Origin of the sequence: Brucella gallinifaecis (assembly GCF_006476605.1) — a bacterium.
GTDB lineage: Bacteria > Pseudomonadota > Alphaproteobacteria > Rhizobiales > Rhizobiaceae > Brucella > Brucella gallinifaecis.
Map to the genome: position 1 here is coordinate 1 of NZ_ML636801.1, position 56,368 is coordinate 56,368.

Sequence of the window (56,368 nt, forward strand, 5' to 3'; positions counted from 1 at the left end):
CGCGGGGTGGAGCAGCCCGGTAGCTCGTCAGGCTCATAACCTGAAGGCCGCAGGTTCAAATCCTGCCCCCGCAACCACTGATAACGACAAACCCGTAGCATCCGCTGCGGGTATTGTTGTTTTCACAGCCTTTCCAATGGCTTGCCGCTCCGTCCAGTTCAGGATCGTGCCCAGTTCTCCGTGAAGCGTTGCGTAAATCTCGCCGCGTTCCGGCCCCGGCGTCAGCGAAATCTTCTCGATCAGTCCGCGCAATGTCTCCGCCGCTTCCTGACGCTCCTCCTTGCGATTGAGCGCCTTGGTCAGGGCAGAAACCTTCTTTGCATAGATCGCCGAGGCGCTCGGCAGAATGTCCGGCGTGTCCTCTGGCGCATCAGCCAGCAGGGTGTTGAGTTCGGTCTTGCGTGCCTCCAGCGTGTCCATCTCTGCCTTCATGCTCTCATGAAACATGCCAGCCTTGATCGCCTCAATGATGCCGCGGATCTGCTTCTCGATCTTCACCAGTTCTGCTTTCCAGGCATGGCCGCTGGAGCGGCGTTCCCGGTTCAACCGGTTGGTCTCCTCCGCATAGGCGCGGATCGCCTCCTCAACGATCTCAGGCGCCATCATGCGGTCCTTCAGGCCGGAGAGCACGCGGGCTTCCAACTCCTCACGCGGGATTGTGCGGCTGTTTGAACAGGCGCCCTTGCTGATGTGGTTCGAGCAGGCAAACCGATCAGCGCCGCGAAGCGAGTAGGGGCCTCCGCAGCAGCCACAGAACACCAGGCCGGACAGAAGCGACTTCGGACGCCTTGTGCCGTTCAGGCGGTTCTTTTTGTGGTGCTTGCGCACGGCTTCGGTGACGTTGGCAAACTTCTCGGCGATCTCGCCCTGCCGGACACGAACGGACTGCCAGAGTTCGTCATCGACAATACGCAGCTCCGGCACATCCTTGATGATCCATTCGGATTCCGGGTTCAGGCGTGAAACGCGCTTTCCGGTCGATGGGTCTTTGATGTAGCGAAGCCGGTTCCAGATCAGACGGCCGATATAAAGTTCATTATTCACCAGCCCCGTGCCGCGCTTCACATGGCCGCGGATCGTCGTGTCGCTCCAGAGCTTACCACCCGGGCCGGGAACACCTTCCTCATTCAATTTGCGGGCGATAGTGCGCGGACCGACGCCGGCGGCGAACTCGCGGAAAATCCGTCGGACAACATTCGCCTCGGCTTCGTTGATCTCTCGATCACCACGAATGGGATCACCGCGGGCATCGAGCTGCTTGACGACATTGTAGCCAAAGCATAGACCGCCGCCTGACTTGCCGTCCTCGACGCGGCCACGGATGCCGCGATGGGTTTTGGCGGCAAGGTCTTTAAGAAATAGAGCGTTCATCGTGCCTTTCAGGCCGACATGAAGCTCGCTGATCTCGCCCTCGGACAGCGTGACAATTGGAACGCCAGCGAATTTGAGGTGCTTGTAGAAGGTGGCGACGTCAGCCTGGTCGCGACTGATGCGATCCAGTGCCTCGGCCAGCACGATATCGAACTGTCCAGCCTGCGCATCCTGAAGAAGCGCCTGAATGCCGGGGCGCAGGATCATACTTGCGCCGGAGATGCCAGCATCCTTGTAGGTTCCGACGATCTTCCACTTCTCGCGCTTCGCCTGCTCACGGCAGATGCGCAACTGGTCCTCAATCGACGCCTCGCGCTGATTGTCGGAAGAATATCGGGCATAAAGCGCAACGCGGGTCATATCGGCAGTCCTTTCAGGCTCCGTGTCGAGGAAGGTATCTTAATTCCGTTCAGGGTCGGAGGCGGCTTCGACGGCCTTGCCGCTGCGCTTCGCCGCTGCCAGCAACTCGTCATATTGGGCGGCCGACATCAGCACAAACTCGCGCCGGCCATGTCGCGTGATCTCCACCGGCTCACGGTGAGACTCGTTCAGATACTGTCCGAACTTGCGCTGGAATTCGAGGGAGGTTGTGGTTGGCATCGCAGACTCCAGGAGAATCGGTCTGCTTATAAAATACGTGTTACACGTATAAATGCAAGAGGATTTGCAAATCAACTACGAAGGTGGAGTTGAGCTTTGCGTTCCGCTGCCAGCTTCCGCTCGAACTGCTCGCGGGCGATCTGGCGACCGATCAGGCGAGCCAGCGACATCAAGGCAGCGTCTTTGCGCGCGGGATCATTCCGGTCCGTTTCCGGGCCGGTCGAGGCTGTAACCTCGATGCTGATCCTGTTTCGCTTGACCGCCATCGTCTCCAAAATCCCATCCCCGGAACGGGGCTGGGGCAATGGAACCGCGGAATGTCAGCGTAGGGAAGGTCTCGGGAAACGCTGTGCGGCGAATGGGATGCCTTGGCGTAGAAAAGGGACGGGTCGGTTGGTGGCGATGTACTCCACTATCGCTCTGTTAGTCGGTTCGGGGCATTATTTGTGCTAGTGCATCGGTGGGACTCGCCTTGTAAGCATCGCAAAGATGGAAAAGCTGCAGTCCGACCGACTTCCGCAGCGTCGCTAGCGCATCTCTAAACCGCAACCAACTGGGGTTTCCGCTGTCGCAACGTAGCGTCACCAAGTCGATTTCCTCGACTTGAACGAAGAACGTCAGGATCGTTTTCGTCAATGATTGGAGTACCTGATCCAGTTCGCCACCTTGGGGTAGTCCCCTTCGTAAATCAAGTAACCTGAACCGCAGACGGTCCAGCGATTGGCGAACCCGGTCGGGAAACTCTGCGTCAAACGACTCCCAGAGTGCGCGATGGTCCTCAAATTCTGAGACTATGTCCTTCGCAAGCTGGGGCGCCTGTTGCCGTGTCTGCAGAAGCACGAGGCTTTGCGCATAGCCTTTCGTGCGAACCTCCGCGATCAGCGCCTCATGGTCACGTTTCCACTGACGGAGAAGTTCGGGCTTGTGAGGCGAAGCATCCTTATCAACGATGTCACCGCATTCCCTACAAAGCCACAAGCCGTTTGAGATGTGCTTGCGCTGTTCAGGAGTTTGGTTCTTATCGTAGCGCGGCCCGTTGCTGGCGGCGGCCCTTATGTGAGCGGCATGACCGGTTCTCAGGCTCTTCTCCTGATCCGAATGTGGCCCCGCAGTCAACTTCAGGCAGTCAGGATTCGAACAGAAGTGCGCAGCTCGTTCTGCAAGTGTTTGTTTGGTTCTGGGTGAGAACTCATCTCGCGCGCCCATAGTCTTCTCCTTCGGCCGCTCCGTGGCAGCTAGTTTTCTTTAGGGCTCTCTCCACCGCTCTCCGCAGCGCATCAATGGTGTATCGGCCCAAGTTACCTTGGAGCCGAATATTAACGCTCGTTATTGTCGTCTTCGTAGTCGGACCAATCGTCAGCGGGAGCATAGTATTCTGCTGCATCGTAGGTCTGAGTCTTCTTGTATCGATCGCTGAGCCCCACTGCGGCGAGTTTGGAGAGGCCAGCAATCTTGAGGCCGCAGGCTACGCATTCAAAATGCGTCGGGAGATACTCCTGTGTCTCGATGATTTCGTCGTCGTCGAGCTTCTGCGTTGGGGCCGAAACCGGCTCTCCGAGCACAAGTGCGGTTGACGCACATGACGGACAGTCGACTCTATGACCGCTTTGACGGGTGGCCCACACTGACGCCTGCGTTTGCAGCGTCGCGCGCTCGTGTTCTGGCTTGGCGTTCCAGACCTTCTTGTGCGCCTCAACGTCCCCCCTCACGGCTTTCGCACCCTCATCTGCAGCTGCATCGATCAGCTTCCTAGCAACCTCCGCTTCGTCTTCGCCAAGAAACTCATCGAGTGGGATGCCCATTGACGTCAGAAGGATTTGGCAAGTCTGATAGAATCTTGGTTGCCAGGTCGATCCCCTAATTCCCTCGAATGCGAGTTCGCCAGTATGAAGCTCGGCATTGCGCCTACCGGTATGCACGACACCGAAGCTCTCATGCTCCTTGGTGAACTCCGGCAGTATCCCTGAGAGGCGCTTGAACACCTCGCTGATTGCGATGGATCTTGGCGAGAACCTCTCTTCGAACGGAGTGAAGCCAAGCGAAAAATAGAGATTCGACCCATTTTTATCGGCTTCTGCAAGCAGCGCGGGGCTTACATTTGCAAGAGCGGCGCGGGCAAGAAATTCTAGAGCGAGGCTCGACCAGAGGGCGTATTCCCATTTATCGCTGTCATATTCATCCATGTTCTGGATGTAGCGCACAGCCTTCGCGTAGAGTGCCTCCGGGTCGAAGGTTGCCGGCGTTGCGCCCGGCTTAATTGTAGTCTTCATTTTAGCCCTCCCAAATATACTCTCTCAATAGAACGATCCTCTCGTCCTAGCGGTATCGGCGAACGGGCATGCAGCATGCGCCAGTTGTCGATTATCAGGGTATCCCCCGGACGAAGGAGGGCAATCGACAAAGGGTCACGTTTCGCAAGCCAATCACGAATCTGGGCGTCGGCGGTGTCGCCAACTCTGCTCGCTGGCCGAAGAAATATTTCGTCCCATCGTAGGAGATCGGTGCCATCTGACGTACGTTCGAGGAGGCGAAGAAGCACAAGGGCTCCATGGCGGGGCCGGCGTGGCTTGAAGACTGCGCGTGCGAGAGTGTCTCGAGAAACGGTGTTTACGAGCGCGCGGCCATCGATCAGCAATGTGGGAACGTCATCATATCCAATCAGGCATCGTAGGAGTAAGTAGCGCGGTGGTGTCCGCCAATGGGCAAGATCGGTATGAAACGGAAAACGGCCCAGACCAAAGTTCCCACTATATGTATTCGGAGCCGATTCTTCGCGAGGAATTAAAGTTTGGACAAGACCGCCTTCCCAAGGCGTGAGTGGATCACCAAGTTCGTTAGCGACTTCGACGATGTCAGCATTAGGGCGATGCTGGGAGATCAGGGCGTAGCCGCTTTCGATAATTTTTTGTCTCAAATCGAACCCCATCATTTCTCAGTCATTCAAGTTGCCTTCTGGGCTATCGGCAGGGCGCCGACTCGATATCGAGCGACGGCATGATGTAGATTGCCCCGCGATCCATGCTGTCGAGGAAATGCGTCTTGCTTGAAATCGCGGGCCTCTCGTACGTTTGATCGTGTGAGACAACGGGCTCTGGTTTTGACGATGGTCTCCATGTGCTTCTTGAAGTGGAGTCAGAATTGCTCTCATGCTACGACCGGATCAGGAGGCAGAGCTACGAGATTGTTCTCACCAAACAGCTCTGTGAGCTTCGCCATCGCTGCGGGACTAACGAGTTGCGTGAACAGCAACGCCAGGCGGACCTGGGGTCGTGAACATGCAACATAGAACAAATTTCGATTGTTCTCGAAGAACTCCTGCTTATCAGCGGGAGGCGCTGCATCCATCCATTCTAGGGTTTGGACAAAGTTGTACTTGTTCCAGCCGCGTCCCACGATCACCAAAACATTCTCGAACTCCGCGCCCTTCACGCCGTGCTTTGTGGCAAAGGGCGTGTGCCCGTCGATGAAACGATCCAAAGCTATCAACTCCGTATAGCTGACCGCCCGCAGCCCTCGAAGCTGGGTGATCCGGCGCGACTCCCCTTCTGCGGGTTCATCTCCAGCCTCAGCGAGCTTCGCTTCGCGTTGTTCCACAGCGGCCGGCATCCGCATGTGCGGCTGGGCGGCGATGAAATCGATTACTTCACCAATCGTTCCGGTCTGCCGCAACGCGATGAGAGCGTTCATGCCATTGGTCCAGGCGATCTTGTCTTCATGACGTTGGATGCGTGGCATACTGGACCCGAATGCCTCGAACATTTCCCCATAACGGCTGGCCTCAAATGCCGCGCAAGCGGGTTCAAGCTGGTCCGCAAGAAACTTGATGTGAGGATCTTCCTTCTTCAACCAGGGATCGTTGAACTGGCCATAGATGCTCCGAATGTTTTCGTAGCCCTGTTCTCGAGCAAGAATACTATGACTGAGCATTAGGATTTTGGTTTTCTCTACAGACAGGTCCCAGCCTTCGGCAGCCAGCCGATCCTTCACGCACTGAAAGTAAGCACGAGCTGCCTCAGGACTGGTGTCATCTTTCCAGTGGCCTCCTCCTTGTCCGGTTCGCCGCTGCCCCGGCCAGTTGTTTGTATGAAATACACGGGCCTCACCCTGCGCAGCGGGATCGCTAACCATCTGCGGCAAGTCTGGGCGCATACGGTTCAGGACTTGCACAATCGGATCGACCGATCGGAAGTTCGCTTGCTTGTCGATAACCTCAAGTGTCTGGTGCTCCACCAGCCCGCATCCCTCGCCGTAAATCTTCTGCCAATGGTCGCCGAAAAGACCGATCAACGGGCCTTCACCTCTATCAAGAAACCATTCTTTCAACGCATCAACGAATCCGGCATCCGTGTCCTGATATTCGTCGATAAGCAAAATGGGATATCGCGAAGTCAGAACCCGTCGAAACTTGGGACGGCTTATCGCCTGGATCATCAGTGACAGTACATCTTCATGGCGAAGTGAAACCTGATCGTCCGTAACGCCAGGGTAGCCGAGTTCATAGTGGATACGACGCTGACCGATGCCGCCGGTGTCCGCAAGTCGCTCTTCCCATGTGGGCAACCCGGGAACCAGTTCACGAAGCGTAGGCTGGAAATCTTGGAGGACTGACCAGCAAAAACCGTGAACGGTTTCGGGTCTCACCGCAGGATGCGCGTTCGTTCTGGCAATGATTTCGTCTTTGGCGACGTTGGTGTAGGTGATGCAGCCAATTTGTTGGCGCTGCCGCAGCAACGCGGAGCCTTGCTTTTCAATCAGTCTGCGAAGTGCTTTCTCAAGAGAGTAGGTCTTTCCGGCGCCGGCACCCGCCTCTAGGCGAAAGCTGCGTCCTTCATCCAAGCAAGCGAACATGCGTTCCAGAGCAATGCGACCAGCGGCATCCGCCGGGCTTTCTTGTCCCTCAGCCATGTTCGTCTTCCTGGATCGCGTCGATCTCGAGCCCGGCAGCTTCGGCGAGGATTTCGACCGCTACTGCCTCTGGGGGAGCCACAGGAGCAGGATTACCCTGTGCCAACCACCTCAAACCTTCAGCGATGTATCGGGGAACACTCCATTCGGTGTTTGTGATCGCATACTGCAGAGCAAAGGCGGACTTTTTCTGTTCCGCAGCGAGTTCATACGCCGCCGCTGCAACATCTTCCTCCCCAAGCGCGAAAAGGCCAGGGTTCGCGATTATGAACGCATCTTCGAAGCTGCGCCCGCAGGCTCCACCATCCTGTTCGGGAATCTGGTATGCGATGCGCCTGCCATTGGTAATCTTCTCGTCTGGTGTTTTGATGAGCAAGGCAGCCGGGGATATATCGGCACCGTACAATGCCTTCAGACAGCCGTTGCTTGTGAATTGCCCTTGGGCGACAGGTACGGCCTCGCGCTTGTTGTTTGCATTCGTACGAACTGTATCTATGTCCGTAATAATCAATGTGCGGAGTTCGAGGAACGTCAGCAAATCGAAGAAGCGATGGGCATAGGCTCCGCCTACTTCCATGACTGTTAGGTATTGGCTCCCCAGTTGCGGTGCTCCAGGTGCCGCATTGTCCGTTTTTCGAATCATTGTCGGAAGGAGGAGGCGTTCCGACGTTCCCTCGATTAAGACGGCCTTATCTGCAAAGAACAGATCGCAACGTGTGAGGGTCAAATACTGATGTAGAAACTCCCGATCAGGCTCGGGCGCAGCTCCCATGCCCCGGCGCAGATCTTTGATGATGGTTCGCCGAACGCCATCTTCCTCCGCCTTCGACAGGAAATAACGCATGGATTCAAAGCGGGCCTCGTTAGCCATGTGCGGAGAATGCGTCGTAACGACAAACTGGACGGGCCAAGGGAGGTTATCATTCAATTGGGCGACGAAAGCATTCGTGATCTGATCGAGTTGCCGAATGAATACCTCCTGCATCTGGGGATGAAGGTGCGCTTCCGGCTCTTCTATAAAGATTAGATGCACGCCAGCCGCCGTCGGTGTCGCCTGATACTCACGAAAGAAGCGCAAGATTTGGAGTAGCATGAAGACGAGATTACGCACGCCGAGACCATTATAGGTTTCTGGAAGTGTTATCCCGTTTTTCCCGACATAGCGGACCTTGGTGTGATCGCTCAGCAATCTCTCGACGTCAAAGCTCGTCTCGGTGATGAGTCCTGGGTCAGCCAGTCCGGGGTAGCCGAACAGTTCAAAGGTGGGCAGCAGCGATGTGAGCTTTACATTGAAGTCGCTGTGCAGATCGCTTTGAATGTCTTCGACAGCGACTTTCAGCTGCTCGGCGGTAGTCCTTTTTTCAGGATCGATCGGATCGTTTAGCGCCGACTGAAAAAGTATTTCTACTACTTTTCCAAGAACATCTCGTTCGCGCTTCGTGTCATCGTCCAATCCACGTTGTGCATTGATGAAACCACCTTGTATTATAGTAGTGAGCATTCTCGTTTCGAGAGGCTTCCTATTCGTGGAGTCGTTAGGATCAATCGCCTCTAATACCGAGCTGTAGGCGACAGGAACCCGTGCTCCCAGAGCACGGAAAAGCGCACTTTTGGCATTCTCCCCATCTTCTTCTGGTGCAGGGAGATCGGCGAAGAGCAATGTAGTTGCGTTGGGTCGAGGGCCAAAAGTCAGGACAAGACGTGCATATGTACAATCTGGATTTAGGTCGATGATGCAATCGCCCAATGCTCCAAGGTCTGGCATGTCAACGTCGTACAAAACATCAATTATTATACGAATAACGGGAAGGGTATCCAGTACGTCGGATACCTCCCCTCCGGCACTGAACGCCTCAAATGCGTTCCAGAATTTCTCGTGACAGCCGAGAGAAAAATCTTCGAGACGGAAGGTGAGAGTCTTTTCTGAGAGGAGTCGGCGGAAAAGCTCTGCAATCGATGTTTTGCCGCTATTGTTTCGTCCCACGATCAGCGTGGTTCTATCTTCGAAGCCAATCTCGACGTCCTGCAGCAATCGGAAGTTTTCAATCTTCACATTGTGTAGCTTCAATTTTCACGCCCCCAAATATAATTCCATCGTCTAGTCGTTAGTTCTGTAATTAACATCGCGAGATGTCCGATTCGGATCGGCGCAACGAGTATTTTTGCATGGCTCTAAATGCTTATGAAGCCACGATTTTTCATTTCCTTTTTATTTCTCTCAAATATTGCTCTGTCCGCCTGCAGGATCAGCACTAAACTACTCTCGTCAGCAGGATATCTTCCCAAGGAGGAATGCCGTTTTCCTTATAATGGATCATGGCATAAGTGATGATCTCCCAATCCTTTCTTCGTTGGACTTGAGCCAAATCGACTTGCCAGATTTCCACTCTGCGATCTGTGGCGGTATAGTGCCATGTCGTTGGTGGCGTGTGCTTCCGTCCTGGATAAAGAAGTATGACGCGGCTGGCGTTGTAGACCGCCCCATAGGACGCCAGTTGGTAAAGATCGGCTTGGCTCACATTTGGCGTAGAGCCGGGCTGCTCGCCGAGATCCTTCCATTTCGTATCAATCACCAGTGGGCCATCAGGGGTGTCAATGACGATGTCGGGGATCAGAGGGTAGGCGCCATGTTGCAACAGGGTATGCTGTCGGCGCTGAACTGAAACCGATCCGGGCGGAAGAACCCGTTGCAACCAGCGGGCGACATACCGTTCAAACAGTAGGTTCATCGGAAAGAGCAACGAAATGCCCGTGCCGTGTCCGTAACTCGTGTTTTGCCACTCTGCTTCCAGCAGCATACGCGCAAGCATATGCGCCTGACGAAACCTCTCATTCATCCGGTTCCAGACGATCCGCTCCCTCAGGGGGGCGGGGCTGGTGGGGATGTCGGCGAAGCGGGCTGTCAGATTAGCGATCCGGCGACGCAGAGGCTCGGAGCGCACAAAGGGGATGATGCGCAACAGGCTGGCCTTGAACAGCCGGTTGAGCGGCGTGTTCTCGGAAAACTCGTCAAACCGGCAATGCAGGCGGGAAGGATCAACCGAACGGCGAACGATCTGCTGCCGCACATCGAGCGCTCCCCGCAGCTTAGGCAAAACATCCTCCTCTGGCACATAGTCGCGCGTCAGACCGGATTTCGCTTGCTCCGCGAGCCGTGTGACAAACAGGTTGATAAAGGCTTCGAGAAGGTCGCTCTCCTGGGCGGCCATCTGCGCGATCTGCCCTTCTGAAAGCGGGATGTCGAAGGCGACAGCAATCATCCGCACAAGGGTCGCCCGCAATGCACCGTCCTCGTCGGGGAGCTTGGGCAGGATTTCCAAACTTATCCCTGGAACGGAAATAATGCCGCAAACCTGCTTGGTTTCAAGCTTCCGAAAACCGCGCGCCAGTACGCCGTTCTCTGCCACGCCAAGCCTGCGGGCAGCCGTGATTGCGGCAAGATGCAGTTGCTCGGCTTGTCCATCGCTGATTCCGTCGGGTCCAATGGGCAGAGCGGACCATTCCGGCAGAGAGTAATGGCGTTTCTGTTTGGGCATTATTCGTGTCCCAGAAGAGCCATGTAAGCTGCTTCAGGGTATGCGCCTTCTTCCCGAAAAACATCGGAATAGCGATACCGATCCTCAGCAAATCCCTCAGCTCCCTTGGGAACCGGAATAGGGGATCGGTTCAGGAAGCCGTCGCCGCCACCCAGAACAATGCGAACCCGTTCAATGTCGTCATGGAAATACTCACGCAGCAGCGGGATGACCTTGAATGCCATGACGCGATCGAGTTCGGCTTTCGTCTTGACGCCCATAAACCAGGCGTGGCCGATCTGGGCATCCTCTCCCAGGAAATAGACAAGGCGCAGATTGAGGTTGTCCAGAACGGCTGCAAGATCGATCGCACTATCGTCGAGCTCGATGCCTGCGAGTTCTGCGGAATCGGGTGGCAGTTCCTCAAACACGAAACGCCGCCGCAGCGCTGTATCCAGCAGCGAGATGGATCTGTCGGCCGTGTTCATCGTGCCAAGGATGTACAGATTGGCCGGAAGAGAGAACGAGGTCTTGGAATAAGGAAGTGTGACGGTGATCGCCGCAGGCGCTCCCTGTCTCTTGTCCGCCTCCAGAAGCGTGATGAGTTCGCCCAGAACCTTCGAGATGTTGGCGCGATTGATCTCGTCAATGATGAGGACATGGTTGCTCGCTTGCTTCGACGCCCGCTCTGCCATCACTTTCAGCACACCTGCTTCCGGTTCGAGCGTGAAGCCTGCCCCCGATGCCATCGGCTTGGGTCGCAGTCCCTCGACGAAATCTTCGTAGGTATAGCTTTGGTGGAAGGTGACGAAGCCGATGCGCCCGTCCTTGACCAGTTGCTCATAGGATGCGCGTACTGCACCCGGATCGGACGCCATCTGGCCTAGACATATCTCGACGGCGCGTTGTGCGGTGCTGAACGTCTTGCCAGTACCCGGAGGGCCATAGAAGATCGTATTCAGTTCAAAACCGGATGGAGTTGGCACGATGGCCTCTTCATCCAGTTTATCTTTCGAGTGCGCCTTCTTTTCTTTCGGCTTCTGCCAGACGGGTCTGAAGTCACCTTCGTAGAAATCGACGTGTGAACCATGCTTGGCCTCAAGGCTCTTGCGCAAAGTCAGAAGTGCGTCATCGAGCTTGGCTATGCTCATAGCACCTACATCGGCTGCGGCTGTGGCCCCGAAGCCAGCCAGAATATCCCGTTTATGCTGGCCGGCGCTGATGCGCTCGAAGCTGTCAGGAAAAAGCAGGAAGGGCAGGATATGGCGCAACTGCCGATTTTCGCCGTTCACCTGTATCTCGAACCAACTGGCAAATGCGCCGCCGTCCCCAAGCAGGCGTCGACGTTCATCAACAGGCCTCGATTTGAGATCCTGCATGGCTGTAATCAACAGAACGAGCTCGCGCCATTTATTGTTGTTATATCCTTGGCCAGCCCGGCCGACACCGTAAAGAACCTGTTCGGTCAGGGCGGTCACATCTTGCGGCAAATCCTGGCTTGACCAGGACCAAACCTCGCGGACTTTCCGATCCTTGGTCGGAGGAGAGACATCGCCACGCTGGAAGGCATAAAGTAGCCAGATCAGCTCGGCCATCAGGCAGTGCGCTTCAGCGGTTGCGTCAGACAGCTGGACTTTGAGCTTTTCGAAGAACTTGCCTTCGCCCTCATCGAGGTTCTGCACGTAGGTACGCTGCAACTCCGCAAAGTGTTCAGCGGTCCAGAGTGAGCGTCCAGGTGAAAGCAGGGAACCATCGCCGATCAGGCAATCAGTGCGAAGACGATCCATCGTCTCGTAAAGGGGAGAAAGATCAGCATCTGGGTTATAACGGGCCACGAAAATTCCTCGGAAATACTTAGATAACCATTGCGGAATGCAATATTCGTCTTCCGACTGGCGCGAGTCGGTCCAGCTTGCATAAGAAACCAGCAAAGCTCTTTTTGTCCAGTATACAGAGGCATTTGGGGGAAAGCCTTCCCCCTGGTCGGCACTGGCGTTGCCGACGCCCCCCATCAGCGGGGAGACCCCGCAACGCCCCCTTCAGAGTGAGAGTGCGGACGGGTTTTCCGTGACGGGTTAGGGACTGGAAGAGAGGCTTCCGGCGCTCGTCGCGGAGATCATCCCGATGGCCAGACACGATCGCAGCCCCGCGGAAGGCGGCGCGCGCAGCAACCTCTACGACGACATCACCAACAAGATCATCGCCGAGCTGGAGCAAGGGCGTCTGCCCTGGGTCCAGCCCTGGGGCGCGTCGCCCGATACCGCGCCGCTGGGCCTGCCGAGAAATGCTTCAACCGGCCGGTCCTATTCCGGCATCAATGTTCTCATCCTCTGGGGCGCCGTCATCCAGCATGGTTTCCCCGGTCAGGCGTGGCTGACTTTCCGCCAGGCGCTTTCACTTGGCGGAAATGTCAGGAAGGGTGAGCGTGGCACAACCGTTGTATACGCCGACCGTTTCACCCCCGAGGACGAAAAACGCCGTGCCCGCGAGACGGGTGAGGATGCGCATGCCATACCGTTCCTGAAGCGGTTCATGGTCTTTAACGCCGCGCAATGCGATGGCCTACCCGATGACATCACGGCAGTCGCGCCGCCACCGCCGCCGGGCCTGATCGAACCTCGGGTCGAGGCGCTGATCCGGGCCACCGGCATCGATTTCCGTATCGGTGGCAATCGCGCCTTCTATATGCCGTCCCTCGACTATGTGCAGGTGCCGCCTCCGCAAGCCTATTTCGAGCCGATCAACTGGCACCGGACGGCCCTCCACGAGCTGGGTCACGCCAGCGGCCATCACAGCCGTCTCAATCGCGATCTGACCGGTTCGTTCGGCTCGAAAAAATACGCCTTCGAGGAACTGGTGGCCGAGATGAACGCGGCTTTCAGCTGCGCCGCGCTTGGGATCGTGCCGACTGTCCGCCATGCCGATTACATTGGGTCGTGGCTGGAATGCCTTCGCGAGGATTCCCGCGCCATTGTCCGCGCGGCCTCGCAGGCCAGCAAGGCGGCGGACTGGCTGCTGTCGCATCTGCCGGCCGGGGACACCGTGGAGCCGGATGCCAGCGTGACCGACCGGAGGGCTGCGGCATGATCCTCCTGACCGGCACACAGCGCGACCGCCTGCTGGCGAATGGTCGTCAGCGCGATCAGGATCACATCCCGGTCGTGAAGTTCTTCAACCCCCTCGGTGAAGGCGTCTGGCTCGCCACCGAACTGGATGAGGATGGCGACATCATGTTCGGTCTGGCCGCTCTCGGCTATCCCTGATTTCCGGGTTTCAGGTTCAGCGGCTGGCGTCGCTCTCTTCAGAGGAAGAGGGCGGCGCTTCGCTTCGTGACGGGCTGATAGCCGGAGAGAGAGGCTCACCGGCGTCCGTCATGGAGTAACTGACATGGCCACTGCCGTTCAGAAGATCATCCTGTCGTCCTCGCGCGACATTCCCTTCAATAAGCTGGTGCTCAGCCAGTCCAATGTCCGGCGCGTCAAGGCCGGGATCTCGGTCGAGGAGCTGGCCGGGTCCATCGCCCGTCGTGGCCTGATCCAGTCCCTGCATGTCCGCCCGGTTGTGGATGCTGGGGGGAAGGAAACCGGCATGTTCGAGGTGCCCGCCGGCGGTCGCCGCTTCCGGGCGCTGGAACTGCTGGTCAAGCAGAAGCGCCTGGCCAAGGTCGCGCCGGTTCCGTGTGTCGTGTCGGAGGCCAGCGCCGATGTGCTGATCGACGAGGTTTCGCTCGCCGAGAACATCGAGCGCGCACCGCTGCATCCGCTCGACCAGTTCCGCGCCTTCCAGGCCATGCGCGAGAAGGGCATGACGGAGGAAGCCATCGCCGCCGCCTTCTTCGTGGATACCAAGGTGGTGAAGCAGCGCCTGCGTCTGGTTTCGGTCTCACCGGCATTGCTCGACGTCTATGCCGAGGACGGCATGACGCTGGAGCAGCTCATGGCCTTCAGCGTCAGTTCTGACCATGCCCGGCATGAGCAGGTATGGGACGCGATCAAGGATGGCTGGCAGAAAGAACCCTACCACATTCGCCACCTTCTGACCGAAACCACGGTCCGCGCCGCCGACAAGCGTGCAGTGTTTGTCGGTATTGCCGCCTATGAAGAGGCTGGCGGTTGTGTCCTGCGCGATCTCTTCCAGCAGGACGATGGTGGGTGGCTGCAAGATCCGGTGCTGCTCAACCGGCTGGTGGGCGAAAAGCTGAAGACCGAGGCCGAAGCCATTGCCGCCGAGGGCTGGAAGTGGATCGAGGTCGCCATCACCTTTCCCTATGGTCACTACCATGGCCTTCGCCAGATTGTCGGTGCCACGGTCGATCTGAGTGACGAGGAACGTGCCACCCGAGAGGCATTGCGGGACGAATATGACCGGCTTGAAGCCGAATATGGCGAGGCTGACGAATTGCCTGACGAGATCGACGCCCGCCTCGGTGAGATCGAACAGGCGCTGGAAACCTTCGAGCGCCGCCCGATGACCTTCGAGCCGGACCAAATCAGCAAGGCAGGCGTCTTCGTCAGCATCGACTCCGATGGCGCATTGCTGATCGAACGCGGCTATGTTCGCGCCGAGGACGAAACGCCTGCGGAACCGGAGGCTGAGATCGTGGACCCGGAAACCGGCGAGGTGATCCAGCGCGCCGAACCGGAGGTGAGCCACATGCGTGCAGTCATCACGCTGGGCGGCCAGCCGGTCGAAACGGAGGAGGAAGATGAGGCCGACACCATCAAGCCGCTGCCCGATCGTCTGGTCGGCGAACTGACCGCGCATCGCACGCTGGCGCTACGGGATGCGGTCGCAGTGAACCCGCATGTCGCCATGACGGCACTGCTCCACCGGCTGGTCATGGATCGCTTCATGCTGCATTCCAGCAAGGGTTGCTTGGAAGCGCAGGTCCGAAAAGTGGATCTGCCCGCCCAGGCCGAGGATCTGCGCGATAGTGCCTCGGCCAAGGCCATCGCAGATCGGCATGAACGCTGGGGCGATCATGTCCCGGCAGACGATGCCGCCCTCTGGGATTGGCTGACCAATCTGGACGATGGTTCGCGCATGGAGTTGCTCGCCCATTGCGTCAGCTACGGTATCAACGCGCTCTATGAAAAGCCCAACCCCTATAGCGGCACGGGCGTCAGTCAGCACGGGCTGGACATCCGCCTGTCGCAGGCTGATCGGCTGGCCCGTTCGACTGGCCTCGACATGGTGGCCGTGGGCTGGCGGGCGACAGTTGGCAATTATCTCGGCCGCGTGACCAAGCCGCGTATCCTTGAGGCCGTGCGCGAAGGAGCTGGAGACCGGGCCGCCGATCTGATCGGGCACCTCAAGAAGGGCGACATGGCCAAGGAAGCCGAACGCCTGCTGGCCGAGACCGGCTGGCTGCCTGAGCCGCTGCGCATGGTGGACGAAGGTATCGAAGTCGATCCGACATCGGGCGCTGCGGCGGAAGCCGACGATCTGCCCGATTTCCTCTCAGGCGACGGCGAGGACGACCCGGCTGACGACGAGGAAGAACGGCATATGGTCGCTGCTGAATAGCACTCATGCGGGGCGGCTTTGGTCGCCCCGTCCTCTTTCCACTTCCACAGCAAGGCCCGGCACTCCGCCGGGCCATTTTTGTTCAAGGAGACAAAATCATGCTGCACAACGCCAAGGCTCCGAACGACCAGTGTAGCCCGAAGTCGGTTCATGTCGCCATCTACGATCATCCGCACGGCACGGATGTCCGTGTTTTTCTCGCCAGGAATCGGGCTTTGAGCTGGCGCACAGGCATTGCCAAGGAATGGTGGAGCAATGCCTATGACGACGATCCCCCGTCGGACGACGAGATCGGGGAGAAGTATTTCGACCGAATGCTGGATCGTGGCGAGGAGTTTTTCTCGATACAGCTCTGTGACGTCGAAGTCACGACCACGCTCCCACCGATCCGACCGTTCTCGCTCCGCGCAGTGCCAGCGGAGGTGCATCATGCTGACCGTCGATGAGATATTTACCCAAGATCGGGAAAACCATCCAACGGAGCGCACACTGCCCTGGGAGGAAACCCGCGACGGCATCACCGTCGTCGTGGAACCCAAACCCCATTGGGCCGAAGATATGCGCGTGTTCCGCCTCGATGCATGCGAGCATTGCCGCTACGCCGAATGGACCGCCCATGGCGGCCGTGTGCGCTCCTATGGTCATATCGACACCTCCGGCGACGATCTGATGATGAAAGCACGCGCCATGATCGCCCGCGAAATTTCCGATGGGCTTTGGAGCTGAAGACCTGATCGCAGGGTGTCTGGCCATGAGGATGGGGGGCTGCACCTGACGGGTCCAATCCGGCTTCACCATGCAATCAGCCATCCCCTTCAAGACAAGCGGCGTGGGTGCCGTCTCCGGCCTGAAGGGAACACGATTCTGATGCCAGCATGGTGGCAAGGCTGGCGCGGCAGAGCATCTGCGACGGGTATCCGGCATCCAGTCAGATGCGAAAAACCACCCCCGCTTCCATTCGCAAACCTTGGTCCGATCCGTCTCTTTGACATTCAACCCCAAAGGGGTCGGCTTACGCGAGCGTGCCGCCCTCGGGGATTCGGAAAAAGTCCGAACGCCCTCGGGTGATTGCAGATCCGGTCAGACACTTCGGGCGCCTGTCGCGCGGGGGGATGGTCCCCGCCTCCAAAGACAGGAGCCGGAACCCATGTCCTATGCAGATGCCACTGCCTTCGCCGCCAGCCTCGCCACCACGCTGATGGTTTCGATCGTTGTGTTCCAGGCCGGAGACGGCACCCACGCCGCTTGCCCCGCCGCCGAGTTCGACGGCGACGACGACATGGTGAAGCTGGAGCTGGACCCGTGGGAGTAAGGCGCGAAAGCGCCTCATCCCCGACGGCCCGAGCGCGACACTCGCGATCGGGCCTTCAGCCTTGCGATGCTTGCCCATCGCCGGCAGCGGAACCGGGAACAAGCCCGGTCAGAGAGGAAGAGTGCGGGCCTTTCGGCCGTGACGGGTTGAGGGCTGGAGAGAGAGGCTCGCCGGCGCCCGTCATGGAGTGATCCCGATGACCTTTGCCCGATCCGAAACCTTCCGTTCCATCGGCCAGATTCTGGCTGCCGATGTGCTGCCCGCGCTTTATCGGTCGCAAAAACTGCCGCTGCGCATCTCGTGCCTCGGCGTGGCCAGCTATGACGCCAGTGATGCGGCAAACAGCTTTGACCGTGTGATCCCGCTTGGGGAATGCCCATCACCGGAAGAGGCCATCCAAACCGCAGCCTTGCGCGTGGCGCGCGGTGATATTTGCACGGGGCCGGACAGCTTCCCGTATTTTCAGCCGCGCATCATGCTCATTCAGGACCAAGATCAGCGTCTGGTCCTCGCCGGCGAAATCCGCGCCGACATTATCCTCTGGGAACAGCCCGTCGCATCCGATGCCGAAGCACGCAGGATCGTGACCGAGGCCAGCAGCCTGCGCGGTATGGCATTCCGGACATCAGATCCCGCAGAGGCGAGACGGCTGCGTTACCGCGCCGCTGCGCTGGAGGCACGGCTGGTCGATCCCTTCTGGCGCGATGCCGCGGCTGATCTGCTCCGCCTGCCACAGGCCGCGTGACCGTTACCCATCCCCGTCATTTCGCCCGGTGCCATGCCGGGCTTTCTTGTTTCAGGAGGCTGATATGGCCGATTACCACACCCACTTTTCCTGCCTGCTCGACGTTGGGACACATGAGAATGCCGTCCGTGCCGTCGATCTCTATAAAGCCTTGCCGGACCGAAGCAGCGCCGACCATGAACCTGCCAACAGCTTCCTACTCTCGATCCAGCCTGAGCATGACGGTACGCAGCTCTGGATACGCGACGATGACACGGGCGATCCCGAGCATGTCATCCGGTTCGTCATGCACTGCGCGGCGACCTTCGGCCTGACCGGATTATGGGGACTGCAATGGGCAAACAGTTGCTCTCGACCCCGCCTGGATGGCTTCGGCGGCGGCGCCCATGTCCTCGATCTCGCAACCGGCGAGACGGTGGACTGGATCGACACCGATGGCTGGCTTTCCTCGGTTCTCGAAGGGAGAGATCCCTATGCCTGAGATCATCGAAACCACCGTTTACCGCTTAGGCGAGCTTTCCGATGCGGCGAAGGACAAGGCCCGCGCCTGGTATCGTGAGGTGGGCTTCGACTATGACTGGTACGATGCCGTCTATGAGGATTTCCAGCGCATCGCCGAAATCCACGGGCTGAACCTCAAGACCCGCACCATCCGGTTGATGGGCGGTGGCACACGGCAAGACCCCTGCATCTGGTTCCGCGGCTTCTCCTCGCAGGGCGACGGCGCCTGCTTTGAATCATGGTATTCCTACCGCAAACAGGCGCCGCGCCTGATCCGGGAATACGCCCCGCAGGACACCGAACTGCATCGCATTGCCGACGCCCTTCAGGCGATCCAGCGCCGCAACTTCTATCAACTTCGCGCCGATGTCAGCCATCGCGGCCATTATTATCACGAATACTGCATGTCGTTCTCGGTCGAGCGCGACAGCCCGACCTGGCAGGACATGACCGCCGATGCCGAGGAGACGATCATCGAGGCGCTGCGCGATCTGGCTCGATGGCTCTACCGCCAGCTTGAACGCGAATATGATTATCTGTCCTCGGACGAGGCGGTCGATGAAACCATCGCCGCCAATGAATACACTTTTACCGAAGCCGGTCGCCGCTTCGGATGATCCCGGGAAGACACTGACAAGCGCCCCGCCGTTCGGTCGGGGCGCTTTTTTTTATGCTGCGTTTTGAGAGTCAGAGGCGGGCCGGGAGGAGTCAGGTCCGGGTGGTCGAAAGAGAGCGCCGTTCGGGCTTGTCCTTCTCGCTCTCCTGAGGCTCCCGACATGAACATGGTTTTCCCCGTGGCCGATCCGGTCACGCCGCTCGCGGCTGCGCCCGCGATCCTGGCTGCGGCCAACCTTCTGCTTCCCCATCTCGAACGCGGTCAGCGCGTCGATGCCGCCACCTTGCGCGGCGCGATGGAAACGGCCTTCGGCGCGTCGGACGCTACCGGCGTCTGGGACTGGAAGCTGGCCTATGAGGCCTGCGAGGTCGCTACCGTCCTTTTCTTACGCAAATACGGAAAGGCGCTTTTCCGTAAAGCCGTGTCTCCGGCTGCACGGATTTCCGTGCTGGCAAAGATCGCGGGGCTGTTGCCCACGCAGACCCGACGCTCCGAGGAAAGCCACAACTTCCAGCAGTTTTCGACGCCGGTTCCGCTCGGCCTTGCAGCTCTGACGGCCGCTGCGATCACGCCTGATGACAGGGTGCTGGAACCATCGGCTGGCACCGGCCTTCTCGCGATCCTGGCGCAGACCATCGGCGGTTCGCTGATCCTCAACGAACTCGCCGATACCCGCGCCGATCTGCTGGCCCAGCTCTTTCCGGCCTTTGCCGTCACCCGGTTCGACGCCGCCCAGATCGACGATCATCTGACCCCGGATGCCGTCCCGTCCGTGGTGCTGATGAACCCGCCATTTTCGGTCATGGCCAATGTCAGCGGGTGTGTCGCAGATGCGGCCTACCGGCATGTTGCCTCGGCGCTGGCCCGCCTTGCTCCCGGCGGTCGGTTGGTGACGATCACCGGCGCTGGCTTTGGCCCCGAGGCTCCGGCATGGCGGGATGCCTTCATCCGCTTGCAGGACCGTGGCCGTGTGGTGTTCAGCGCCGCCGTCGATGGTGCGGTCTATGCAAAGCACGGCACCACGATCGACACGCGGCTGACCGTGATCGACAAACTGCCCGCCGTCGATCCGGCCAGTTTCCCGGCCTCACCAGGCATCGCTCCCGATGTTGCCACGCTGATCGGATGGATCGGGGCGCATGTCCCGCAGCGTTCGCCGGTATCATTGCCGAAGATCGTGGTGCCTGCTTCTACCGCCGCGCCGAAAACCGTGCGGGGCTATCTGGCCCGCGCGACAGCTGCTCGGCCTGCCGCTGCTCCCGCCAATGATCCCGAGGGCGTCGAACTCGCCTATGAGCCCGTGGACTGGGTGCCACCGGAGGGCGCTCGCCTGTCCGATGCCATCTATGAGGAATATGCACTGCAATCGCTACGCATTGCTGGCGCACAGCCGCACCCGACCAAGCTGGTGCAGTCCGCCGCCATGGCCTCGGTCGCACCGCCGAAGCCGTCTTACCGCCCCATGCTGCCCGCAGACATCTGCGCGCGTGTGTCGGACGCCCAGCTTGAAACGGTGATCTATGCCGGTGAAGCCCATGCCGATCATCTCGCGGGTGCCTGGACCGTGGACGAGCATTTCGACAATGTGAGCGCCGCGCCCGAAGATGCTGCCGGATCGATCCGTTTCCGCCGGGGGTTCATGCTCGGTGACGGAACCGGCGCTGGCAAGGGCCGCCAGTCCGCTGCCGTCATTCTCGACAACTGGCTTCGCGGTCGGCGCAAGGCGATCTGGATCTCCAAATCCGACAAGCTGATCGAGGACGCGCAGCGCGACTGGGCAGCACTCGGCATGGAACGCCTGCTGGTCACGCCTCTGTCACGCTTCCCTCAAGGCGCAAAGATCACGCTGTCGGAAGGCATCCTTTTCACCACCTATGCCACGCTACGCTCCGACGACCGGGGCGAGAAGGTTTCGCGCGTCAAGCAGATCGTCGAATGGTTGGGGGCTGATTTCGATGGAGCCATTATATTCGACGAAAGCCATTCCATGCAGAATGCCGGTGGCGGAAAAGGCGAACGCGGTGATGTCGCCGCTTCGCAGCAGGGACGTGCGGGCCTGCGGCTTCAGCACGCGCTGCCCGACGCCCGCGTGGTCTATGTCTCGGCGACCGGCGCCACCACAGTCCACAATCTCGCCTATGCGCAGCGCCTTGGCCTCTGGGGCGGGGAGGACTTTCCGTTTGCCACCCGCGCCGAGTTCGTTGAGGCGATTGAGGCCGGTGGCGTTGCGGCCATGGAAGTGCTGGCCCGCGATCTGCGATCCCTCGGCCTCTATACCGCCCGCTCGCTCTCTTACGATGGCGTCGAATATGAACTGATCGAGCATCAGCTCACCGACGAACAGCGGCACATCTACGATTCATATGCTGCCGCCTTCGCTGTGATTCATGGGAATCTGGACGCGGCCATGGAAGCCGCCAACATCACCGGCAGCGAAGGAACGCTGAACCGGCAGGCGAAATCGGCCGCCCGTTCGGCCTTTGAAAGCACCAAGCAGCGCTTCTTCGGCCATCTGCTGACCTCCATGAAAACCCCGACCCTGATCCGGTCCATGGATGCCGATCTGGAGGCGGGCCATGCCGCCGTCATCCAAATCGTCTCGACCGGCGAAGCCCTGATGGAACGGCGGCTGTCCGAGATCCCGACCGAGGAGTGGAATGATATTTCCGTCGATGTGACGCCCAGGGAGTATGTCGGCTCGTATTTGCAGCATTCCTTCCCAGTGCAGCTCTATGAACCTTTCACCGACGGCGAGGGAAACCTCTCGTCACGCCCCGTCTTCCGCGATGGTCAGCCGGTGCAATGCCGCGAGGCGGTAGCGCGGCGCGACGAGATGCTGGAGCAGCTGGGTTCGCTTCCACCAGTGCCGGGGGCGCTCGACCAGATCGTCCAGCGTTTCGGCACAGATATGGTGGCGGAGGTCACAGGCCGTTCGCGTCGGATCGTGCGCAAGGGCAACGGGGCATCGGCCCGCCTTGCTGTCGAGAACCGAGCGCCTTCCGCCAACCTTGCCGAGACTTCGGCCTTCATGGATGACCAGAAGCGCATTCTGGTTTTCTCTGATGCCGGTGGCACCGGACGCAGCTATCACGCCGAACTCTCGGCGAGAAACCAGCGGCAGCGCGTGCATTACCTGCTGGAGCCGGGCTGGAAGGCCGATGCCGCCATTCAGGGACTGGGCCGCACCAACCGGACCAATCAGGCGCAACCGCCACTGTTCCGGCCTATCGCCACGGACGTCAAAGCCGAGAAGCGCTTCCTCTCGACCATCGCCCGCCGCCTCGACACGCTGGGTGCGATCACGCGCGGCCAGCGCCAGACCGGCGGCCAGGGCCTGTTCCGTCCCGAGGATAATCTGGAATCCGCCTATGCCCGTGATGCGTTGCGCCAGCTCTATCTGCTGATCGTGCGCGGCAAGGTCGAGGGATGCTCTCTCGAACGGTTTGAATCCGCCACCGGGCTGAAGCTGATGGACAGCAACGGTGTGAAGGACGACCTGCCGCCGATCACCACCTTCCTCAACCGCCTGCTGGCGCTGACCATCGAGTTGCAGGGCATTCTGTTCTCCGCCTTCGAGCAGCTTCTGCAGGCCCGGCTCGACGGGGCGATTGCATCCGGCACCTATGACATGGGGCTGGAAACGTTGAAGGCCGAAAGCTTCATCGTCACGGACCGGCAGGTGATCCACACCCATCCGGGCACAGGAGCAGAAACCCGGCTCCTGACGCTCACCGAGCGCAGGCGCAATCAGCCGGTCACGCTCGATGCGGCCCTGGCGGAACTGAATGATCCCCGCGCAAGATTGCTCATCAACGAGCGATCCGGTCGTGCCGCCGTGCAGATCCCGACCACCAGCGTCATGCTGGATGATGGCGAGATCGAACGGCGCGTGCGGCTGATCCGGCCGATGGAGGCGATGAACATTCCGGTGCGGGCGATGGGCGAGACCCATTGGCTTGAGGCCGACCGTGCCGCCTTCACCGTGGCCTGGAAGGCGGAACTGGCCGAGGTGCCCGAGTTCACCGACAGCATCCTGCATATGGTGACGGGGTTGCTTCTGCCGATCTGGAAGCGTCTGCCGCAGGAATCCTCTCGCGTCTATCGCCTCCAGACCGACGAGGGCGAACGCATCATCGGTCGCCGGGTATCGCCGGCATGGGCCGCCAATGCCTCGACCAGTGGCGTCACCAGCAGCCTGACACCGGATGCCGCCTATGCCGCGCTGATCGAAGGTCGCACGATCCTTGATCTCGCCGAGGGGCTGCAACTGCGCCGCGTCCGGGTCATGGGTGCCAACCGGATCGAACTGACCGGCTTTACTGACACAATGCGCGACCGGCTGCGGGCCTATGGCCTCTTCAGCGAAATCATCTCGTGGAAGCTGCGCTTCTTCGTGCCCGTCGATGCAACGGGACCGGAGATCACTGGCAAACTGCTTGACCGCTTCCCGGTTGAACGCATCGGTGAGCGGGAGGCCGCATAATGGCGCGTCTCAACGCTTCCGAACTGGCGCAGCGTCTCGGCCGACAGGCCGAGGCGGTGTGCCGTCACTATCTCTCGAATGGTCGCAAACAGGGCAGTTACTGGCAGGTTGGCGATGTCCGAAACACGGCTGGCCGATCCATGTTCGTCCGGCTGCACGACAGCGTGAAAGGCATTGCCGGTAAATGGCAGGACTCGGCCACGGGTGAATATGGCGATCTGCTGGACGTGATCCGGGACTCGCTCGGTCTGATCGACTTCGCAGACGTTGCCGAAGAAGCCCGGCGCTTCCTCAGCCTGCCGCATCCTGAACCGCAGCCGCCATCCCGTCGGTCCCGAACGCCAGCACCATCGGGATCATCCGAGGCCGCACGTCGCCTCTGGCGTATGACGCAGCCGCTGATCGGCAGTACCGCAGAAGCGTATTTACGCGGACGCGGCATTACGGATTTACGCCAGACCGCAAATCTGCGCTTCCATCCCAACTGCTACTGGCGGCCCGAGGACGATGGCCCGACCGAAACATGGCCCGCGATGATCGCCGCCGTCACCGACCTCGATGGCAGGATCACCGGCGCACACCGCACATGGCTGGCCCCGGACGGTTCCGGCAAGGCACCCGTCGATCCGCCGAGGAAGGCAATGGGCGACCTGCTCGGACATGCAGTGCGTTTCGGTGATGTGCAGGATGTCATGGCGGCTGGGGAAGGTATCGAAACCATCCTGTCGCTGCGTCAGGCTTTGCCCATCATGCCGATGGTTTCCGCACTCTCGGCCGGACACCTCGCTGCCATCCTGTTCCCGCCGCAACTGCGCAGGCTCTATATCGTCCGCGACAACGATCCGGCAGGTGACAGCGCCCGTGATAGCCTGGTGGACCGGGCGCACGAGGTCGGGATCGAGGCTATCACGCTCTCGCCCATGATGGGGGACTTCAACGAAGATCTTGCAACTCACGGGCTGGATGCCGTTCGGGCAGAGATCCGGGTGCAAATCGCTCCCGAGGACGTCAGCCGTTTCATGGCTTCAATCGCATAGCCGGTACGGAGCCGTGATCGGGCCATTCCGATCTTGTCATGCGCATTGGCTGCATCCTGTCATCAGCAGAGGACCGCGCCTTGGCCTTCTGAGAGGGCGATCGGCCCACAAACGCCCCGGTCAGGCAATGGCGGCGCCCGACTGATTTCCGTCGGCGGGCAAGCCCGCCTTTACAGCGCGAAACAAATCAGCCGGGCTTTGCCATCAAGGCCCTCGCCAGAGGCTCGCGCTGCCAGACCGGAGCGCCCGTGAGCTTTCGTCGCCATGAAGGCCGCGACGGTCGCGGTCCAACTGACGGAAGCATCCCATGTACGCGCACGACGATTTCGAACCCGATCACAGCACGTCCCCGACCGGCCACGCCATCGAAGAACTCGAACTCTACGGCTACCGTCCCTCCGAAGACGAGGCCGATCCCCGGATCACACCCGAAGATCACGTCATCCAGGGCGCAGTCTCCGACATCTTCGACGCCCTGATTTCCACCATGGCTGACACCAGCCTCGATTTCGACCTCGACGAGATCATGTGGTCCACCGTCAACACCTTCCACCGCGCCGCCCTGCGGATCGAGACCAAACTCGACGATAACGAGCAGGCACAGAAGCGCCTTCAGCGCGAACAGGACGGCAGCGAGGTCAAGTCCGTCCAGCTCGAAACCCTGATCGGCGCGGGCCAAAGCCTGATCGAGCGCCGCGACAGTATGGAGACGTTCCGCGATGCCGCCGCCGACATCTATCTGCGCACCACCGGAACGCCCTGGTCGCAACGCTCCGGCTCTCGGGTCAACCATCGCCAGATGACCTCGGCCATGATCGACAGCCGCGACTTCCTCGCCGCAAAACGCCGGGCCGACAACGAGGTGCTGCTGCCCGCCGGACCGAAAATCGCCTTCTCGGGCGGTGACACCACCGATCACCGGACGATCTGGGCCAAGCTCGATCAGGTCCACGCCAAGCACCCGGACATGGTGCTGATGCACGGCGGATCGCCAAAGGGCGCGGAACGCATCGCGGCCACCTGGGCCAATAACCGCAAGGTCGCACAGGTTGCTTTCAAACCCGACTGGGCAAAACATGCCAAGGCAGCACCGTTCAAGCGCAACGACCACATGCTCGCCACGATGCCGATCGGGGTCATCATCTTCCCCGGCACGGGCATTCAGGACAACCTGGCCGACAAGGCCCGCAAAATGGGCATCCCGGTCTATCGCTTCGGGGCCGGCAGCGCGTGAGCGCTGCCTTCCCACCTCATCATGAGCATGACGATGGCACCCGCCGACCATTCCATGTCGCACAGACAGGCATATTCATGCTATATGTCGCAGTGCGCCGTGGTGGTGGTGGAAGGCGCAACCGTCCAACCTTTTGCACGGAGACACCACCATGATCGTTCTCGGAATCCTCGTTTCCATCGCAGCCATCGGCACCATGTGCTGGTTGCTGTTCAATCTAGCTGTCTTTGCCCTGCCGTTCTTTATCGGCCTCAACGCCGGTACCTGGGCCTATGGCACAGGGGCTGGCTGGCTCGGCGGCATCGTCGTCGGTCTTCTCGCCGCTGGTCTGACGCTGGCAGTCGGTCAGGGCCTGCTCATGCTGATCCGCCCGATCTGGGCGCGGCTGTTGATCGCTCTGGCCTTCGTCGCTCCGGCGGGGATGGCCGGGTTCTATGCTACCCTCGGTATCGTCAAGCACATGATGCCGTCTGAGACATGGCAGCTCATCTTCTCGGTGATCGGGGCGATTGCGGTGGGCGTGACGGCTTTCCTGCGCGTTGCAGGCATGGCGGCAGCCGGTCCAGCGGACGGGAACCTTGCACGCACCTGAACCGCAACGATCCGTTGATGGCGACCAGAAGCGGGTGCGGATCATCTTCCATCTTCGTCAGGAAAATGGTGGCAGACAGCGACCAGGCATCGGATCAACTTGAGGCACAGACCCGGCCCATAGGAGCGCAGAACGGTCAGCGCCAGCGTTGTGGGCTGACCAGAACCCGATTGGGGGCAATGCCGGTAGAACAGGTCGGGCAGAGAGATGCGCATAGCCTGAGACGCAGGGCGACAAGCAAGGCCGGTGTTACTCGTCTGGTCATCATGATGGGCCTCAAGATTGCCAGGTCTCCGTTCAGCCCCCGTGTCTCAACCGCTCCAAACGGCCTCTTCAATGGCCTGATCTGGCCGAAGAACAGTGCGATGCGCTTCGACCGCTTTAGCGCAACAGCGTCGTCACAACTTTCTTCCCCTGACGGCAGAGCCGCCATTCCGCGCGGAACAAGAAAGTTTCTCCTGTGCTGTCCAGCCCCCAAAGGGGGTGCGCCAGCGTTCGTCTCCGGCCGGTCGATCGCCATAGAGGCCGCAATGGTGCGGGCTCGGAAACGGAAAACGGAGACTTAAAATGGCAACCATCGGCACCTTCAAGAAGACCGGCTCGAACGACTTCACCGGCGAAATCGTCACCCTGAGCGTCAAGGCCAAAGCCGTGCGCATCGTTCCCGACCTGCGCGCCACCGGCGAGAACGCCCCCAGCCACCGGGTTCTGGTCGGCCGCGCCGAAATCGGCGCCGCCTGGTCCAAGCGCTCCAACGAGGGCCGCGACTATCTGGGCCTCAAGCTGGACGATCCGAGCTTCAACGCCCCGATCTACGCCAACCTCTTCGATGACGAAGAAGGCGACACCTTCTCCCTCATCTGGTCCCGCCCCAACGGTCGCCGCGGCGACTGAGGCGCGGCACAAAGGCCCCGACAGCAAGGTCGGGGCCTTTCTCATACCCGCAGGAAAGCCGTCACTCCCACCACGATCAGCCCGTCGCTGCGGGCATGTGCGCCGAGCTACCCATAGTGGGCGGCCGCCCTGTCGCCCAGCGGGCCGCGCTCTCGGCTGCGCCGGAACCACGCAGTCGCGCGTTTCCGCCATTCGGCTGCGATCACTGACACGGGAATGTCGCTAGGGCGTCTCCCATGTGATGCGCAACAGTGCTAACGAGAGATTCTTTAATGGATTGATCGGGTTAGGCGATCCACTTATCGCGTTAGATGCGCTACCGCAAAACCATTCAATACCGCAGCCTTTTCAAGTCGGACGTAGCCTTGTGCCGTCCGGCTTTGGGAGGACGCGCCATGCAGAGCATAGATTGGCGTACTCCGGCGGCCTATAAACGCATTAAAGACCTTCCGCCCGCCGGTTTCGCTTGGGAATATCTTCGTCGCAACGAAGACTATCGCCGTGACGTCGAGAGACTCACGCAGAGGAGAGAACCCGCGGGAGAAGAGGTTAACGCCTTTGCTTCCCGCTGGGGGGTGCGATTTCGCACACGACCCCGACGCGCAGCCTGACGGCGCACCGCCTTTCTGGTCGCCGCATTTCAATCCGCAGGCCATTATTCTGTCTCCGGTCGAGCAGAACGATCCGGATGACGGGCGGCTTGTCGCTCTCGCACATCTCGATGGCCTGATCCTGCGCCGCGCGCCGGATGGCTGGCACGCAATCTGGCGTGTCGGTGGGATGGAGCATCAATTCTGGCTGCAACAGGGCGCGATAGATGCGGCAGCTTTCTATGCTGCTATCCTGCCCATGGACGAGTTCATGGAATTACGCGCCCATGCGGCCCGCCGACTCTGGCGGTGCCTGACAGGCCGTTCTCCGGGACCGGATATTCGCGCCATGCCAGCGCAGCTTCGGCAATGGCACCTTCTGTCGCTACGGGCGCTGGACGCACGGCTGCACGGCGAAAGCTATCGCGCCGTTGCCGAAGTTCTACTCGGCTTCTGTGGCAACAAGGAAGATTTCGAGACTGATCCGCGCAAGAATAAGGCTCGTCGTCTGGTTGCCCACGGTATCAGGATGATGCGCGGGGGCTATCGGCTGCTTTTGCACTATCCGGTCAAGCCGATTCCACGATCAAAAGGCAAATGAGGCAATCTCACCGATTCCTGTTTGCCGCAGTCTGTTCCAGCATTTGCCTGTAACCTTCCCGTGACAGCCATTGAGCGCGTTCCAGATGGCTCTGCCAGCATCGCCGGGTTCGCATCTCATCTGATGCCGGATCGCGGTGCAGAACAATTCGCGCCACTTCCTTCCAGTCGGCTTCCTCGGACTTGGCGTCCAGAATACGCAAATAGGTTACAAAGTGCTGCTCGTCATAGGCGGTGATGACATCACCGGACGGCGCCAGATCATCCACATCGGGATCAAGTTCAACGGGTGCTTTCACGGTTATTCCCCTTCTTTCAGAAGAGTTTCTGCGGTTCGCCCCCGCAATAAAACTCTCTGACTCCTGGTGATCGGGGAGTTAGTAACCGTGACTAGACGGCCCCATGGCCTTTAGCTGGAAAGCCTGTTGCATACGCCACAGGCTCCCCGACCATAGGGTCAAGGAGTATGGTGCCGTCACGGCCGACACCAACCGCTAGTCAGGGGTTACTACGCCCCCGGAGCAGTGCGTCTGCCCCATCTGTATTCATAGCCGAACTGCGGGCGGATGTCTTGGGCGAATCCGCATCGGTCTCCTTGAGTCGCTGAAATCTCACGTCTTTTCGCACTGACACAGCCCCCTTCAGGGGTGCCGTCTGCGTATAGGCGCAAATGCGGCACGCTACACGTCGCCGATCACTTCCCATGGTTCGCCATAGCGCGCCGCCGTCTCCGGCAGCCGCATCAACCTGACGAACCGGAGGTGATCTCATGATCGAGCGCCGCAACACGGAAATGCCACCGCGCATGCTGCGCACTCAGGAAGCGGCGCGTTTCCTTGGTATTTCTCTTCGCACACTGGAAAAACACCGGACCTACGGGACCGGCCCGACCTATCGCAAAATCGGTGGGCGCGTCCTCTATACCGTCGATGATCTCCAGTCCTGGGCCGACATCGGCGCGCGAAAGTCCACCAGTGACAAGGACGCTGGCACGGTTTTCCCGGCGCGTCCCCTGACGCCTGAAGAGCGGAGCAAGCTCTGAATGCGGCGCGTCGATCACCATGACGCCCTGCGGCGAGAAGGGGGCAGCGAGCGCAGCCACCTCGATCCATTCGTGGTTGCAACCGGCGATGCCAGTCCGCGCGACCAGCGCGATCTGATGGAGCGGCCATTCTTCTCGCTGGCGAAGACGACGCGCACGAAACCGATCCTCTACAAGAGCGCCGATGTCGAGGTGCAGGTATTCGGAATGCCTGAACACGGCATGGCGACGATCTGGGATGCTGATGTGCTGATCTGGGCTGCGAGCCAGATCGTTGCCGCCGAAAACAACGGCATCAAGACATCCCGTTTCTTCCGTTTTACGCCCTATCATCTGCTGCGCGCCATCGGACGCGACACCGGAAACAGGCAATATCTGCTGCTGAAGGCAGCGCTTGCCCGCCTGCAATCCACGGTCGTCGCCACGACGATCCGCAACGGCAAGCATTGGCGCCGCCGCCAGTTCTCCTGGATCAACGAATGGGAAGAGATGACCACCCGCGACGGTCGCGTCGAGGGCATGGAGTTTGTCCTGCCTGAATGGTTTTACAACAGCGTTCTCGACCGGTCGCTGGTCCTCACCATCGACCCGGACTATTTTCGGCTGACCGGCGGTATCGAGCGCTGGCTCTACCGTGTCGCCCGTAAACACGCCGGACATCAGCCGCATGGCTGGCTGTTCGAGGTTGCGCACCTTTACCAGAAATCCGGCAGCATGGCCCGGCCATCGGACTTTGCACTGGACCTGCGCCGCATCGCGGCCCGCCAGCCGCTGCCCGGCTACCAGCTCAAGATCCTGCGCGAAGATCGCCGCGAACTGCTGCGAATCCGCCCTGAAAATCTATCCACAGTGCCTGTGGATAACATTGTGGATGCCGTCGGTACATCAGGCGCACGGGGTATCGGTACATCAGGCGCAGGACTATCGGCACATCAGGCGCACGAACCCCAGTTAAGTCTCTGGAACGAAAAGCAGAATGCGACTGCTAACTTAGAATCTAACATAGATTCTAAGTTTTCTTCTTTGACGCGCGCGCATGGGAGGCGCGGTGCCAGTGCCACTTCCCGCCGACCTGGGCGGGGTACGCCATGATCGTCGCGTTCCTCAATCAGAAGGGCGGCGTGGGCAAGACCACGCTGGCGCTGCATCTCGCCGGAGCCTGGGCTGCGCAAGGACAGCGGGTCATCCTGATCGATGCCGACCCGCAAGGCTCCGCGCTCGACTGGTCGGAGCGGCGCGGCCATGAAGGGCTGCCAAGGCTGTTCAGTGTCATCGGTCTGGCCCGCGATACGCTGCACAGGGAAGCGCCGGAACTGGCACGTGACGCCGATCATGTCGTCATTGATGGTCCGCCCCGTGTCGCGGGCCTCATGCGCTCAGCGCTGCTTGCAGCCGATCTGGTGCTGATCCCTGTGCAGCCATCCCCCTTTGACGGTTGGGCCTCAGACGAGATGCTGGCGCTTCTGAACGAAGCCCGCATCTTTCGCCCGGAGCTTGCTGCCCGCTTTCTGCTGAACCGATGCGGTGCGCGCACCGTCATCGCCCGCGAAACGGTCGAGGCACTGGCAGACCATGATCCGCCATTGCTGGCCACAACGGTCGGCCAGCGTGTCGTCTTCGCCGAAGCCGCACAGACCGGACGGCTGGTCTCCGAGACCGATGGCGGAGAACGCGCCGCACGGGAAGTCACAGCGCTGGTGGCTGAGATCGGTGGCCTCGTTATCGGGAGGATCGTGCCATGACACGTCCGCACGTCAAATCCGGCTTCGCGTCGCGTCCAGGCAATCCCGATAGCTGGGTCAGTGGCGCCGAAGCGCCGGCAACCGGCAAGACGGCGACGGAGGCGTTCACCGCCCGTCTGACCATCGACATCACGCCCGAACTGCGCGGGCGCATCAAGGTTGCCGCTTTCCGGCGCGGCGTCACCGTCGCCGTGATGCTGCGCGAGCTGCTGGTCCGCGAGTTTCCACCCACCGAAGGAGATCAGCTATGACCGGCAAAACCGTGCGCGCTGCGCATGAACATCCGCAGCCGAACGGGCCAGCACCGTTCACCACAATGGTCGAACTGACCTTCCAGAAGAAGAAGGTCGAGCGCTGGATACGCTTCGGCCGCAAGAGCTTTGAGCAGATCATCGACCGCCGCCGCAGTCTGATCGGTTTTGCGCCCGAAAGCATCTTCGCCTTCGTCCGCTGGGCCTCCAACGATTATGGCACCATCGTTTCGCGGCTCGACATCCTGCGCGCTACCGGGCGTGGCGAACCGTACCAGACCGTGCCCTTCGTTCGTCCTGGCGGCGAGATCCTGCTGCGCATCGACGGCTGGCGACAAGTCCAGCGGGTGTTGGCCCTGATTGATGCCGTGGACGCGCTTGGCGTCGATCCGGCGGATGTTGCGCCGGATCATTGGCGGCACGTCCACAACCGTTTGAGCGCCGGTCAGGAACCCAATCCCTACACCCCGGAGCGCCATGCCGCATGGGTCAGCCGCCGGAGGATCGCACTATGAGCCGCCGTCACATCCTTGCCGTGTCGATGCTGGCCGTCGGCACGCTTGTCGTCACGGCGGTTGCCGATCTGCCAACCCGGCTGATCTGGAATGCGACTGCCAGCGCGCCCATCGGCTTCTACACAGTTGCTCCCGCTGATGCGCTCGAAGTGCCCGAACTGGTCGCCATCATGCCGTCCGAACCGCTGGAACGGTTCATGGTCGAGCGCGGCTATATCGGACGCGGCGTGCCGCTGCTGAAGCGCGTCCTCGGCCTGCCGGGCCAGCGCGTCTGCCGCAACGGTGCGACCATTACAGTCGATCATGTCGAGATGGGGGATGCGCTGGAGCGCGACCGCATGGGCCGCGATCTGCCGGTCTGGCAGGGCTGCCGTATCATCGGTGACGGTGAACTCTTCCTCATGAATTGGGAAGTCCGGGACAGCCTCGACGGCCGTTACTTCGGACCTGTTCCCGTCAGTTCCGTCATCGGCCGGGCGCTTCCGCTCTGGACCGATGGGGAAGGTGATGGCCGCTACGAATGGCGGGCGGCCACGCATTGAACCCACGCCGAAACCTCAACGACAGGAGATTTTTCATGCCACAGATCGGATCGTTCACGCGCGATGAAACGGGCTTTTCCGGGCGCGTTCACACGCTCACGCTTTACCGTGAGCTTACCATCATGCCAGCCGAGCATTCGGACGCCGAAAACGCGCCGGACTACCGTGTCCATCACGGAGCTGATGACGGCCCCGAGGTCGGCGCTGCATGGAAACGTACCGGCGAAAAGGCTGGCGAATATCTCTCGGTACTGCTCGACGATCCCGCTTTGCCGCAGCCGATCCGCGCCAATCTGTTTCGCGACGACGATGCAGGCTCGTCATGGTCGCTGCACTGGAGCCGCCCGCGGCCCCGCGAAGATCGGGACTAAGATCATGCGATCCCGCGCCCTTCTTCTCTTCACGGCCATGCTGTCGGCCGGCAGCGGATTGACGCCAGCGATTGCGCAGGTCACGCCGCAACCCGCGCCTGTCACTGCGCATCCCCATGCTGCTTTCATTGCCGAGGCGTCACAGCGTTTCGGCATTCCAGAGCACTGGATTCGGGCCGTGCTGCGTGTGGAAAGCGCGGGCGATGTGCGCGCCATCTCATCGGCGGGTGCAATGGGACTGATGCAGGTTATGCCCGATACCTGGGCGGGCCTGCGCAGCCGCCATGGCCTCGGGCGCGATCCTTACCATCCGCGCGACAGCATCCTCGCAGGTACAGCGTATCTGCGCGAGATGTGGGACCGCTATGGCAATGTCGCGGCCATGCTTGCCGCCTACAATGCCGGTCCCGGCCGCTATGACGAGCATCTGGCGACTGGCCGCACTTTGCCCGCAGAAACACGCGCCTATGTCGCCACGCTCGCACCTGTTCTTGGGCTTGCGACTGCGCCTGATGTGCCGACGATCGTGCCGCCGCCACCGCCGGATTGGCGCGAAGCTCCACTCTTCGTTGCGCAATCCGGCGGCAATTTGGCGGCGGCCAATCAGCCGTCGAGCGATGTCCGTGCAACCGTTCCTCTGCGCGTTTCCGTCGATCAGGAGCCGCAGGACGGCGGCATATTCGTGGCCCGTGCAAGCGATGGAGATGGGTCATGAGCATGGCGTCCCCACGCTCCTTCGGTCCGCTTCCGGTGTGCAGCGAGGCTTGGGGGCGCCTAGCTGTATTACCGGCAGGAAGGGCAAAAAGGGCAGGGAAGGCGGAGGGCAAGATAAAGGAAACCGGCACCCTGTCGGGCCTGTTTCTGGGCAAGCCCTTGTCTGCACACTGTTTTGGGGCGCGGCGCACGGCACCCTGCTTTTGGGTCTCGCGTGCCGCGATATGGCGCAAAGCCTTGGCTTTGCTGGGTTTTGACCGGCACTATAGCCGAATATCTGCCGTTTGCGTGCCTAAACGGCATGGGATGCGCCCATGAGCGCCGACGACGAGAACCGCTTTCGTCCCAGGCCAGGTCGGATCAAATCCGACGTGCCGAAGGCGAGCAAGGCGAAGAGCTTTCTGACGCAGGTGAAGAAGCTGGCGCGACAGCACAGCAACAGCACCGGCAGATCATCATCATTCGCATCCCGGACGTCCTCGTCGCCTGCATCTGGTTCGGCCGGAAATAGCGGGAATGCGTCGCGGGCTGGCAAAGGTCCGGGCGTCAAGCGGGGCCGTGGCGCGGCCTTTGTCCGCGCCCGAACCCTGTCGGGCGGGTGGCGTCACAGTGCGACTGGCGTGCGCCGCGTCGTCGTCAAAACCCGGTACGTCCAGGGCGCGGGGAAGAACGGCAAAGGGGCTGCCCATCTGCGCTACATCCAGCGCGACGGCACCTCGCGTGATGGCGAACGTGGCCAGCTCTATTCGGCGACCGACGATCGCGCTGATGGAGATGCCTTTCTTGATCGCGGCAAGGATGATCGCCACCAGTTCCGCTTCATCGTTTCCCCCGAAGATGCCGCCGATCTTTCCGATCTCACCGAACACACCCGCGATCTGATGAGCCGCATCGAGGCCGACCTTGGCACGAAACTCGATTGGGTGGCCGTCAATCACCACAATACCGGCCATCCTCATGTCCATATCATCATTCGGGGGAAGGACGATCTGGGCGAGAACCTGGTCATCAATGGCGACTATCTCGCCAATGGTATTCGTGAGCGGGCAAGCGAACTGACCACGCTGGAACTCGGCCCCGTGACCGAGATCGAGCAGAGCCGCAAGCTGTCTGTCGAAATCGATCAGGATCGCTTCACGCGCATCGACCGCGCCATGACCGAGGAGGCCGACGAACGGTTCCTCGATCTGCGCCATGAACAGTCAGATGCACACCGCCAGTTCAACCGCACACTTCGCCTGCGCCGTCTCGCCAAGCTGGAAAAGATGGGGCTGGCCTCGGAACATGCACCCGGCGTCTGGGAGCTTGGCGCGAAGATGGAACCGGCGCTGCGTGAACTCGGTGAACACGGCGACATCATCCGCAACATGCACAAGGCGCTGAAGGCCGATGGGCAGGAACGTGATCCAATGACCTTCCAGCTTCACGATGCAGCACCCGCAGCACCCATCACCGGCCGCGTCGTGGACAAATATCTCACCGACGAGATGGGCGAGAACCTGACGCTTGTGGTGGACGGCATTGACGGGCGAACACACCATCTTCCTGGCATTGATCCGGCCCACGTCGAAGATGCCCGGATCGGCAGTATCGTGGAAGTCGGCCCCGCTGACACAGCACAACGTCCCTCTGATCGCACCATCGCTGCGATCTCGGAGAGCGGCATCTACCAGCCCAGCCGCCATCTCAAACAGGCGAAGTTCGAGGGACGTGTGCCGGGTGGTGATTACGAGGGCTATGTCGATGCCCATGTCCGGCGACTGGAGGCGCTGCGCCGCGCTGGCATTGCTGAACGGATCGACGCTGACCAGTGGCGCATTCCCGATGACTTCGAGAGCCGCGCCACCGCCTATGATGCCGGTCGCAACCGGCAAGCCAGCATCCGCGTTGTCTCGACCTTCGATCTGGAAAAGCAGATCGGCGCCGATGGTGCGACCTGGCTGGATCGGCGACTGGTTACGCCGGGCGCTTCGGACATTACCTCGGCAGGGTTCGGTCAGCAGGTGCGCGAGGCGATGGATCAGCGCCGCGAGCATCATGTCGCACAGGGCGATGCCACGCGGCAGCAGAATGGACGCATCCTCTATAGGCGTAATCTGCTCGCCAATCTGCGGGAACGGGAAGTGGCCCGCGTCGGTGCAGAAATGGCCGGGAGCAAAGGATTGCCATTCCGGGCGGCTGCCGATGGCGAAAATGTCAGCGGCAAGTTCACCGGGACCGCACACCTATCGAGCGGCAAGTTCGCCATTGTCGAAGAGAGCCATGAGTTCACCCTTGTCCCATGGCGACCTGTCATCGACCGCCAACTTGGCCGAGAGGTTGCCGGAATTGTGCAGGGCGGATCAGTGTCGTGGCAGCTTGGGCGGCACCGGGGCTTGGGATTGTAGGAGCTTCTGTTCAATCGCTTGCAAAACGTTTGCGCCACTTTTTCTTGTGCCGCACCAGCCGGTGCCAGGCGCATGACTTAAGCAGATTTAGCAGTCGGTGGATTTCGGATCGCAAAATACTGCGCCGGCGTGCTGCCGAGAGCCTTCTTGAACATCGTGATAAACGAATTCACGGAATCGTATCCCAGTGTCGCCGCAACATTCTGAACACTCTCACCACTTGCGAGCTCACGAAGTGCGACAACCAGATGGAGTTGCTGTCTCCAACGTCCAAACGTCAGTCCTGTCTCCCGTATCAGCAGCCTAGCTAATGATCTGTCGCTCATCGCGACCCGGTTCCCCCAATCGCTCAGCGTGCTGCGATCGGAAGGCTCGGTTGTTAGAGCGTCTGCCATCGCTCGGATTTTCGGATGGCTGGAAATTGGCAGATTGAACCGCTCATGCGGCATCTGCACGAGTTCGTCGAGGATCACCCGCGCGATGCGGGCGGCATGGCTGTCGGCGTGATAGTCCGCACGCTCGCGAGCAAGCCGATCGACCATTTCGCGGATCATTGGGGAAACTGCCAGCGTGCAGCTGTTTTCAGGCAGTTTGGCAGACCCCGGTTCGACGAACAGATAGTTGAGCCGGGCATTGGCGGTTGCGCGTGCACTATGGGGCACGCCGCCCGGAATCCACACACCGCAATTGGGCGGCACGATCCAGATTTCGTTGCCCGCAGTGCAGGTAACAGCTCCGTGCAGAGCGAGGATCAGCTGCCCCTTGCGATGCACGTGCAGAGGCACTTCCGCCTCATGATCCGCGAAGTCGAGCTTGTGGGCGACCGCAGGAAGTAGCGTCAGGTCGGGATCGAAAACGGAAACAGCAGATCGCGATAGCGACATGAGAATGGCCATTTTTAGGTATTTTATGTCACAATATCGAATTTATTTGCTTTTGCAAATCGATCACAACTAGCGGCATGAACACCGCTAAGCTCATACCCCCCTTAAACACGACCCTTGCAGCCATGGTTAAAGCTGGGATGAGCTTCCTGCGCACGCCCACCTTGAAGGCGGATGCGGATGCGATTCTGTTTTCGGCGAAGAGTTTCGCTGCAGCGATGCTGGCCTACTACATTTCGCTGCGGATCGGGCTTCCCAAGCCGTTCTGGGCCATCGTAACTGTCTACATCGTCTCACAGACGTCTGCCGGGGCGTCCTTTAGCCGTGGTGTCTATCGCTTCGCCGGGACGCTGGTCGGCGCCATAGCAACGGTCGCGATCGTTCCGAACTTCGTGAACGATCCGATGGTGTGCAGCGTCGTGCTTGCGGCCTGGATCGGACTGTGCCTGTTTTTCTCGCTGCTTGATCGCACACCGCGCGCTTATGCCTTTGTTCTTGCCGGCTATACCGCAAGCCTGATCGGGTTCCCGAGTGTGCTTGATCCAGGCGCGATTTTCGAGACAGCGTCGGTGCGCGTTCAAGAAATCTCAATCGGGATTCTGTGCGCAGTCCTGATCCATCGCTACATCGTGCCGAAACGCATGACCGGCCAGTTCACCGGCAAGCTATCGGCCACGCTGCGGGACGCTCGTCGGCTGACAGGCGATGCACTGAGTGGAACGCCCGGAGAAAACCGCCGAGACCGCCACCAACTCGCAGCGGACCTGTTAGCAATTCAGGGACTTGCCACGCATCTACCCTATGATCCGGCGCCGACACCTCCACGTCAGATACTGCAACTTATCCATGATCGGCTTGCCCGCTTGCTGTGGCTCGCAGGCGAGATCGAAGACCGGATTGAGGCACTTCGATTAGGCGACAGCGATGCGCCCGGTGAGCTGATCGCCTTGGTCGGTGACGTCGGTGCCTGGGCCGCAAACGCCGAAACGGAAGAGCGGGAGGCTGCCACAGCCCAACTCATCGCGCACGCACGATCAGTCCAGAAGCGTTATGGCGCCGATGCTACGATGCCCGACGACAGGCTTGCAGCTAACCTGGCAGGTCATCTCGCCGAAATGGTCGGTCTGCTACAGGACTGCGACAGGCTGGAGCGGAACGTCGCAGCGACCGGGCGGTTGCGCGATGCCACGTCGCTTCATGGACCGAAGCGAGCGAAGGGCTATGTCTATCACCGCGATCCATGGATGGCGGGGCGCACTGCGCTCGGCGCGATCATCGGCATTCTCATTGGCTGCGCGTTCTGGATCTGGACGGCCTGGCCGGAGGGCGGAATGGCCGTATCCATTCTTGGCGTCTGCTGCACCCTGTTCGGCAATTTCGATGCGCCTGTGCCGTTTGTTGTCAAATATATCGTCGGCTCAATCTACGGGGTCTTAATCAGCCTCATCTACAGTTTCGTCATCCTGCCCCAGGTCACGGACTTCCGAGTTCTTGTCGCGGTGCTTGCGCCGGCGTTCCTGTTCGCCGGCTCTTTGCAGGCACGCCTGCCGACAACCTTCATGGCGCTCGGCATCACGCTGACTATTCCAATCCTTTCGGCTCTCGGTCCCTATTACACAGGCGACTTCGCCACCTCACTCAACAGTACGATCGCGCTGTTTGCTGCGGTCGGCTTCGGCGCCGTGAGCATGTCCTTGTTCCAGACCGTGCCGGTCGACGGGGCGATCAACCGCTTGCTTCGCTTAAGCCGTCGGGACGTTGGCCGACGCGCGCTTGGCTCTGCGCCTAACGAAGCGCGCTGGGCAAGCCTGATGATTGATCGGACAGCCTTGCTGCTGCCAAGGTTGCGGCTGACCGGCAAAGCCTATCCAGATGTGCTCGACGATACGCTGAACCATCTTCGCATCGGGCATGTCGCCGGACAGCTTCGCAAGACAATTCCGCAGATCAAGGGCGAGGCCGGCGTTGAACTGAACGAGCTTCTATTCGTCATCGCGGCACGCTTCAGTGGCCGGAGGCCGCCAACGCCTGCCGACCTCCGAGACCTCGATAAGCGGATAGAGACCCTGATCGAGAAGACGGCCGGCGGCGTGTTCAAGAACCGCCTGCAGATTGTCGATCTGCTCATCGACATGCGGTTCGCGCTTGGCTCTCAGGCAGATAGGAGGATCACGACCGATGATCGTTGATCTCAATATCGGAGGCGTCCTGATCCCCGGCCTTGTGGTTATCGCGTTCATCGCGCTGGTCATCACCATGGCAACGCTCCGCCTGTTTTCCGCAGCTGGCCTGCATCGGCGGTTCGCTTATTGGCCGCTCGTGGAGCTCGCCATCTTTGTCATCATCTACGGTCTGCTCGTGCAGTACCTGCCATCGATCGGAAACCTGCCTTGACGTCTGTTCTATCCTTGCTGGGCCGCTATGCCCTGACCCTTTGCCTCGTCGCCGTCTCCGCCTTTATCGCGCTGAAGGCATGGAACCATTACGAGCGGACGCCCTGGACCCGCGACGGGCGGGTTGGCGTCGATGTCGTGCAGATCGCGCCGGAAGTCTCCGGCACGGTCAACGCGGTTTCCGTGGTTGATAACCAATATGTCCGTCGGGGTGACATCCTTTACGAGATCGACCCCGAGCGGCTCAGATTGGCAGTGGCGCTGGCTGAGGCTGAGGTTGAAGCCAAGCGCCAGGATGTGATCGTTCGTCAGGCAACGGCGCGGCGGCACAGCCAACTCAAGGACGTCGTTTCTCAGGAGGCGGCTCAGCAATCGAGCGGTGCTGCTGCGGTCGCCGGCGCCGCCTATCAGTCAGCGGTGGCGGCGCTCGATCTGGCCAAGCTTAACCTTGCCCGCTCGACGGTCCGTGCGCCGGTCGACGGTTATGTTACCAATTTGAGGCTTCGGCCAGGCGACTATGCGACGGCGGGTGTGACGAAGGTCGCCGTCCTCGACGCCGCCAGCTTCTGGATCACCGGTTATTTCGAGGAGACGAAGATCCGCCAGATCCGCGTTGGCGACCAGGCTCACATCATGCTGATGGGTTTTGACCAGCCGGTCACTGGTCATGTCGAAAGCCTCGGTCGGGGAATCGAGAACAGCAACGATGCGCCCGGCCATCTCGGCCTGCCCAATGTGGCTGCAACCTTTTCCTGGGTGCGGCTTGCCCAGCGCATCCCGGTACGCATCAAGATTGATCGGGCGCCGTCCGGTGTGGAACTAGCGGCGGGTATGACGGCAACGGTTGAGATATTAGCCTCAGATGCTGAGGCAGGAACGATAGAGCGGCCATGATGGCCATATCACTCGGCCGTTCCCTGTATATTGTCGAACTTCATGGGAGCGATAAACGACGTTCACGCGATATGCCGATACGGCGTTTCACAGGTACGACTCGCCCCAGCCGAACGTTCCAGAAGTTAGCATTATTTCCAGCTTCGGAGAACTAGGGGCAAGAACACCTCGTCTATGATTTCTTCAATGCTTTTGTCAGAGAGAGGTTTGAGAGTCATTAGCATGTCATGACGCGCTAGCTCGATTGGTAACGAGGCAATTCGTGGGGTAATGCGTGCGAGGTCAATTTCACCACGATTTGCTCCACGCTCCAGGATCTCGGCAACCAGTCCATGTTCACCGATCCTGCTGGGAACATCGACAAAACTCAGGTTGTCCTTCAACAGGTCCTCACGCATATCAACGAGAATCCGCATCAAATGAGGTTGAGCTCGGTCTGAAAGCCGCTTCAGTAGCAGTACCATCTCGCTGCGGACGCTGCCCTGATCCGTAATCGAAATTGGGTTGAGGGCTACGTAGCGAGCTAAGGCCGCCATTACCAAGTCATTTAAGCTTTTCCACCGACGATGGATCACTGGTCTGCTAGTGCCGGCTCGGCTCGCAACCGAATCCAACGTCAATCCACCATAGCCTTTCGCCGATAGCTCATCCCAGACAGCCTGAAGAATGGCTTCGTCCAACTCAGGGCCACGTCGTCTTTGCGCCTTCGTATCCATTACAACCTCAAAATAAGATGCGAGCCGCATCTTGACTCTTGCGAGATAGGATGCGACGTGTATCTTATATGCAGGAGCATGAGATATGTCAAAAGCTGATAGTTTTGCCGGCAACCGGCCCAAAGTTCTGATCGTCGGCGCCAGTATCGCTGGACCGACAGCCGCCTTCTGGCTTGTCCGCGCCGGCTTCGATGTGACCATCGTGGAGCAGGCGCCAGAGTTGCGCCGCGGCGGAAACGGCGTGGATATAAGGTCCGAAGCGCTCGCCGTTGTCGAGAGAATGGGCCTCACATCTGCCGTTCGCGCCAAGGTGCTGAGAATCGAGGGCATGCGCTTCGTCGATCACCGCGATCGAGAACGCGCGAGAATGCCACTTGAGGCGATGGAACGGATGGTGGGTTCCGAGGATCTGGAGATCAAGCGGGGCGATCTTGCGGAACTGCTCTTCGATGCGACCAAGAATGACGTGAATTACATATTTGGCGAAACGATCAAAACCATCGAGCAAGATGAAGGCGGGGTGGATGTCACCTTCGCAAAAGGGCGTCCTAGACGATTTGATCTCGTTATCGGCGCGGATGGGCTGCATTCTAGCGTTCGTCGCTCCGTGTTCGGAGCAGAAGAAGAGTTTTTAAAATTCAAGCAGCACTACTTTGCTTTTCTGAACGTCGATCTTCCGATGGGTGAACACGGCTGGGTGACGTTTTACAACGAGCCTGGAAAATCCGCCGCAATCTTCCGTGCCGAGCCTGGACTTGGACAGATCAACTTTATGTTCCGCAGCGACACTCCGCTCAGCTACGATTACCGCGATGTCGATAAACAGCGCGATTTGCTTCGCCAAGCATTTACGGGTCTCGGCTGGCATGTACCTGCATTGCTTGAGAAGACCGACAGCGCTCCCAATTTCTACTTTGATGCGCTCGCTCAAGTGCAGATGCCATCATGGTCGTCGGGGCGGGTGGTGCTCGTCGGCGATGCCGCATATTGCGCTTCACCTGCGTCAGGTGCAGGTGCGCTTCTTGGATTAACCGGCGCTTACCGGCTCGCAGGAGAACTGGCCACTCATGGTATTTCTTCCGCAGCCTTGACAGGCTACGAAGCTGCCCAGCGCCCGTTGGTGGCGCAAAAGCAAAAGCAGTTGTTTACGGGGCTATCTACGCCTCGCACCCGATTGGGTATTATCACTCGTAACTGGCTACTGTCGCCGCCGCTTAATGCGCTGATCTCAAGGATGCAGGGCAAGGAAACGCCTGCCGATATCCACGAATACCGGTTTCCAACCGCCGTCTCGCTGCAATCGGAGGGTGCGACTAGACTTGCAACAGAGAGGCTGCCTTTTAGCCCGATTGAGCCCGCGGGCCGGGGTGCCGAACGTTGATGGGACTTTATACTGCGAGACGCGAAACCGCGCAAACAATTGCGATAAGGTCCGGATCGGACAGGCAGCGTTTCACCAAGGATCACGCGACGCGTCTTGGTAGAGCATTGGTATCGCCGTGCCGTACTCGGCTTTTTTTTCTCTTGGCTATGCCGTTGCTTGCAGCATGTACGTCCGTGCCTCTGAAAGAGGGCGGCACGCTAAGCTCGTACAGTCGTCTCAGTCCTGAGAAAGGCACCCTATCGAAGCGGCGCACATATGTTGACAGCGTAGCTCTGTCACGATTGAGGACAGCTACGATCATTCCTGCGAGCTTCACCCATGATGCCGCCTCGCAGGTAGGATCCCTAGATGATCGCCGAATGGTTGCGAACATCCTCGATCGCGCTCTCTGTATATCACTCAGCGATAGGTTTGAGATGGTGCCCTACGGGCAGGTCGCCGACATGACCGTTCGTGCTGTCGTCACAGGTCTCGTGCCAACGGACAAGGTCGCAGCGGGAGCTTCAGCGGCACTAACACTCGGGACCGGATTTGCACTTCCGATAGCAGCTCCACGCCTGCCAATCGGGCTCGGCGGCATTGCCGTTGAAGCAGAAGCGATTGACCACTCAGGCAATCAGCTTGCAGCGACAGTCTGGGCACGCGGAGCCAACTCGATTTCAAACACGCCGCGAGTATCCCAGGTCGGGGATGCTTACACGTTAGCAGCCACCTTTGGGAACGAGTTCTCGAAACTCATAGTCGACGGTCAGGATCGAAATGGCTCCGGTCTCTCGCTGCCTTCAGCACATCGCGTCCAATCCTGGTTCGGCGGCACACCCAAGCACGCCGCGTGCGAGACCTTTGGGCGTTCTCCAGGTCTGGTTGGCTTGATCGCCAGTCGGTTTGGAGCGCCACCAAAATGGACGGACAACCAAGCCCAACTAAGTGCATCAAAGTAATGGCGGTGCTGAAGGAGTTTAATGAATACGCCATGCCGCCGTCACGAAACAACAGAGATCGAGCACATGTTGACGCATAACACTTTAAAGTGGCGATTAGACTGCGGATACACCTCAATGCATCGCCTTCTCATTCGATTCGTAGTGAGCGGTTTGGTGGGCATGTGCTCGCAAGTAGCGCTGGCAAACTCGCCGTCACCTGCCGTCAAAGAGGCGTGCGGCGCGGAGATACGCTCGCTTTGCGTTCGACCATGGCGGCTATCGCCTGACAGCATCAACCAATGTGCCCGTCAAAATCGAGAGAAACTTTCTCCAGCATGCCAGATTTTTTGGGATACGGCCCAGATGTGCCAGGCGGAGATGAAGAATATCTGTGGCGGGCTAAATCCGCTCACAATCAAAAGCTGCCTACGGGATTCCATCCAGAAGTTCTCCAAAACATGTCAGGACACGTTGGATTTGTGAGGTCCGAACAGCGGCATATTCCCAAATTTGTTTACCTTGAATTCTTCATCTAATCAAAGAGAGGACACTAGATATGTCGGAACACAAAAGCTTCCTAGACTCCAGTCATTGCAGTTCATTTGAACAATACAAATCGTCGTACGAGAAGTTTATCGCTCTAACCAGGGAGAATGGCGTCATTGAGTGCCGGTTTCATCACGAGGGAGGACCCGCGGTTCATAGCTGGGAAGCTCATCATGCTTGGCGCGAAGCCTGGATCGATATCGGTCGAGATCGCAACAACGAAGTTCTTATCGTAACGGGGACCGGGGATCGCTGGCAAATCGGTAATCCCGAGGTGTGGACGACGCCATTTCGCGAATGGGATCGCGAAGAGCAACTGGCACTATTTCACGACTCAAGGCGTCTGATCGAAAACATGGTATTCAACATCGATATACCTACGATCGGTATAATCAACGGTCCTGGCACCCATTGCGAACTCGCGACGCTTTGCGACATTACGCTTTGTGCAGAAGACGCTGACTTCTTTGATCCACATTTCCTTGGCGGCACGCCTCCGGGTGATGGAATGGCGCTGATCCTTCAGCGGACTATAGGCGTTAAGCGAGCGGCCTACTACGCCTACACTGGCCAGTGCATTGACGGGCGCACCGCTGTGGAACTTGGGTTGGCAAATGAGTGCTTGCCACGTGAAGAGTTGCTGCCCCGGGCTCGGGAGATCGCCGGAATGATGATGGAACGGTCTAAGATGACCCGTCATCTAACGCACGCAATCCTGTCCAGGCCCTGGAAGCAAGCAGTGGTACAGGACATGGGCTTTCACCTGATGCATCAGTCGTATGAGATGACGACCGATCGTGAAGGCGCATTCGCACGCCTCATGAAGAACGCCCATCGTTTCCGAGATCGTTGATCGTTCGAGATCGCTCATATTGAGGCCGAAAGCTGTCATCGATCTCGTTCAGTGGGTAGATCCTCGTGTAAAAAGCGCCTGCTGGTTGCTGCGAATCTTATCGAAGAGGTAGTTTTGCGTCGTAGTAAAGGTCGGGCTGCAAGAGCGTCACGGGTTTACGCACTTATAGACGGGCGGGTTTCACTGAAATCGCTCGTCCAAACGCTTGCGGTTGCCGAGTATTTGAGTTTCCAACGGGCCGCTGCGGCGCTGGGCACCAGTCAATCAAGTGTCAGCGCCCGGATCAAGCAGCTGGAGGAGGACCTAGGCGTCATCCTCTTCCAGCGCAACACGCGCGGCGTTCGACTCACCGATGCTGGACGCGAGTTCGTCGATCAGGTTCAGGAAGCTATCAGCACTCTTGATGCTGCGATCAACACCGCAGGAATCAACGCGCGCGGGGGTAAGGGCGAACTGCGGATTGGCGTTTATGCTCTTACAGCAGGCTGGTTCCTCGACCAATTACTAAATCAATTCCACGACACGTACCCAGATGTTCAATTGCAAATCACAGAAGCAACGGCACGTGACGCTGAGATCATGCTTCGTGAAAGCAAAATTGATATCGCTTTCATGGCTCAGAATCATGAAATTTCTGACCTCAATTCGCGCGTCATATGGCGCGATCGTCTGGTGGTCGCGTTACCATTTGGGCATCCCTTGGCCCTGCAGACAAACATCGAGTGGCGTCAACTCGCCGGGGAAACATTTCTCGTTCGGCATGGCGGAAGCGGCCCACAGATTCATGACCTGATCGTCACGCGGGCGACTGGAAACTGGTTGACGCCGACAATTCACCGTTGCGATGTTGGACGCAGCACGTTGCTGTCGATGATTGCGGCCGGACACGGTATTTCTCTTTTCGTGGAGGAAGTGGTCCAGGCCAATACTGCGAACGTTTGCTTTCTGCCGATCAGCGACGAACCGGAAACGATCGCCTTTTCTGCTGTCTGGTCGCCCCAAAACTGCGATCCTGCGCTTTTAAAACTCCTCAGCGTTACGAAGAAAGTGGACTGCCAACACCTTTCTTCTGATACACGTTAACGCACCCTGATGGTGCCGCTGCAGCCCATCCGATTCGCCGCCGATAGTATTCGGCAGCCCTACGGCCACACCTTTGCTGTTGCAACGCTCAAAATAGCACATTCTCTGATCGCCTCCGTCTCTTTTGCCGATTGGGGTCTGTATGCGTGGAGGGCGAATACTCTGGGGCCAGATCATTGTGGTGCTCACCATCGTCGTGGTGATGGTCTGGACTGCAACGCAATGGGTGGCTTTCCGGCTCGGCTTCCAGCCCCAGCTCGGCGCCCCCTGGTTCGATATTTCCGGATGGCCATTTTATTATCCACCTGCCTTCTTCTGGTGGTGGTTTTCTTATGACGCCTATGCGCCCGGCATCTTTACCGAAGGTGCGTTCATCGCCACGTCCGGGGCGGTTCTTGCAATAGCCGCCGCCCTCTTCATGTCGATCATCCGGGCACGGGAAGCCCGCAATGTCGCCACCTACGGTTCGGCGCGATGGGCCGAGGATAAGGAAATCCATGCGGCCGGATTGCTTGGTCCTGATGGCGTCGTGTTGGGACGGCACAGCAAGGACTATCTGCGTCATGACGGCCCAGAACATGTACTGTGCTTTGCACCAACCCGATCCGGCAAGGGCGTGGGCCTCGTCGTACCGACGCTGCTGACCTGGCCGGGGAGCTGCATTGTCCATGACATCAAAGGGGAGAATTGGAACCTGACCGCAGACTTCCGCTCCCGTCATGGCCGCGTCCTGCTGTTCGATCCGACCAATGTGCATTCCGCAGCCTATAATCCGCTTCTGGAAGTGCGGCAGGGTGAATGGGAAGTCCGTGACGTCCAGAACATCGCGGACATCCTAGTTGATCCCGAAGGTTCTCTCGACAAGCGCAATCATTGGGAAAAGACCTCGCACAGCCTGCTGGTCGGCGCGATCCTGCATGTTCTCTATGCCGAGAAGGAAAAGACACTGGCTGGTGTCGCAAATTTTCTGTCCGATCCGCGCCGTCCGGTCGAAGCGACATTACGTGCGATGATGGACACGCCGCATCTGGGCGAAGCCGGGGTGCATCCCGTCATTGCTTCTTCTGCGCGGGAATTGCTGAACAAATCCGAGAACGAGCGCTCCGGCGTGCTTTCGACCGCCATGTCTTTTCTCGGCCTTTACCGAGATCCAGTTGTGGCCCGCGTGACGGCGCGGTGCGATTGGCGCATCGCCGATCTGGTCGGTGCGAAAGAACCGGTCAGCCTCTATCTCGTAGTGCCACCCTCTGACATCAACCGCACCAAGCCGCTGATCCGCCTCATCCTCAATCAGGTCGGGCGCCGGCTGACCGAGGAACTGGAAACCTCCGGCAAGCGGCATCGGCTGCTATTGATGCTCGATGAGTTTCCGGCATTGGGCAGGCTCGACTTCTTTGAATCGGCGCTGGCCTTTATGGCCGGCTACGGGCTGAAAGCGTTCCTGATCGCCCAATCGCTCAATCAGATCGAGCGCGCCTATGGTCAGAACAATGCCATTCTCGACAACTGCCATGTACGCGTTGCCTTCGCGGCCAATGATGAGCGTACTGCCAAGCGGATCAGCGATGCGCTCGGCACGGCAACCGAAATGCGCGATTCCACTAACTATGCCGGCCATCGCCTCGCGCCATGGCTGGGGCATCTCATGGTGTCGCGGCAGGAAACGGCGCGGCCGCTGCTGACACCCGGGGAGATCATGCAGCTTCCGCCCACCGACGAGATCGTCATGGTGGCGGGGGTGCTGCCGATCCGCGCAGCCAAGGCACGCTACTATGCTGATGCGCGGTTTCAGGAGCGGGTGATGTCACCGCCCGATCTGCACAAACAGCCGGTGAAAATCGCCACATCGGCACAGGACGACTGGACGAGCCGCATTGTTGCGGCTGCGACCGGCAATGTCTCCGCCTCAGATACATCCGATGACGATCCGGCCAATGCTGGTATTCGGCGTGAACCGGAACTGCCTGAGCATGAGGAAATCATCCCGCCACCTCCGCCACCATCGCAGGAGTTCGATTTCCTCGATGATGAGCCGGACGTCGATGCCGCCAAAGCCCGAGCCATGCGCCAGCGTATGCGCATGGTGGCGCGGCAGGCGTCACTTGACCCAAATGACGGCATCGAGCTTTGAGAGCGGAGACAGGCATGACGACGCGCACCCGCATGAATGTCTACTTCGATCCCGCTCTGCTGAAACAGGTGGAAGCGCTGGCATTGCGCCGAAATGTCTCGAAATCCGCAGTGATCGAGGCCGCGGTCGCATCCTTCATGTCAGGCGATACGACTGAGCGACTGGAAGCCGCCATGTCGCGCCGCCTGGACAAGCTTGGCCGTCAGTTCGACATACTGGACGAGGATATCGCCGTGCTGGGCGAAACCCTTTCGCTATTCGTACAATTCTGGCTGACCCTCACGCCGCCGCTGCCCGACAGCGCAAAACAATCTGCGCGAATCAAGGGAAACGAGCGTTTCGAGGGATTCATGCAGGCGCTTGGTAAGCGCCTCGCCACCGGTGACAGGTTCCTCAAAGAAATATCGCACGACATGGCTGCGCTACACGACACCCCGCCGGAGGGTGTGTCCGAAGGCGATGGGGATTAGCCTCAGGATTTGAACTCGTCCTATTCACCGCCAGGCCTCGCCGATGGCCGCACGCGCGTAAACATCTGTTGAAATAGCCCAAAATCAGGTTCTTTTAATCGACCCCGATCCGGGGTCCGTCTTTTGCGCGCCCCGTCATGAACGGGGCCGCCATGACTGCATCACATCAAAAACCGGAAACGATTGCCCGTGGCGCGCGGATGCTGCGCACCGCGCTTGGGGCATCCATCGGTCGACTTCTGGAAGACCCCGGTGTGGTCGAGGTGATGCTGAACCCGGACGGCCGTATCTGGGTGGATCGGCTGTCCGAAGGGCTGGTCGATACGGGGGAGAGGCTGTCCGCCGCCGATGGCGAACGGATCGTGCGTCTCGTCGCCCATCATGTCGGGGCAGAGGTTCATGCCCGCGCTCCCCGCGTTTCAGCAGAGCTTCCCGAAACCGGCGAGCGGTTCGAGGGCCTTTTGCCGCCCGTTGTCGCGTCACCCGCCTTCGCCATCCGCAAGCCCGCCGTCGCGGTGTTCACGCTCGACGACTATGTGAACGCCGGGATCATGACCAGCCTTCAGGCGGAGGTGCTGCGCCTGAACGTCGCCACACGCGCCAACATCCTTGTCGCAGGCGGCACCTCCACCGGCAAAACCACACTGACCAACGCTTTGCTGGCCCAGGTGGCGAAGACCTCGGATCGCGTGGTCATCATCGAAGACACGCGCGAACTGCAATGCGCCGCGCCCAATCTCGTGGCAATGCGCACGAAGGATGGCGTTGCCACGCTTTCCGATCTGGTGCGCTCTTCGCTGCGCCTACGCCCTGATCGCATCCCGGTCGGGGAGGTCCGCGGGTCCGAAGCTCTCGATCTGCTCAAAGCTTGGGGGACGGGACATCCGGGCGGCATCGGCACTATCCACGCCGGTTCCGGCATCGGTGCGCTGCGCCGCCTCGAACAGCTCATCCAGGAAGCCGTGATCACGGTTCCACGCGCCCTGATCGCCGAGACGATCGACCTTGTTGCTGTCCTTGCCGGGCGTGGATCGTCGCGTCGGCTGGTCGAACTGGCCCGCGTCGACGGGCTGGGGCCGGACGGCGACTACGCCATTACCCCCGCAACCACCTCAAAAGGAGATCCTTCATGATCCGCACGATTTCGCGCGGCTGCCACGTCATGGCAACCGCCGCCGCCACCGTTTCCGTCAGCCTGATGCTGGCGCCTGCAGCACACGCCTCCGGTTCCTCCATGCCGTGGGAGGCGCCGCTTCAGAGTATCCTCCAGTCGATCGAAGGGCCGGTCGCCAAGATCATCGCAGTGATCGTCATTATCTCCACCGGCCTTGCGCTGGCCTTCGGTGATACGGGTGGTGGCTTCCGCAAGCTGATTCAGATCGTGTTCGGTCTGTCTATCGCGTTCGCGGCCAGTTCGTTCTTCCTGTCGTTCTTCTCGTTTGGCGGCGGGGCGCTCATCTGATGGCGGGCGGCCTCGAACAGCTCGATGCGGTGCCGGGGTTTTCGATCCCGGTCCATCGGGCGCTGACCGAGCATATCCTGCTCGGAGGCGCGCCACGCTCCATCGCTATTGTGAACGGCACGCTGGCCGGGGCCGTCGGCCTCGGCCTCCGTCTCTGGCTGGTTGGTATCGCCATCTGGGCCATCGGACACTTCCTCGCGGTATGGGCAGCCAAACGCGATCCGCTCTTTGTCGAGGTCGGGCGCAGGCATCTGCGCATCCCCGGTCATCTGTCGGTGTGAGGGCGCGAGCATGATGAACCTCATCGAATATCGCCGCACCTCCGCTCGGCTTTCCGACTATCTGCCATGGGCAGCCCTGGTCGGTCCCGGCATTGTGCTGAACAAGGATGGCAGCTTCCAGAGGACGGCGAAGTTTCGCGGGCCGGATCTTGATTCTGCTGTCGCCGTCGAACTGGTCGCTGTCGCCGGTCGTATCAACAACGCCGTGCGGCGTCTTGGTTCCGGCTGGTCGATCTTCGTCGAGGCGCAGCGTTCCGAGGCCGCGACCTATCCCGACAGCCGTTTTCCAGATGCCGCCTCCGCACTGGTCGATGCCGAGCGCAAGGCCGGGTTCGAGGAAGTGGGCACGCATTTCGTGTCCGGCTATTTCCTGACCCTCCTTTGGCTTCCGCCTGCCGAAGACGCCGCGCGCGCCGAGACCTGGCTTTATGAAGGCCGTGAGCAATCCGGCGTCAATCCTCATGAACTGCTGCGCGGCTTCAGCGACCGCACCGACCGCGTGCTGGCGCTGCTCGACGGCTTTATGCCGGAATGCCGCTGGCTCGATGACGCTGGCACGCTGACATACCTCCATTCGGCGATTTCCACGAACCGTCATCGCGTCCGCGTGCCCGAAGTGCCGATGCACCTCGATGCGCTGCTGGCCGATCAGCCACTGACCGGCGGACTGGAGCCGTGCCTTGGTGATGCGCATCTGCGCATCCTGACCTTCATAGGCTTTCCGACCGCGACCACGCCTGGCCTGCTCGACGAAATGAACCGGCTCGCGTTCCCATATCGCTGGTCCACCCGCGCCATCCTGATGGACAAGACGGATGCAACGAAGCTGCTGACCAAAATCCGCCGCCAGTGGTTTGCCAAGCGTAAGAGCATCGCCGCGATCCTCAAGGAGGTGATGACCAACGAACAATCGGCGCTGGTGGACACCGATGCGTCTAACAAGGCGCTCGATGCCGACATGGCCTTGCAGGAGCTGGGCGCTGACGTCGCTGGCATGGCCTATGTCACAGCAACCGTCACCGTCTGGGACATTGATCCGCGGATCGCCGACGAGAAGCTGCGTCTGGTCGAGAAGATCATTCAAGGCCGTGACTTCACGGCCATGCCCGAAACCGTCAATTCCGTCGATGCCTGGCTCGGCTCGCTCCCCGGACATGCCTACGCCAATGTCCGGCAGCCGCCAATCTCGACCCTAAACCTTGCCCACATGATCCCGCTATCGGCCGTGTGGGCGGGGCCGGAACGGAACGAACACCTCGGAGCGCCCCCCTTGCTGTATGGCAAGACCGAAGGTTCGACGCCGTTCCGGCTTTCCCTTCATGTCGGCGACGTGGGCCATACCCTCGTCGTCGGCCCGACCGGCGCAGGCAAATCCGTGCTGCTGGCACTGATGGCGCTGCAATTCCGCCGCTATGAACGCAGTCAGATATTCGCCTTCGACTTCGGGGGATCGATCCGGGCATCCGCGCTCGCCATGGGTGGCGACTGGCATGACCTCGGCGGCGGGTTGACCGAGGGATCGGAGGTTTCCGTTTCCCTGCAACCGCTCGCGCAAATTGATGACGCTTATGAGCGATCATGGGCCGCTGACTGGATTGCCGCAATTCTGATGCGTGAAGGCGTGACCATCACGCCTGAGGTGAAGGAGCATATCTGGACGGCGCTGACCTCGCTGGCATCTGCACCCGTCAGCGAGCGCACCATCACCGGTCTCGCGGTGCTCTTGCAATCCAATGATCTCAAGCAGGCGCTGCGACCCTATTGCATCGGTGGTGCCTATGGCCGGTTGCTCGATGCGGAGACCGAACAACTCGGCTCAGCGGATGTGCAGGCGTTCGAGATCGAGGGACTGGTCGGAACTGGCGCGGCCCCGGCCGTGCTCGCCTACCTGTTCCATCGCATCGGCGACCGGCTCGACGGGCGGCCGACTTTGCTCATCATCGACGAAGGTTGGCTGGCGCTGGATGACGAAGGGTTCGCCAACCAGCTGCGCGAATGGCTGAAGACGCTCCGCAAGAAAAACGCCAGCGTCATCTTCGCCACGCAGTCGCTCTCGGACATCGACGGCAGCAACATCGCGCCTGCCATCATCGAAAGCTGCCCGACACGGCTGCTGCTGCCGAATGAACGCGCGATCGAGCCGCAGATCACTGCGATCTATCGGCGGTTCGGCCTCAATGACCGGCAGATCGAGATCCTCGCACGGGCAACGCCCAAGCGCGACTATTACTGCCAGTCGCGCCGCGGCAATCGCCTGTTCGAGCTGGGCCTGTCCGAAGTCGGCCTCGCGCTCTGCGCCGCATCATCCAAAACCGATCAGACCCGCATTGCCGCTCTCGTCGCCGAGCATGGGCAGGAAGGCTTCCTCGCCGCCTGGCTGCGCGAGCGCGGCGTCGAATGGGCGGCCGAGCTGATCCCCGATCTCACCAATCTTGCCGAACGGCCCGAGCCCGCTCAGCCGGTCAGGCCAGATCCAATCCAACCCGATGACATCCAAGAAGAGGAGACCTTGCCATGATCCGTATACCTATTTCGCGTTTTGCCAGTGCATCCATGCTGGCGTTGACCCTCGCTATGCCGGTCGCACTATCACCAATCCTGACAAGTCCGGCTCACGCCTTTGGCTTTGGCCGCATCGTCTATGATCCGACCAACTATGCGCAGAACCTTCTCACCGCCGCGCGCACGCTGGAGCAGATCAACCACCAGATCACTTCGCTTCAGAACGAAGCGCAGATGCTCATCAATCAGGCGAAGAACCTCGCCAGCCTGCCATATTCCTCGCTCCAGACCTTGCAGCAAAATGTGCAGCGCACACAGCAGCTCCTGAGCCAGGCCCAAAACATCGCCTTCGACGTCCAGAACGTCGATCAGATGTTCCAGCAGAAATACGGCAATGTCTCGCTGTCGGCCACCGACACCCAGCTTGTCGAAGATGCCCGTTCGCGCTGGCAGAACACAGTTGGCGGTTTGCAGGACGCCATGCGCGTGCAGGCCGGTGTGGTCGGCAATATCGATACCAACCGCGCCGAGATGTCGGCATTGGTCGGCCAGAGCCAGAACGCCACCGGCGCCTTGCAGGCTACGCAGGCGAGCAATCAGCTTCTCGCCCTCCAGTCGCAGCAGCTTTCCGACCTGATCGCGCTGATGTCGGCCAATGGCCGGTCCGAGGCGCTGATCGAGGCCGAGCGGGCCACCGCCGCCGAACAGGGCCGCGTCCAGCGTGAACGCTTCCTGACGCCGGGATCGGGCTACCAGCCCGGCAATGCCCGGATGTTCGGCAAAGGCAACAACTGACCGGACAGGAGGGGCGCGACATGGACGGCAAGATGCTGGCACGGCTGGGCGCGATCATATTCGTGGCTATCGCCATCACCGCCACGGTGATCGAAATGACCCGTGAGGATGAACCTGCGCAGAACCGTCCGGCTCCTTCGCTTCAGCCCTCTGCCGATCCGCTGCGCCAGAGCCTGCGCGATTGTCAGCGTCTTGGCGAGGCCGCCGCGAGCGATCCCGATTGCCTCGCCACCTGGGCGGAGAACCGCGACCGCTTTCTCGGCCGGACGCCGGTGCCCACCGCCCCGCATCAGAACGGGGGAGAGTGAACCATGGGTGGCACCGGCGTCATCGACTCGTTTCTAGGCGTATTCACCAGCTATATCGACAGTGGCTTTGGTCTGCTTGGCGGGGAAGTCGCCTTCATCGCCACCACGCTGATCGTCATCGACGTGACGCTGGCGGCACTGTTCTGGTCTTGGGGTGCCGACGACGACATCATCGCGCGATTGGTTAAGAAGACGCTCTTCGTGGGCGTCTTCGCCTATCTGATCGGCAACTGGAACAATCTCGCACAGATCATCTTCGACAGCTTTGCGGGCTTGGGCCTCAAGGGATCGGGCACCGGCTTTTCCGCCGCCGATCTGCTGCGTCCCGGCAAGGTGGCGCAGACCGGCCTTGATGCTGGTCGCCCGCTGCTCGAATCCATCTCCGATATGATGGGCTACTGGTCCTTCTTTGAGAACTTCATCCAGATCGCCTGCCTGATGTTCGCCTGGGCGCTGGTGCTCCTGGCCTTCTTCATTCTCGCCGTTCAGCTCTTCGTCACGCTGATCGAGTTCAAGCTGACCACGTTGGCCGGTTTTGTGCTGATCCCCTTCGGCCTCTTCGGCAAGACCGCCTTCATGGCTGAGCGGGTGCTGGGCAATGTCGTTTCCTCTGGAATCAAGGTTCTGGTGCTGGCCGTTATCATCGGCATCGGATCGACCCTGTTCTCGCAGTTCACGGCAGGCTTCGGTAGCGTGACGCCGACCATCGATGATGCCATGGCGATCGTGCTGGCGGCCCTTTCCCTTCTCGGCCTCGGCATATTCGGTCCCGGCATCGCTTCCGGTCTGGTTTCCGGCGGCCCGCAGCTTGGCGCAGGTGCTGCCGTTGGAACCGGCCTTGCTGCAGGCGGCATGGTGCTTGCCGGGGGTGCCGCCGCTGGCATGGCCGCGAAGGGAGGAGCCGCAGCGCTCTCTGGTGGAGCGGCTGCCGTGCGGGGTGGTGCTGCCGCCGCAGGTGCGGCGAGCGCCGCCTACAGTGTCGGTTCGCTTGGCCAGTCTGGTGCTGCCGGTGTCGCCTCCGGTCTGGGCGGTGTTGCCCGTGCCGCAGGCTCCGCCGCCGCATCGCCCCTGAAGCGCGCCGCTTCCAAAACCTCCGAAAGCATCAAGTCCAGCTTTTCCGATGGTGCGCGTGCCGGCTTCGGCGTCACCGGCGGCTCCTCCACGGCTGGAACAGTCGGAGGCGCAAGCGAGGCCGCAAGCGCTGCCCCATCGCCCGCCGCGCAGGCTGGCGGCTCTCCTGCATGGGCAAAGCAAATGCAGCGCAAACAGACACTCAGCCAGGGCACGTCGATGGCCGCCCATGCCGTGCGCTCCGGCGACAGCCATGGCGGCGGCTCCTCCATCAATCTTTCTGAAAGTGACCGCTCATGAACATCTTCAAACGTCCATCTGCCCATTACGGCAAATCGCCCGAACCCGAGACGCCCTATCAGAAAGCTGCCCAGGCATGGGACGAGCGTATCGGTTCGGCTCGCGTGCAGGCGAAGAACTGGCGTATCATGGCCTTCGGCTCGCTGATCCTCTCGGCCGGATTCGCCACCGCCCTCGTCTGGCAATCGGCGCGCGGGACGGTCGTGCCCTGGGTGGTGCAGGTCGATAATCTCGGCCAGTCGCAGGCCGTTGCGCCCGCCGTGGCTGACTATCGCCCGACCGATCCCCAGATCGCATTCCATCTCGGCCGCTTCATCGAGCAGACGCGCTCGATCCCGTCCGACGCCATCATCGTGCGGCAGAACTGGCTGCGCGCCTATGAGTTCACCACGGATCGGGGTGCGGCAACTCTCAATGATTACGCTCGCGCCAATGACCCGTTCTCCAAGGTCGGGCGTCAGCAGATCGCGGTCGAGGTGTCGTCGGTGATCCGCGCCTCGAATGACAGCTTCCGTGTCGCCTGGACGGAGCGCCATTACGAAAACGGCCAGCTCTCCACGACCGAACGCTGGACGGCAATCTTGACCATCGTGATCCAGACGCCGCGCGATGCTGAACGCCTGCGCGTCAATCCGCTCGGCATCTACGTCAATGCAATTTCATGGTCGCGGGAGATGAGCCAATGACCCGCACAATGGTTCTTATTTCCGGCTTGCCGGTTTTCCGTAAACCCGCTTTGGCGGCTTTGTTGCTGTCCGCCACCATGCTGGCCGGTTGCGCCACCAACCGCACCCCGCAGTTCAGCTATGATGACGATGTGCCGTCGCTTCCTGTCGTACCGGCAGCCGTTACCGACGACCGGCCCCGGCCTTTGCACACGCCGCCGGCATGGACTGTCGCGCGCGGCGGAACCGCTGCCGGAACACCGACGGGCCGCGTCGAGAACGCCAATGCCGCCGCCCGTGTCGAACCGCGCCGGGAAGGCTACTATAACGCCATCCAGATCTACCCGTGGTCGGAAGGGGCGCTGTTTCAGGTCTATGCCGCTCCGGGGCAGATCACGACAATCGCGCTTGAACCCGGCGAAAGCCTGACTGGCGCGGGGCCGATTGCAGCAGGCGATACCGCCCGATGGATCATTGGCGATACCGAAAGCGGATCGGGTACAAGCCGCCGCGTCCATATCCTCGTCAAACCGACTCGTGAGGATATTTCCACCAATCTTGTCATCAGCACGGATCGTCGCGTTTACCTCATTGAGCTTCGCGCCCGCGCGGCGCTCTATAT

Annotated in this window: 56 protein-coding genes, 1 tRNA gene and 1 pseudogene (1 of these 58 cut by a window edge); 45 read left to right on the forward strand and 13 right to left on the reverse strand. The window is 60.2% G+C overall.

Annotated features, from left to right (window positions below):
- A tRNA-Met gene (locus FHY56_RS02165) sits at nucleotides 1-77 on the forward strand.
- Here the strand turns inward: FHY56_RS02165 and FHY56_RS02170 are convergent.
- From FHY56_RS02170 to FHY56_RS02220, 9 genes are all read right to left on the reverse strand, one after another.
- On the reverse strand, nucleotides 34-1,731 hold the full coding sequence (locus FHY56_RS02170) for a recombinase family protein (RefSeq protein ID WP_140903980.1): 1,698 nt from the start codon (nucleotides 1,729-1,731) through the stop codon (nucleotides 34-36). The genes FHY56_RS02165 and FHY56_RS02170 overlap by 44 nt on opposite strands.
- 39 nt (nucleotides 1,732-1,770) lie before the next feature.
- Nucleotides 1,771-1,971, reverse strand: a complete 201-nt coding sequence (locus tag FHY56_RS02175) for a type II toxin-antitoxin system prevent-host-death family antitoxin (RefSeq protein ID WP_140903559.1) — start codon at nucleotides 1,969-1,971, stop codon at nucleotides 1,771-1,773.
- Between the two features lie 71 nt (nucleotides 1,972-2,042).
- The gene (locus tag FHY56_RS02180) at nucleotides 2,043-2,246 is read right to left on the reverse strand and encodes a hypothetical protein (RefSeq protein ID WP_140903560.1); all 204 of its coding nucleotides are present in this window, start codon (nucleotides 2,244-2,246) and stop codon (nucleotides 2,043-2,045) included.
- A 148-nt stretch (nucleotides 2,247-2,394) separates the two neighbouring features.
- On the reverse strand, nucleotides 2,395-3,177 hold the full coding sequence (locus FHY56_RS02185; protein ID WP_140903561.1) for a hypothetical protein: 783 nt from the start codon (nucleotides 3,175-3,177) through the stop codon (nucleotides 2,395-2,397).
- Between the two features lie 110 nt (nucleotides 3,178-3,287).
- Entirely contained in the window at nucleotides 3,288-4,241 is a 954-nt protein-coding gene (locus FHY56_RS02190; protein WP_140903562.1) for a hypothetical protein, read from the reverse strand.
- An 874-nt stretch (nucleotides 4,242-5,115) separates the two neighbouring features.
- Nucleotides 5,116-6,876, reverse strand: coding sequence for a UvrD-helicase domain-containing protein (locus FHY56_RS02200; RefSeq protein ID WP_140903564.1), 1,761 nt, complete (start codon nucleotides 6,874-6,876; stop codon nucleotides 5,116-5,118).
- Nucleotides 6,869-8,944 carry an ATP-dependent nuclease gene (locus FHY56_RS02205; protein ID WP_140903565.1) on the reverse strand — a complete coding sequence of 692 codons (2,076 nt, stop codon included), beginning with the start codon at nucleotides 8,942-8,944 and terminating at the stop codon, nucleotides 6,869-6,871. Before FHY56_RS02205 ends, FHY56_RS02200 begins: the two co-directional genes overlap by 8 nt.
- A 184-nt stretch (nucleotides 8,945-9,128) precedes the next feature.
- Nucleotides 9,129-10,412, reverse strand: a complete 1,284-nt coding sequence (locus FHY56_RS02215; RefSeq protein WP_140903567.1) for an McrC family protein — start codon at nucleotides 10,410-10,412, stop codon at nucleotides 9,129-9,131.
- Nucleotides 10,412-12,403 carry an McrB family protein gene (locus FHY56_RS02220; RefSeq protein ID WP_235889409.1) on the reverse strand — a complete coding sequence of 664 codons (1,992 nt, stop codon included), beginning with the start codon at nucleotides 12,401-12,403 and terminating at the stop codon, nucleotides 10,412-10,414. The genes FHY56_RS02215 and FHY56_RS02220 overlap by 1 nt, the downstream gene beginning before the upstream one ends.
- Before the next feature lie 112 nt (nucleotides 12,404-12,515).
- On the opposite strand from FHY56_RS02220, the gene FHY56_RS02225 reads away from it, so the two are divergent.
- The 14 genes and pseudogenes from FHY56_RS02225 (at nucleotide 12,516) to FHY56_RS02285 (ending at nucleotide 26,437) form a co-directional block, all read left to right on the forward strand.
- Complete coding sequence (locus FHY56_RS02225) at nucleotides 12,516-13,478, forward strand: ArdC family protein (RefSeq protein ID WP_140903568.1); 963 nt, start codon at nucleotides 12,516-12,518, stop codon at nucleotides 13,476-13,478.
- Nucleotides 13,475-13,651: pseudogene (locus FHY56_RS02230) on the forward strand (DUF2958 domain-containing protein); the annotation flags it as partial. The gene FHY56_RS02225 and the pseudogene FHY56_RS02230, both read left to right, overlap by 4 nt.
- Before the next feature lie 127 nt (nucleotides 13,652-13,778).
- Nucleotides 13,779-15,917, forward strand: a complete 2,139-nt coding sequence (locus FHY56_RS02235) for a Spo0J and enkurin domain-containing protein (protein WP_140903569.1) — start codon at nucleotides 13,779-13,781, stop codon at nucleotides 15,915-15,917.
- 98 nt (nucleotides 15,918-16,015) lie between these two features.
- A complete protein-coding gene (locus tag FHY56_RS02240; RefSeq protein WP_140903570.1) occupies nucleotides 16,016-16,363 on the forward strand; it encodes a hypothetical protein in 348 nt (115 codons plus the stop codon).
- On the forward strand, nucleotides 16,347-16,643 hold the full coding sequence (locus tag FHY56_RS02245) for a hypothetical protein (RefSeq protein ID WP_140903571.1): 297 nt from the start codon (nucleotides 16,347-16,349) through the stop codon (nucleotides 16,641-16,643). The genes FHY56_RS02240 and FHY56_RS02245 overlap by 17 nt, the downstream gene beginning before the upstream one ends.
- 421 nt (nucleotides 16,644-17,064) lie before the next feature.
- Nucleotides 17,065-17,229 carry a hypothetical protein gene (locus FHY56_RS02250; RefSeq protein ID WP_010335706.1) on the forward strand — a complete coding sequence of 55 codons (165 nt, stop codon included), beginning with the start codon at nucleotides 17,065-17,067 and terminating at the stop codon, nucleotides 17,227-17,229.
- 196 nt (nucleotides 17,230-17,425) lie between these two features.
- Nucleotides 17,426-17,974 carry a hypothetical protein gene (locus FHY56_RS02255; RefSeq protein WP_168927574.1) on the forward strand — a complete coding sequence of 183 codons (549 nt, stop codon included), beginning with the start codon at nucleotides 17,426-17,428 and terminating at the stop codon, nucleotides 17,972-17,974.
- Between the two features lie 64 nt (nucleotides 17,975-18,038).
- A complete protein-coding gene (locus FHY56_RS02260) occupies nucleotides 18,039-18,455 on the forward strand; it encodes a hypothetical protein (RefSeq protein ID WP_140903573.1) in 417 nt (138 codons plus the stop codon).
- A complete protein-coding gene (locus FHY56_RS02265) occupies nucleotides 18,448-19,092 on the forward strand; it encodes an antitoxin of toxin-antitoxin stability system (RefSeq protein WP_140903574.1) in 645 nt (214 codons plus the stop codon). The genes FHY56_RS02260 and FHY56_RS02265 overlap by 8 nt, the downstream gene beginning before the upstream one ends.
- A 159-nt stretch (nucleotides 19,093-19,251) precedes the next feature.
- Nucleotides 19,252-23,574, forward strand: coding sequence for a strawberry notch-like NTP hydrolase domain-containing protein (locus FHY56_RS02270; RefSeq protein WP_140903575.1), 4,323 nt, complete (start codon nucleotides 19,252-19,254; stop codon nucleotides 23,572-23,574).
- Nucleotides 23,574-24,611 (forward strand): DUF7146 domain-containing protein, encoded by a 1,038-nt coding sequence (locus tag FHY56_RS02275; protein ID WP_140903576.1) that lies wholly within the window; start codon nucleotides 23,574-23,576, stop codon nucleotides 24,609-24,611. The genes FHY56_RS02270 and FHY56_RS02275 overlap by 1 nt, the downstream gene beginning before the upstream one ends.
- A 307-nt stretch (nucleotides 24,612-24,918) precedes the next feature.
- Nucleotides 24,919-25,845 (forward strand): DUF2493 domain-containing protein, encoded by a 927-nt coding sequence (locus tag FHY56_RS02280; RefSeq protein WP_140903577.1) that lies wholly within the window; start codon nucleotides 24,919-24,921, stop codon nucleotides 25,843-25,845.
- Nucleotides 25,842-26,000: a hypothetical protein gene (locus FHY56_RS17735; RefSeq protein ID WP_158447725.1), complete on the forward strand. Its 159-nt coding sequence runs from the start codon at nucleotides 25,842-25,844 to the stop codon at nucleotides 25,998-26,000. Before FHY56_RS02280 ends, FHY56_RS17735 begins: the two co-directional genes overlap by 4 nt.
- A complete protein-coding gene (locus FHY56_RS02285) occupies nucleotides 25,997-26,437 on the forward strand; it encodes a hypothetical protein (protein WP_140903578.1) in 441 nt (146 codons plus the stop codon). Before FHY56_RS17735 ends, FHY56_RS02285 begins: the two co-directional genes overlap by 4 nt.
- Before the next feature lie 136 nt (nucleotides 26,438-26,573).
- Here the strand turns inward: FHY56_RS02285 and FHY56_RS18260 are convergent, their stop codons facing one another.
- Complete coding sequence (locus FHY56_RS18260; protein WP_268898892.1) at nucleotides 26,574-26,705, reverse strand: hypothetical protein; 132 nt, start codon at nucleotides 26,703-26,705, stop codon at nucleotides 26,574-26,576.
- Nucleotides 26,706-27,004: 299 nt separating this feature from the next.
- Between FHY56_RS18260 and FHY56_RS02295 the strand changes: the two genes are divergently transcribed.
- From FHY56_RS02295 to FHY56_RS02305, 3 genes are all read left to right on the forward strand, one after another.
- Entirely contained in the window at nucleotides 27,005-27,331 is a 327-nt protein-coding gene (locus FHY56_RS02295; RefSeq protein WP_140903579.1) for a DUF736 domain-containing protein, read from the forward strand.
- A 395-nt stretch (nucleotides 27,332-27,726) separates the two neighbouring features.
- Nucleotides 27,727-27,942 carry a transcriptional regulator domain-containing protein gene (locus tag FHY56_RS18105; protein WP_140903580.1) on the forward strand — a complete coding sequence of 72 codons (216 nt, stop codon included), beginning with the start codon at nucleotides 27,727-27,729 and terminating at the stop codon, nucleotides 27,940-27,942.
- A complete protein-coding gene (locus tag FHY56_RS02305; protein WP_328595368.1) occupies nucleotides 27,890-28,522 on the forward strand; it encodes a DUF2285 domain-containing protein in 633 nt (210 codons plus the stop codon). Before FHY56_RS18105 ends, FHY56_RS02305 begins: the two co-directional genes overlap by 53 nt.
- Before the next feature lie 7 nt (nucleotides 28,523-28,529).
- Here the strand turns inward: FHY56_RS02305 and FHY56_RS02310 are convergent, their stop codons facing one another.
- Entirely contained in the window at nucleotides 28,530-28,820 is a 291-nt protein-coding gene (locus tag FHY56_RS02310) for a DNA -binding domain-containing protein (RefSeq protein WP_140903582.1), read from the reverse strand.
- Between the two features lie 470 nt (nucleotides 28,821-29,290).
- Here FHY56_RS02310 and FHY56_RS02315 point away from each other — a divergent pair, with 470 nt between their 5' ends.
- The 9 genes from FHY56_RS02315 to FHY56_RS18110 all read left to right on the forward strand — a co-directional run bounded on the left by FHY56_RS02315 (nucleotide 29,291) and on the right by FHY56_RS18110 (nucleotide 36,085).
- Nucleotides 29,291-29,563 (forward strand): helix-turn-helix transcriptional regulator, encoded by a 273-nt coding sequence (locus FHY56_RS02315; RefSeq protein ID WP_168927575.1) that lies wholly within the window; start codon nucleotides 29,291-29,293, stop codon nucleotides 29,561-29,563.
- On the forward strand, nucleotides 29,564-30,655 hold the full coding sequence (locus FHY56_RS02320; RefSeq protein WP_140903583.1) for a replication initiator protein A: 1,092 nt from the start codon (nucleotides 29,564-29,566) through the stop codon (nucleotides 30,653-30,655).
- Nucleotides 30,652-31,305 carry a ParA family partition ATPase gene (parA, locus tag FHY56_RS02325; protein WP_140903584.1) on the forward strand — a complete coding sequence of 218 codons (654 nt, stop codon included), beginning with the start codon at nucleotides 30,652-30,654 and terminating at the stop codon, nucleotides 31,303-31,305. The genes FHY56_RS02320 and parA overlap by 4 nt, the downstream gene beginning before the upstream one ends.
- The gene (locus FHY56_RS02330) at nucleotides 31,302-31,556 is read left to right on the forward strand and encodes a hypothetical protein (RefSeq protein ID WP_140903585.1); all 255 of its coding nucleotides are present in this window, start codon (nucleotides 31,302-31,304) and stop codon (nucleotides 31,554-31,556) included. Before parA ends, FHY56_RS02330 begins: the two co-directional genes overlap by 4 nt.
- Entirely contained in the window at nucleotides 31,553-32,071 is a 519-nt protein-coding gene (locus FHY56_RS02335; protein WP_140903586.1) for a DUF2840 domain-containing protein, read from the forward strand. The genes FHY56_RS02330 and FHY56_RS02335 overlap by 4 nt, the downstream gene beginning before the upstream one ends.
- Nucleotides 32,068-32,613 (forward strand): S26 family signal peptidase, encoded by a 546-nt coding sequence (locus FHY56_RS02340; RefSeq protein ID WP_168927576.1) that lies wholly within the window; start codon nucleotides 32,068-32,070, stop codon nucleotides 32,611-32,613. The genes FHY56_RS02335 and FHY56_RS02340 overlap by 4 nt, the downstream gene beginning before the upstream one ends.
- Before the next feature lie 35 nt (nucleotides 32,614-32,648).
- Nucleotides 32,649-32,984 carry a DUF736 domain-containing protein gene (locus FHY56_RS02345; protein ID WP_140903983.1) on the forward strand — a complete coding sequence of 112 codons (336 nt, stop codon included), beginning with the start codon at nucleotides 32,649-32,651 and terminating at the stop codon, nucleotides 32,982-32,984.
- Between the two features lie 4 nt (nucleotides 32,985-32,988).
- The gene (locus FHY56_RS02350) at nucleotides 32,989-33,699 is read left to right on the forward strand and encodes a lytic transglycosylase domain-containing protein (RefSeq protein ID WP_140903588.1); all 711 of its coding nucleotides are present in this window, start codon (nucleotides 32,989-32,991) and stop codon (nucleotides 33,697-33,699) included.
- Nucleotides 33,700-34,852: 1,153 nt separating this feature from the next.
- Nucleotides 34,853-36,085, forward strand: coding sequence for a DUF3363 domain-containing protein (locus FHY56_RS18110; protein WP_268898894.1), 1,233 nt, complete (start codon nucleotides 34,853-34,855; stop codon nucleotides 36,083-36,085).
- 77 nt (nucleotides 36,086-36,162) lie between these two features.
- On the opposite strand, the gene FHY56_RS02360 is transcribed toward FHY56_RS18110, so the two are convergent.
- Entirely contained in the window at nucleotides 36,163-36,981 is an 819-nt protein-coding gene (locus FHY56_RS02360; RefSeq protein WP_376890137.1) for an AraC family transcriptional regulator, read from the reverse strand.
- A 113-nt stretch (nucleotides 36,982-37,094) separates the two neighbouring features.
- On the opposite strand from FHY56_RS02360, the gene FHY56_RS02365 reads away from it, so the two are divergent.
- From FHY56_RS02365 to FHY56_RS02375, 3 genes are read left to right on the forward strand one after another with little or no spacing between them, the layout of a single operon-like run.
- On the forward strand, nucleotides 37,095-39,158 hold the full coding sequence (locus FHY56_RS02365; RefSeq protein ID WP_210105638.1) for an FUSC family protein: 2,064 nt from the start codon (nucleotides 37,095-37,097) through the stop codon (nucleotides 39,156-39,158).
- Complete coding sequence (locus tag FHY56_RS02370) at nucleotides 39,148-39,363, forward strand: DUF1656 domain-containing protein (RefSeq protein WP_112520453.1); 216 nt, start codon at nucleotides 39,148-39,150, stop codon at nucleotides 39,361-39,363. Before FHY56_RS02365 ends, FHY56_RS02370 begins: the two co-directional genes overlap by 11 nt.
- Complete coding sequence (locus FHY56_RS02375) at nucleotides 39,360-40,256, forward strand: efflux RND transporter periplasmic adaptor subunit (RefSeq protein WP_112524385.1); 897 nt, start codon at nucleotides 39,360-39,362, stop codon at nucleotides 40,254-40,256. Before FHY56_RS02370 ends, FHY56_RS02375 begins: the two co-directional genes overlap by 4 nt.
- A 131-nt stretch (nucleotides 40,257-40,387) precedes the next feature.
- On the opposite strand, the gene FHY56_RS02380 is transcribed toward FHY56_RS02375, so the two are convergent.
- The gene (locus tag FHY56_RS02380) at nucleotides 40,388-40,972 is read right to left on the reverse strand and encodes a TetR/AcrR family transcriptional regulator (protein WP_112524476.1); all 585 of its coding nucleotides are present in this window, start codon (nucleotides 40,970-40,972) and stop codon (nucleotides 40,388-40,390) included.
- Nucleotides 40,973-41,057: 85 nt separating this feature from the next.
- Here FHY56_RS02380 and FHY56_RS02385 point away from each other — a divergent pair, with 85 nt between their 5' ends.
- The 15 genes from FHY56_RS02385 to trbG form a co-directional block, all read left to right on the forward strand.
- Entirely contained in the window at nucleotides 41,058-42,353 is a 1,296-nt protein-coding gene (locus tag FHY56_RS02385) for an FAD-dependent monooxygenase (RefSeq protein WP_140903591.1), read from the forward strand.
- 149 nt (nucleotides 42,354-42,502) lie between these two features.
- Entirely contained in the window at nucleotides 42,503-43,297 is a 795-nt protein-coding gene (locus tag FHY56_RS02390; RefSeq protein WP_112524478.1) for a DUF3313 domain-containing protein, read from the forward strand.
- A 538-nt stretch (nucleotides 43,298-43,835) separates the two neighbouring features.
- Nucleotides 43,836-44,678 carry an enoyl-CoA hydratase/isomerase family protein gene (locus FHY56_RS02395; RefSeq protein WP_140903592.1) on the forward strand — a complete coding sequence of 281 codons (843 nt, stop codon included), beginning with the start codon at nucleotides 43,836-43,838 and terminating at the stop codon, nucleotides 44,676-44,678.
- A 114-nt stretch (nucleotides 44,679-44,792) separates the two neighbouring features.
- Entirely contained in the window at nucleotides 44,793-45,761 is a 969-nt protein-coding gene (locus FHY56_RS02400; RefSeq protein WP_235889410.1) for a LysR family transcriptional regulator, read from the forward strand.
- A gap of 142 nt (nucleotides 45,762-45,903) precedes the next feature.
- Nucleotides 45,904-47,892, forward strand: a complete 1,989-nt coding sequence (locus FHY56_RS02405) for a conjugal transfer protein TraG (RefSeq protein ID WP_140903593.1) — start codon at nucleotides 45,904-45,906, stop codon at nucleotides 47,890-47,892.
- Nucleotides 47,893-47,906: 14 nt separating this feature from the next.
- Nucleotides 47,907-48,362, forward strand: a complete 456-nt coding sequence (locus FHY56_RS02410) for a ribbon-helix-helix domain-containing protein (protein ID WP_140903594.1) — start codon at nucleotides 47,907-47,909, stop codon at nucleotides 48,360-48,362.
- A gap of 152 nt (nucleotides 48,363-48,514) precedes the next feature.
- Nucleotides 48,515-49,495 (forward strand): P-type conjugative transfer ATPase TrbB, encoded by a 981-nt coding sequence (gene trbB / locus FHY56_RS02415; protein ID WP_140903595.1) that lies wholly within the window; start codon nucleotides 48,515-48,517, stop codon nucleotides 49,493-49,495.
- A complete protein-coding gene (locus FHY56_RS02420) occupies nucleotides 49,492-49,824 on the forward strand; it encodes a TrbC/VirB2 family type IV secretion system protein (protein ID WP_112524402.1) in 333 nt (110 codons plus the stop codon). The genes trbB and FHY56_RS02420 overlap by 4 nt, the downstream gene beginning before the upstream one ends.
- Nucleotides 49,824-50,105: a VirB3 family type IV secretion system protein gene (locus FHY56_RS02425; protein ID WP_140903596.1), complete on the forward strand. Its 282-nt coding sequence runs from the start codon at nucleotides 49,824-49,826 to the stop codon at nucleotides 50,103-50,105. Before FHY56_RS02420 ends, FHY56_RS02425 begins: the two co-directional genes overlap by 1 nt.
- 10 nt (nucleotides 50,106-50,115) lie before the next feature.
- A complete protein-coding gene (gene trbE, locus FHY56_RS02430) occupies nucleotides 50,116-52,623 on the forward strand; it encodes a conjugal transfer protein TrbE (RefSeq protein WP_140903597.1) in 2,508 nt (835 codons plus the stop codon).
- Nucleotides 52,620-53,402 carry a P-type conjugative transfer protein TrbJ gene (trbJ, locus tag FHY56_RS02435; RefSeq protein WP_140903598.1) on the forward strand — a complete coding sequence of 261 codons (783 nt, stop codon included), beginning with the start codon at nucleotides 52,620-52,622 and terminating at the stop codon, nucleotides 53,400-53,402. Before trbE ends, trbJ begins: the two co-directional genes overlap by 4 nt.
- Before the next feature lie 20 nt (nucleotides 53,403-53,422).
- Nucleotides 53,423-53,710 carry a putative entry exclusion protein TrbK-alt gene (gene trbK-alt / locus FHY56_RS02440; protein ID WP_140903599.1) on the forward strand — a complete coding sequence of 96 codons (288 nt, stop codon included), beginning with the start codon at nucleotides 53,423-53,425 and terminating at the stop codon, nucleotides 53,708-53,710.
- 3 nt (nucleotides 53,711-53,713) lie between these two features.
- Entirely contained in the window at nucleotides 53,714-55,081 is a 1,368-nt protein-coding gene (trbL, locus tag FHY56_RS02445; protein ID WP_140903600.1) for a P-type conjugative transfer protein TrbL, read from the forward strand.
- Nucleotides 55,078-55,767, forward strand: coding sequence for a conjugal transfer protein TrbF (gene trbF, locus FHY56_RS02450; RefSeq protein ID WP_140903601.1), 690 nt, complete (start codon nucleotides 55,078-55,080; stop codon nucleotides 55,765-55,767). Before trbL ends, trbF begins: the two co-directional genes overlap by 4 nt.
- On the forward strand, nucleotides 55,764-56,368 hold the 5' portion of the coding sequence (gene trbG, locus FHY56_RS02455; protein WP_140903602.1) for a P-type conjugative transfer protein TrbG. 409 nt of this gene lie beyond the right edge of the window; the window shows 605 of its 1,014 coding nt (coding positions 1-605); its start codon is at nucleotides 55,764-55,766; its stop codon lies beyond the right edge, outside the window. The genes trbF and trbG overlap by 4 nt, the downstream gene beginning before the upstream one ends.

Excerpts from the sequence above, each read along its gene's own strand:
- FHY56_RS02170 (WP_140903980.1), bottom strand. The coding sequence starts at position 1,731 with ATGACCCGCGTTGCGCTTTATGCCCGATATTCTTCCGACAATCAGCGC.
- FHY56_RS02175 (WP_140903559.1), bottom strand. The coding sequence starts at position 1,971 with ATGCCAACCACAACCTCCCTCGAATTCCAGCGCAAGTTCGGACAGTAT.
- FHY56_RS02185 (WP_140903561.1), bottom strand. The coding sequence starts at position 3,177 with ATGGGCGCGCGAGATGAGTTCTCACCCAGAACCAAACAAACACTTGCA.
- FHY56_RS02190 (WP_140903562.1), bottom strand. The coding sequence starts at position 4,241 with ATGAAGACTACAATTAAGCCGGGCGCAACGCCGGCAACCTTCGACCCG.
- FHY56_RS02200 (WP_140903564.1), bottom strand. The coding sequence starts at position 6,876 with ATGGCTGAGGGACAAGAAAGCCCGGCGGATGCCGCTGGTCGCATTGCT.
- FHY56_RS02215 (WP_140903567.1), bottom strand. The coding sequence starts at position 10,412 with ATGCCCAAACAGAAACGCCATTACTCTCTGCCGGAATGGTCCGCTCTG.
- FHY56_RS02220 (WP_235889409.1), bottom strand. The coding sequence starts at position 12,403 with ATGGGGGGCGTCGGCAACGCCAGTGCCGACCAGGGGGAAGGCTTTCCC.
- FHY56_RS02225 (WP_140903568.1), top strand. The coding sequence starts at position 12,516 with ATGGCCAGACACGATCGCAGCCCCGCGGAAGGCGGCGCGCGCAGCAAC.
- FHY56_RS02235 (WP_140903569.1), top strand. The coding sequence starts at position 13,779 with ATGGCCACTGCCGTTCAGAAGATCATCCTGTCGTCCTCGCGCGACATT.
- FHY56_RS02240 (WP_140903570.1), top strand. The coding sequence starts at position 16,016 with ATGCTGCACAACGCCAAGGCTCCGAACGACCAGTGTAGCCCGAAGTCG.
- FHY56_RS02245 (WP_140903571.1), top strand. The coding sequence starts at position 16,347 with ATGCTGACCGTCGATGAGATATTTACCCAAGATCGGGAAAACCATCCA.
- FHY56_RS02250 (WP_010335706.1), top strand. The coding sequence starts at position 17,065 with ATGTCCTATGCAGATGCCACTGCCTTCGCCGCCAGCCTCGCCACCACG.
- FHY56_RS02255 (WP_168927574.1), top strand. The coding sequence starts at position 17,426 with ATGACCTTTGCCCGATCCGAAACCTTCCGTTCCATCGGCCAGATTCTG.
- FHY56_RS02260 (WP_140903573.1), top strand. The coding sequence starts at position 18,039 with ATGGCCGATTACCACACCCACTTTTCCTGCCTGCTCGACGTTGGGACA.
- FHY56_RS02265 (WP_140903574.1), top strand. The coding sequence starts at position 18,448 with ATGCCTGAGATCATCGAAACCACCGTTTACCGCTTAGGCGAGCTTTCC.
- FHY56_RS02270 (WP_140903575.1), top strand. The coding sequence starts at position 19,252 with ATGAACATGGTTTTCCCCGTGGCCGATCCGGTCACGCCGCTCGCGGCT.
- FHY56_RS02275 (WP_140903576.1), top strand. The coding sequence starts at position 23,574 with ATGGCGCGTCTCAACGCTTCCGAACTGGCGCAGCGTCTCGGCCGACAG.
- FHY56_RS02280 (WP_140903577.1), top strand. The coding sequence starts at position 24,919 with ATGTACGCGCACGACGATTTCGAACCCGATCACAGCACGTCCCCGACC.
- FHY56_RS02285 (WP_140903578.1), top strand. The coding sequence starts at position 25,997 with ATGATCGTTCTCGGAATCCTCGTTTCCATCGCAGCCATCGGCACCATG.
- FHY56_RS18260 (WP_268898892.1), bottom strand. The coding sequence starts at position 26,705 with ATGATGACCAGACGAGTAACACCGGCCTTGCTTGTCGCCCTGCGTCTC.
- FHY56_RS02295 (WP_140903579.1), top strand. The coding sequence starts at position 27,005 with ATGGCAACCATCGGCACCTTCAAGAAGACCGGCTCGAACGACTTCACC.
- FHY56_RS18105 (WP_140903580.1), top strand. The coding sequence starts at position 27,727 with ATGCAGAGCATAGATTGGCGTACTCCGGCGGCCTATAAACGCATTAAA.
- FHY56_RS02315 (WP_168927575.1), top strand. The coding sequence starts at position 29,291 with ATGATCGAGCGCCGCAACACGGAAATGCCACCGCGCATGCTGCGCACT.
- FHY56_RS02320 (WP_140903583.1), top strand. The coding sequence starts at position 29,564 with ATGCGGCGCGTCGATCACCATGACGCCCTGCGGCGAGAAGGGGGCAGC.
- parA (WP_140903584.1), top strand. The coding sequence starts at position 30,652 with ATGATCGTCGCGTTCCTCAATCAGAAGGGCGGCGTGGGCAAGACCACG.
- FHY56_RS02330 (WP_140903585.1), top strand. The coding sequence starts at position 31,302 with ATGACACGTCCGCACGTCAAATCCGGCTTCGCGTCGCGTCCAGGCAAT.
- FHY56_RS02335 (WP_140903586.1), top strand. The coding sequence starts at position 31,553 with ATGACCGGCAAAACCGTGCGCGCTGCGCATGAACATCCGCAGCCGAAC.
- FHY56_RS02340 (WP_168927576.1), top strand. The coding sequence starts at position 32,068 with ATGAGCCGCCGTCACATCCTTGCCGTGTCGATGCTGGCCGTCGGCACG.
- FHY56_RS02345 (WP_140903983.1), top strand. The coding sequence starts at position 32,649 with ATGCCACAGATCGGATCGTTCACGCGCGATGAAACGGGCTTTTCCGGG.
- FHY56_RS02350 (WP_140903588.1), top strand. The coding sequence starts at position 32,989 with ATGCGATCCCGCGCCCTTCTTCTCTTCACGGCCATGCTGTCGGCCGGC.
- FHY56_RS18110 (WP_268898894.1), top strand. The coding sequence starts at position 34,853 with ATGACCGAGGAGGCCGACGAACGGTTCCTCGATCTGCGCCATGAACAG.
- FHY56_RS02360 (WP_376890137.1), bottom strand. The coding sequence starts at position 36,981 with ATGGCCATTCTCATGTCGCTATCGCGATCTGCTGTTTCCGTTTTCGAT.
- FHY56_RS02365 (WP_210105638.1), top strand. The coding sequence starts at position 37,095 with ATGGTTAAAGCTGGGATGAGCTTCCTGCGCACGCCCACCTTGAAGGCG.
- FHY56_RS02370 (WP_112520453.1), top strand. The coding sequence starts at position 39,148 with ATGATCGTTGATCTCAATATCGGAGGCGTCCTGATCCCCGGCCTTGTG.
- FHY56_RS02380 (WP_112524476.1), bottom strand. The coding sequence starts at position 40,972 with ATGGATACGAAGGCGCAAAGACGACGTGGCCCTGAGTTGGACGAAGCC.
- FHY56_RS02385 (WP_140903591.1), top strand. The coding sequence starts at position 41,058 with ATGTCAAAAGCTGATAGTTTTGCCGGCAACCGGCCCAAAGTTCTGATC.
- FHY56_RS02390 (WP_112524478.1), top strand. The coding sequence starts at position 42,503 with ATGCCGTTGCTTGCAGCATGTACGTCCGTGCCTCTGAAAGAGGGCGGC.
- FHY56_RS02395 (WP_140903592.1), top strand. The coding sequence starts at position 43,836 with ATGTCGGAACACAAAAGCTTCCTAGACTCCAGTCATTGCAGTTCATTT.
- FHY56_RS02405 (WP_140903593.1), top strand. The coding sequence starts at position 45,904 with ATGCGTGGAGGGCGAATACTCTGGGGCCAGATCATTGTGGTGCTCACC.
- FHY56_RS02410 (WP_140903594.1), top strand. The coding sequence starts at position 47,907 with ATGACGACGCGCACCCGCATGAATGTCTACTTCGATCCCGCTCTGCTG.
- trbB (WP_140903595.1), top strand. The coding sequence starts at position 48,515 with ATGACTGCATCACATCAAAAACCGGAAACGATTGCCCGTGGCGCGCGG.
- FHY56_RS02420 (WP_112524402.1), top strand. The coding sequence starts at position 49,492 with ATGATCCGCACGATTTCGCGCGGCTGCCACGTCATGGCAACCGCCGCC.
- FHY56_RS02425 (WP_140903596.1), top strand. The coding sequence starts at position 49,824 with ATGGCGGGCGGCCTCGAACAGCTCGATGCGGTGCCGGGGTTTTCGATC.
- trbE (WP_140903597.1), top strand. The coding sequence starts at position 50,116 with ATGATGAACCTCATCGAATATCGCCGCACCTCCGCTCGGCTTTCCGAC.
- trbJ (WP_140903598.1), top strand. The coding sequence starts at position 52,620 with ATGATCCGTATACCTATTTCGCGTTTTGCCAGTGCATCCATGCTGGCG.
- trbK-alt (WP_140903599.1), top strand. The coding sequence starts at position 53,423 with ATGGACGGCAAGATGCTGGCACGGCTGGGCGCGATCATATTCGTGGCT.
- trbL (WP_140903600.1), top strand. The coding sequence starts at position 53,714 with ATGGGTGGCACCGGCGTCATCGACTCGTTTCTAGGCGTATTCACCAGC.
- trbF (WP_140903601.1), top strand. The coding sequence starts at position 55,078 with ATGAACATCTTCAAACGTCCATCTGCCCATTACGGCAAATCGCCCGAA.